Origin of the sequence: Marinobacter guineae, from assembly GCF_002744735.1 — a bacterium.
GTDB classification, from domain to species: Bacteria; Pseudomonadota; Gammaproteobacteria; order Pseudomonadales; family Oleiphilaceae; genus Marinobacter; species Marinobacter guineae.
In genome coordinates this window covers 860,885-917,903 of record NZ_KZ319340.1, presented here as the reverse complement: position 1 = coordinate 917,903, position 57,019 = coordinate 860,885, and the positions used below count along the sequence as shown (strand labels likewise).

The 57,019-nt window shown below is 58.8% G+C and carries 54 protein-coding genes (2 of these 54 cut by a window edge); 36 read left to right on the top strand and 18 right to left on the bottom strand.

Going from position 1 to position 57,019, the window contains the following annotated elements:
• From CLH62_RS12215 to CLH62_RS12175, 8 genes are all read left to right on the top strand, one after another.
• On the top strand, positions 1–315 hold the final stretch of the coding sequence (locus tag CLH62_RS12215) for a putative bifunctional diguanylate cyclase/phosphodiesterase (protein WP_099618422.1). 1,953 nt of this gene lie to the left of the window's left edge; the window shows 315 of its 2,268 coding nt (coding positions 1,954–2,268); the start codon falls outside the window, past its left edge; its stop codon occupies positions 313–315.
• A gap of 51 nt (positions 316–366) precedes the next feature.
• Complete coding sequence (locus tag CLH62_RS12210; RefSeq protein ID WP_099618421.1) at positions 367–681, top strand: hypothetical protein; 315 nt, start codon at positions 367–369, stop codon at positions 679–681.
• 265 nt (positions 682–946) lie between these two features.
• Entirely contained in the window at positions 947–1,390 is a 444-nt protein-coding gene (locus tag CLH62_RS12200; RefSeq protein ID WP_099618419.1) for a MerR family transcriptional regulator, read from the top strand.
• A gap of 6 nt (positions 1,391–1,396) precedes the next feature.
• Positions 1,397–4,039, top strand: a complete 2,643-nt coding sequence (locus tag CLH62_RS12195) for a heavy metal translocating P-type ATPase (protein WP_099618418.1) — start codon at positions 1,397–1,399, stop codon at positions 4,037–4,039.
• 126 nt (positions 4,040–4,165) lie between these two features.
• Positions 4,166–4,615 (top strand): DUF411 domain-containing protein, encoded by a 450-nt coding sequence (locus CLH62_RS12190; protein ID WP_099618417.1) that lies wholly within the window; start codon positions 4,166–4,168, stop codon positions 4,613–4,615.
• A gap of 154 nt (positions 4,616–4,769) precedes the next feature.
• Positions 4,770–6,488 (top strand): diguanylate cyclase domain-containing protein, encoded by a 1,719-nt coding sequence (locus tag CLH62_RS12185; RefSeq protein ID WP_099618416.1) that lies wholly within the window; start codon positions 4,770–4,772, stop codon positions 6,486–6,488.
• 72 nt (positions 6,489–6,560) lie between these two features.
• Positions 6,561–8,546 (top strand): ribonuclease R family protein, encoded by a 1,986-nt coding sequence (locus tag CLH62_RS12180; protein WP_099618415.1) that lies wholly within the window; start codon positions 6,561–6,563, stop codon positions 8,544–8,546.
• Between the two features lie 61 nt (positions 8,547–8,607).
• Positions 8,608–8,814 carry a hypothetical protein gene (locus tag CLH62_RS12175; RefSeq protein ID WP_099618414.1) on the top strand — a complete coding sequence of 69 codons (207 nt, stop codon included), beginning with the start codon at positions 8,608–8,610 and terminating at the stop codon, positions 8,812–8,814.
• 14 nt (positions 8,815–8,828) lie between these two features.
• On the opposite strand, the gene CLH62_RS12170 is transcribed toward CLH62_RS12175, so the two are convergent.
• Positions 8,829–9,722 (bottom strand): acyltransferase, encoded by an 894-nt coding sequence (locus CLH62_RS12170; protein ID WP_099618413.1) that lies wholly within the window; start codon positions 9,720–9,722, stop codon positions 8,829–8,831.
• A gap of 356 nt (positions 9,723–10,078) precedes the next feature.
• On the opposite strand from CLH62_RS12170, the gene CLH62_RS12165 reads away from it, so the two are divergent.
• Entirely contained in the window at positions 10,079–11,230 is a 1,152-nt protein-coding gene (locus CLH62_RS12165) for an alpha/beta fold hydrolase (protein ID WP_099618858.1), read from the top strand.
• 156 nt (positions 11,231–11,386) lie between these two features.
• On the opposite strand, the gene CLH62_RS12160 is transcribed toward CLH62_RS12165, so the two are convergent.
• Positions 11,387–12,052, bottom strand: a complete 666-nt coding sequence (locus CLH62_RS12160; protein ID WP_228152855.1) for a haloacid dehalogenase type II — start codon at positions 12,050–12,052, stop codon at positions 11,387–11,389.
• A gap of 134 nt (positions 12,053–12,186) precedes the next feature.
• Between CLH62_RS12160 and CLH62_RS12155 the strand changes: the two genes are divergently transcribed.
• From CLH62_RS12155 to CLH62_RS12140, 4 genes are all read left to right on the top strand, one after another.
• Positions 12,187–13,098, top strand: a complete 912-nt coding sequence (locus CLH62_RS12155) for a LysR family transcriptional regulator (RefSeq protein WP_099618411.1) — start codon at positions 12,187–12,189, stop codon at positions 13,096–13,098.
• A gap of 154 nt (positions 13,099–13,252) precedes the next feature.
• On the top strand, positions 13,253–14,473 hold the full coding sequence (locus tag CLH62_RS12150) for a Bcr/CflA family multidrug efflux MFS transporter (RefSeq protein WP_099618410.1): 1,221 nt from the start codon (positions 13,253–13,255) through the stop codon (positions 14,471–14,473).
• Positions 14,474–14,797: 324 nt separating this feature from the next.
• Complete coding sequence (gene tpx / locus CLH62_RS12145; protein ID WP_099618409.1) at positions 14,798–15,295, top strand: thiol peroxidase; 498 nt, start codon at positions 14,798–14,800, stop codon at positions 15,293–15,295.
• 232 nt (positions 15,296–15,527) lie between these two features.
• Entirely contained in the window at positions 15,528–16,865 is a 1,338-nt protein-coding gene (locus CLH62_RS12140; RefSeq protein WP_228152838.1) for an MATE family efflux transporter, read from the top strand.
• Here the strand turns inward: CLH62_RS12140 and CLH62_RS12135 are convergent.
• Positions 16,851–17,276 (bottom strand): thioesterase family protein, encoded by a 426-nt coding sequence (locus CLH62_RS12135; protein ID WP_099618857.1) that lies wholly within the window; start codon positions 17,274–17,276, stop codon positions 16,851–16,853. The two genes, CLH62_RS12140 and CLH62_RS12135, sit on opposite strands and share 15 nt — an antisense overlap.
• 380 nt (positions 17,277–17,656) lie before the next feature.
• Between CLH62_RS12135 and CLH62_RS12130 the strand changes: the two genes are divergently transcribed.
• Entirely contained in the window at positions 17,657–19,294 is a 1,638-nt protein-coding gene (locus CLH62_RS12130) for an MBL fold metallo-hydrolase (protein ID WP_099618408.1), read from the top strand.
• Positions 19,295–19,298: 4 nt separating this feature from the next.
• On the opposite strand, the gene CLH62_RS12125 is transcribed toward CLH62_RS12130, so the two are convergent.
• Entirely contained in the window at positions 19,299–19,457 is a 159-nt protein-coding gene (locus CLH62_RS12125; protein WP_072795577.1) for a YqaE/Pmp3 family membrane protein, read from the bottom strand.
• 95 nt (positions 19,458–19,552) lie between these two features.
• Here CLH62_RS12125 and CLH62_RS12120 point away from each other — a divergent pair, with 95 nt between their 5' ends.
• Together CLH62_RS12120 and CLH62_RS12115 are read left to right on the top strand one after the other, a co-directional pair.
• Positions 19,553–20,791 carry a succinylglutamate desuccinylase/aspartoacylase family protein gene (locus CLH62_RS12120; protein WP_099618407.1) on the top strand — a complete coding sequence of 413 codons (1,239 nt, stop codon included), beginning with the start codon at positions 19,553–19,555 and terminating at the stop codon, positions 20,789–20,791.
• A 48-nt stretch (positions 20,792–20,839) separates the two neighbouring features.
• The gene (locus CLH62_RS12115) at positions 20,840–21,787 is read left to right on the top strand and encodes a DMT family transporter (protein WP_099618406.1); all 948 of its coding nucleotides are present in this window, start codon (positions 20,840–20,842) and stop codon (positions 21,785–21,787) included.
• Between the two features lie 74 nt (positions 21,788–21,861).
• On the opposite strand, the gene CLH62_RS12110 is transcribed toward CLH62_RS12115, so the two are convergent.
• Positions 21,862–23,061, bottom strand: a complete 1,200-nt coding sequence (locus CLH62_RS12110) for a MalY/PatB family protein (RefSeq protein WP_099618405.1) — start codon at positions 23,059–23,061, stop codon at positions 21,862–21,864.
• Between the two features lie 210 nt (positions 23,062–23,271).
• Here CLH62_RS12110 and CLH62_RS12105 point away from each other — a divergent pair, with 210 nt between their 5' ends.
• Positions 23,272–24,159 (top strand): AEC family transporter, encoded by an 888-nt coding sequence (locus CLH62_RS12105; RefSeq protein WP_099618404.1) that lies wholly within the window; start codon positions 23,272–23,274, stop codon positions 24,157–24,159.
• Positions 24,160–24,195: 36 nt separating this feature from the next.
• A complete protein-coding gene (locus tag CLH62_RS12100; RefSeq protein WP_099618403.1) occupies positions 24,196–25,086 on the top strand; it encodes a prenyltransferase in 891 nt (296 codons plus the stop codon).
• On the opposite strand, the gene CLH62_RS12095 is transcribed toward CLH62_RS12100, so the two are convergent.
• Entirely contained in the window at positions 25,076–26,719 is a 1,644-nt protein-coding gene (locus tag CLH62_RS12095) for a methyl-accepting chemotaxis protein (RefSeq protein ID WP_099618402.1), read from the bottom strand. The genes CLH62_RS12100 and CLH62_RS12095 overlap by 11 nt on opposite strands.
• 222 nt (positions 26,720–26,941) lie before the next feature.
• Here CLH62_RS12095 and CLH62_RS12090 point away from each other — a divergent pair, with 222 nt between their 5' ends.
• The 7 genes from CLH62_RS12090 (at position 26,942) to lhpI (ending at position 35,232) form a co-directional block, all read left to right on the top strand.
• On the top strand, positions 26,942–29,443 hold the full coding sequence (locus CLH62_RS12090) for an acyl-CoA dehydrogenase (protein WP_099618401.1): 2,502 nt from the start codon (positions 26,942–26,944) through the stop codon (positions 29,441–29,443).
• 187 nt (positions 29,444–29,630) lie between these two features.
• A complete protein-coding gene (locus CLH62_RS12085; protein ID WP_099618400.1) occupies positions 29,631–30,419 on the top strand; it encodes an ABC transporter ATP-binding protein in 789 nt (262 codons plus the stop codon).
• Positions 30,409–31,128: an ABC transporter ATP-binding protein gene (locus tag CLH62_RS12080; RefSeq protein ID WP_099618399.1), complete on the top strand. Its 720-nt coding sequence runs from the start codon at positions 30,409–30,411 to the stop codon at positions 31,126–31,128. The genes CLH62_RS12085 and CLH62_RS12080 overlap by 11 nt, the downstream gene beginning before the upstream one ends.
• Before the next feature lie 81 nt (positions 31,129–31,209).
• On the top strand, positions 31,210–32,427 hold the full coding sequence (locus CLH62_RS12075; RefSeq protein ID WP_099618398.1) for an ABC transporter substrate-binding protein: 1,218 nt from the start codon (positions 31,210–31,212) through the stop codon (positions 32,425–32,427).
• A gap of 38 nt (positions 32,428–32,465) precedes the next feature.
• A complete protein-coding gene (locus CLH62_RS12070; protein WP_099618397.1) occupies positions 32,466–33,362 on the top strand; it encodes a branched-chain amino acid ABC transporter permease in 897 nt (298 codons plus the stop codon).
• Between the two features lie 5 nt (positions 33,363–33,367).
• Entirely contained in the window at positions 33,368–34,288 is a 921-nt protein-coding gene (locus CLH62_RS12065; RefSeq protein ID WP_099618396.1) for a branched-chain amino acid ABC transporter permease, read from the top strand.
• Positions 34,289–34,293: 5 nt separating this feature from the next.
• Entirely contained in the window at positions 34,294–35,232 is a 939-nt protein-coding gene (lhpI, locus tag CLH62_RS12060; protein ID WP_099618395.1) for a bifunctional Delta(1)-pyrroline-2-carboxylate/Delta(1)-piperideine-2-carboxylate reductase, read from the top strand.
• On the opposite strand, the gene CLH62_RS12055 is transcribed toward lhpI, so the two are convergent.
• Positions 35,229–36,176, bottom strand: coding sequence for a LysR family transcriptional regulator (locus CLH62_RS12055; RefSeq protein ID WP_099618394.1), 948 nt, complete (start codon positions 36,174–36,176; stop codon positions 35,229–35,231). The two genes, lhpI and CLH62_RS12055, sit on opposite strands and share 4 nt — an antisense overlap.
• 228 nt (positions 36,177–36,404) lie before the next feature.
• On the opposite strand from CLH62_RS12055, the gene CLH62_RS12050 reads away from it, so the two are divergent.
• Positions 36,405–37,355 (top strand): DMT family transporter, encoded by a 951-nt coding sequence (locus tag CLH62_RS12050; RefSeq protein ID WP_099618393.1) that lies wholly within the window; start codon positions 36,405–36,407, stop codon positions 37,353–37,355.
• Here the strand turns inward: CLH62_RS12050 and CLH62_RS12045 are convergent.
• The 4 genes from CLH62_RS12045 to CLH62_RS12030 all read right to left on the bottom strand — a co-directional run bounded on the left by CLH62_RS12045 (position 37,312) and on the right by CLH62_RS12030 (position 40,233).
• A complete protein-coding gene (locus tag CLH62_RS12045) occupies positions 37,312–37,740 on the bottom strand; it encodes a hypothetical protein (protein ID WP_099618392.1) in 429 nt (142 codons plus the stop codon). The genes CLH62_RS12050 and CLH62_RS12045 overlap by 44 nt on opposite strands.
• Before the next feature lie 151 nt (positions 37,741–37,891).
• On the bottom strand, positions 37,892–38,476 hold the full coding sequence (locus tag CLH62_RS12040; protein ID WP_099618391.1) for a gamma-glutamylcyclotransferase: 585 nt from the start codon (positions 38,474–38,476) through the stop codon (positions 37,892–37,894).
• A 35-nt stretch (positions 38,477–38,511) separates the two neighbouring features.
• Positions 38,512–39,135: a MarC family protein gene (locus tag CLH62_RS12035; protein WP_099618390.1), complete on the bottom strand. Its 624-nt coding sequence runs from the start codon at positions 39,133–39,135 to the stop codon at positions 38,512–38,514.
• A 93-nt stretch (positions 39,136–39,228) separates the two neighbouring features.
• The gene (locus CLH62_RS12030) at positions 39,229–40,233 is read right to left on the bottom strand and encodes a GlxA family transcriptional regulator (protein WP_099618389.1); all 1,005 of its coding nucleotides are present in this window, start codon (positions 40,231–40,233) and stop codon (positions 39,229–39,231) included.
• A gap of 112 nt (positions 40,234–40,345) precedes the next feature.
• On the opposite strand from CLH62_RS12030, the gene CLH62_RS12025 reads away from it, so the two are divergent.
• A complete protein-coding gene (locus CLH62_RS12025) occupies positions 40,346–41,254 on the top strand; it encodes an alpha/beta hydrolase (RefSeq protein WP_099618388.1) in 909 nt (302 codons plus the stop codon).
• Positions 41,255–41,295: 41 nt separating this feature from the next.
• On the opposite strand, the gene CLH62_RS12020 is transcribed toward CLH62_RS12025, so the two are convergent.
• Entirely contained in the window at positions 41,296–42,261 is a 966-nt protein-coding gene (locus CLH62_RS12020) for a threonine ammonia-lyase (protein WP_099618387.1), read from the bottom strand.
• Positions 42,262–42,444: 183 nt separating this feature from the next.
• On the opposite strand from CLH62_RS12020, the gene CLH62_RS12015 reads away from it, so the two are divergent.
• Positions 42,445–43,044, top strand: coding sequence for a nucleotidyltransferase domain-containing protein (locus CLH62_RS12015; protein ID WP_099618386.1), 600 nt, complete (start codon positions 42,445–42,447; stop codon positions 43,042–43,044).
• Positions 43,025–43,450, top strand: coding sequence for a hypothetical protein (locus CLH62_RS12010; protein WP_099618385.1), 426 nt, complete (start codon positions 43,025–43,027; stop codon positions 43,448–43,450). Before CLH62_RS12015 ends, CLH62_RS12010 begins: the two co-directional genes overlap by 20 nt.
• Positions 43,451–43,512: 62 nt before the next feature.
• Here the strand turns inward: CLH62_RS12010 and CLH62_RS12005 are convergent, their stop codons facing one another.
• Positions 43,513–45,090 carry a flavin-containing monooxygenase gene (locus CLH62_RS12005; protein WP_099618384.1) on the bottom strand — a complete coding sequence of 526 codons (1,578 nt, stop codon included), beginning with the start codon at positions 45,088–45,090 and terminating at the stop codon, positions 43,513–43,515.
• A gap of 484 nt (positions 45,091–45,574) precedes the next feature.
• Between CLH62_RS12005 and CLH62_RS12000 the strand changes: the two genes are divergently transcribed.
• The 3 genes from CLH62_RS12000 (at position 45,575) to pntB (ending at position 49,296) form a co-directional block, all read left to right on the top strand.
• Positions 45,575–46,207 (top strand): TetR family transcriptional regulator, encoded by a 633-nt coding sequence (locus CLH62_RS12000; RefSeq protein WP_099618383.1) that lies wholly within the window; start codon positions 45,575–45,577, stop codon positions 46,205–46,207.
• Positions 46,208–46,311: 104 nt separating this feature from the next.
• The gene (locus CLH62_RS11995; RefSeq protein ID WP_099618382.1) at positions 46,312–47,889 is read left to right on the top strand and encodes a Re/Si-specific NAD(P)(+) transhydrogenase subunit alpha; all 1,578 of its coding nucleotides are present in this window, start codon (positions 46,312–46,314) and stop codon (positions 47,887–47,889) included.
• 12 nt (positions 47,890–47,901) lie between these two features.
• The gene (pntB, locus tag CLH62_RS11990; protein ID WP_099618381.1) at positions 47,902–49,296 is read left to right on the top strand and encodes a Re/Si-specific NAD(P)(+) transhydrogenase subunit beta; all 1,395 of its coding nucleotides are present in this window, start codon (positions 47,902–47,904) and stop codon (positions 49,294–49,296) included.
• 64 nt (positions 49,297–49,360) lie between these two features.
• Here the strand turns inward: pntB and bamE are convergent, their stop codons facing one another.
• A complete protein-coding gene (bamE, locus tag CLH62_RS11985; protein WP_099618380.1) occupies positions 49,361–49,672 on the bottom strand; it encodes an outer membrane protein assembly factor BamE domain-containing protein in 312 nt (103 codons plus the stop codon).
• A gap of 149 nt (positions 49,673–49,821) precedes the next feature.
• Entirely contained in the window at positions 49,822–50,934 is a 1,113-nt protein-coding gene (locus tag CLH62_RS11980; RefSeq protein ID WP_099618379.1) for an NADH:flavin oxidoreductase, read from the bottom strand.
• A gap of 90 nt (positions 50,935–51,024) precedes the next feature.
• On the opposite strand from CLH62_RS11980, the gene CLH62_RS11975 reads away from it, so the two are divergent.
• Both CLH62_RS11975 and CLH62_RS11970 read left to right on the top strand, forming a co-directional pair.
• A complete protein-coding gene (locus tag CLH62_RS11975; protein WP_099618378.1) occupies positions 51,025–51,495 on the top strand; it encodes a winged helix-turn-helix transcriptional regulator in 471 nt (156 codons plus the stop codon).
• Positions 51,496–51,653: 158 nt separating this feature from the next.
• Complete coding sequence (locus CLH62_RS11970) at positions 51,654–52,370, top strand: OmpW/AlkL family protein (RefSeq protein ID WP_099618377.1); 717 nt, start codon at positions 51,654–51,656, stop codon at positions 52,368–52,370.
• Between the two features lie 148 nt (positions 52,371–52,518).
• Here the strand turns inward: CLH62_RS11970 and CLH62_RS11965 are convergent, their stop codons facing one another.
• A complete protein-coding gene (locus CLH62_RS11965; RefSeq protein ID WP_099618376.1) occupies positions 52,519–53,829 on the bottom strand; it encodes a DEAD/DEAH box helicase in 1,311 nt (436 codons plus the stop codon).
• Between the two features lie 288 nt (positions 53,830–54,117).
• On the opposite strand from CLH62_RS11965, the gene CLH62_RS11960 reads away from it, so the two are divergent.
• Positions 54,118–55,029, top strand: coding sequence for a TlpA disulfide reductase family protein (locus tag CLH62_RS11960; RefSeq protein WP_322868534.1), 912 nt, complete (start codon positions 54,118–54,120; stop codon positions 55,027–55,029).
• Positions 55,026–55,802: a thiol:disulfide interchange protein DsbG gene (dsbG, locus tag CLH62_RS11955; protein WP_099618374.1), complete on the top strand. Its 777-nt coding sequence runs from the start codon at positions 55,026–55,028 to the stop codon at positions 55,800–55,802. Before CLH62_RS11960 ends, dsbG begins: the two co-directional genes overlap by 4 nt.
• Positions 55,803–55,891: 89 nt before the next feature.
• Here dsbG and CLH62_RS11950 read toward each other — a convergent pair whose 3' ends face one another.
• Both CLH62_RS11950 and CLH62_RS11945 read right to left on the bottom strand, forming a co-directional pair.
• Entirely contained in the window at positions 55,892–56,347 is a 456-nt protein-coding gene (locus CLH62_RS11950) for a DUF302 domain-containing protein (RefSeq protein WP_099618373.1), read from the bottom strand.
• A gap of 69 nt (positions 56,348–56,416) precedes the next feature.
• Positions 56,417–57,019, bottom strand: the 3' portion of a protein-coding gene (locus CLH62_RS11945; RefSeq protein WP_099618372.1) for a lysophospholipid acyltransferase family protein. Its footprint extends 318 nt past the window's final position; 603 of the gene's 921 nt are visible here — the last part of the coding sequence; the start codon falls outside the window, past its right edge — the gene reads right to left on this strand; its stop codon occupies positions 56,417–56,419.

The window sequence follows — 57,019 nt, the reverse complement described above, 5'->3', positions numbered from 1 at the left end:
TATTCGTCTCTGGGCTACCTGCGCGACTTCCCGGTGGACCTGCTGAAAATCGACCGGTCCTTCATTACGGACGTTACCGAGCGCCATGACGATGCGGTGATCACACGGGCGGTCATCAATCTGGCGCACAATCTGGGTATTCAGGTGGTGGCGGAAGGTGTGGAAACCGAGGAGCAACTGAGTTTCCTGAAGAATCACCGCTGCAACTTTGCCCAGGGATATCTGATCAGCCGGCCGATTCCGGTGTCGGACCTTGAGCAGGCTCTGGCCTCGGGCATTCTGGTGACGGGTATTACCGCTGAGTCCGGATTGTAATTGCCCCGGGCCATCCCCAAGATACCGGTCAGATACTTCAGGTGAGATTCTATGACTACGCAATACCTGACTCCGGAACAGAACGAGAAACTCCGTCAGTGGGAGCGCTGGAACCGGAACTATTTCATTTTTGCTTTTGTGGTGCTGACGATCATTCTGGTGTTCAGCAGTCAGCTTGGGTTGTCCAGTGATGAGAGCTGGGGCCCGCTTGGGGTTCTGATTGCGGCTCTGATTACGCCGATCATTGTGCTGCAACTGCGGCTGGCGTGCCCGGCCTGTGGCCACAAGATTGGCTGGCAGGCGAAGCTGATGGCGCCGGACCAGTGCAAGGCCTGCGGTACGTTTCTTCGCTCCAGGGGCCAGTAACCCTCCCCTGACATTCCCTTCTTAAAAAAACCTTTGACCTGTGAGTTGCTCACAGGTTTTAGGCTATTCTCAGTTTCGGGTTTCGGTGATTGCCGCATCGTCGTGGGAGATTCTTCCGAAAACCGCTGTGAATACGTCCCTGTACGCTTGCTCTCCGCCATCCTTGGCTCCGAGCATTTTCGGAAGAATCTCCCACGCCGACGCTCCGCAAGCTGTGTGCTTCCGGTCCCGATGAATGTTCAGTAACAGTCTCGGTAGGTCCGCCATGAAAGTAAAAGACATTGCAGAAGCTGCGGGCGTGAATCCGGATACCGTGCGGTTCTATACCCGCGAGAACCTGCTGAAACCAACCCGCAATCCGGATAACAACTACCAGCAGTTTGATGCTGAGGATCTCAGGCGGCTTCGGTTTGCGCGGAAGGCGCGGCAGCTGGGGTTTTCGTTGCCGGAGATCCGGCAAATTCTGGATCAGGCGGACGATCATCATTCGCCGTGTCCGATGGTGCGGGATGTGTTTCAGCATCGGCTGGCGGAGGTTGAGCGGGAGATTCGTGAGTTGCAGCAGCTTCGCAAACGGATGACTTCGGCATTGTCTGCATGGCAGGACATGCCCGATGGCACGCCAGATGGCCATACCATCTGTCGGCTGATTGAACACTGGGAAGACCCTGCGCCCTCTGAAGAGGCAAGCGATCGGGGTGAGGAGTAATATCGAATGAGTGATGCACCTGTGTTACAGACCACGCTCAGTATTTCCGGGGCCTCGTGCCAGGGCTGTGCGAAGAAGATCCGCACTGCCCTGGAGCCGCTGACCGGCGATTCAGAGCTGGTGGAAGTGGATCTCGACAGGCACACCGTTGCCTTGCCGGAAGGCGTGGATGCCGCCGAGGCGGCGCGGATTGTGACGGAGACGGGTTACCCGGCCGAGCCTTTCGAAGAGGCTCAGAAGCCTGCCAGTTGCTGCACATCCAAAGGTGAGGATGGTACAGACGACAGTGTCCATGGGGATCATCCATCCCATGATGCCCCCGAAACGACCTCTGAAAGCAATCAGGCAGAACCTGCTGGTACAGAGAATGGACAGGTTCATCTGTCGGTGACAGGGGCTACCTGCGCGTCTTGTGTGAATACCATTGAGAAGGCCCTGATGTCGGTGTCTGGTATCAGCCATGCCCACATGAACCTCGCGGACAACACCGCGACGGCCACGGGTAACGCGGAGCCACAGGCGTTGGTAAAAGCCGTGGAAAGTGTCGGTTATGGCGCCAGCGTGATTGAAGACGAGGACGAAGCGGACGACCGCAAGCAGGCTCAGGACAAAAAGCAGTACAAGTCCCTGCTGATTAAAATGGCGGTCAGTCTGGGGCTGGGCCTCGGTCTGATGGTCTGGGGAATGGGCTTTGGCACCATGATGGTGACCGATGCCAATCAGGGCACCTGGCTTGGACTGGGGGTGCTGACGCTGATTGTGATGGCCGCCACCGGCGGGCATTTCTACACCGGGGCATGGAAGGCGTTCCGGCATCATAACGCCAATATGGATACCCTGATTGCCCTCGGCACAGGCACCGCCTGGCTCTACTCGATTGTAGTGGCCAGCATTCCCGGCGCGTTGCCGGAGATGGCGAGGCATGTGTATTTTGAGGCCTCGGCGATGATTATCGGTCTGATCAACCTGGGCCAGGCGCTGGAACTGCGGGCCAAAGGCAAGACGTCGGAAGCGGTGCGGCGGTTGCTGGATCTGCGCGCCAAAACAGCCCGGGTGATCCGAAACGGTGAAGAACGGGATATTCCGGTGGAGGAGGTTCGCAAGGGCGACCAGGTCCGGGTGCGGCCCGGGGAGAAACTGCCGGTGGATGGTGTAATCGCCGAAGGTTCAACCCGTATTGATGAAAGCATGCTCACGGGCGAGCCGATGCCGGTAAGCAAATCGGAAGGCGATGAGGTTTCGGCCGGCACCCTGAATACCCACGGCTCGATTGTCTACGAGGCCACCCGGGTAGGCAGCGAAACGGCACTGGCGCAGATCATCAAGCTGGTGAAGAAAGCCCAGGGCTCCAAACCCGCCATTGGCCGGCTTGCCGACAAGATTTCCTCGGTGTTCGTACCCACTGTCATGCTGATTGCCGTGGTGGCGGCGCTGGTCTGGTATAACGTCGGGCCGGAGCCTGCGGTCGTGCATATGATGGTGGCGGCCACCACGGTCCTGATCATCGCCTGCCCCTGCGCCCTGGGCCTGGCCACGCCCATGTCGGTTATGGTGGGCGTTGGCAAGGCGGCGGAATACGGTGCGCTGATTCGTCAGGGCGATGCCCTGCAGACGGCCGGTAAGCTGGATCTGGTGATCCTGGACAAGACCGGCACCATCACCGAAGGCCACCCGGCGGTCACCCGAGTGCATGCCAGCAATGGCGATGAGCAGCGCCTGCTGGCTCTGGCGGCTGGGCTGGAACAGCACTCGGAACACCCGCTCGCCGAAGCCATTCTGGCAAAGGCGAAGGAGCAGGGCGCCGAGGCCGAAAAGGTCAGCGGTTTTGAAGCCCTGAACGGCAAGGGCGTCAAAGGCCAGTTCGACGGCCAGCCCTTGCGCCTGGGCAACCGGCGCTGGCTGGAGGACGAAGGTATTGCTCTGGGCGACCTGACTGATGCCGCCGGTTCGATTGCTGAAGAGGCCGGAACGCCCCTGTTTCTGGCACTGGGCAACGAGGCTCTGGGGGTCATCGGTGTCGCCGACGCCATCAAACCGGATTCCAAAGCCGCCATCGCTCGTCTGCATAAAGCTGGCATCAAAGTGATGATGGTCACCGGCGATGTCGACGCTACCGCCAAAGCCATTGCGAACAAAGCGGGGATTGACGACTACCGGGCGGAAGTATTGCCGGAAGACAAGGCCGAGGTGGTCAGTGAAATGCGCGGCAAGGGCTACACCGTGGCCATGGTGGGCGATGGCATCAACGATGCGCCGGCACTGGCGGCAGCGGATGTTGGCTTTGCCATCGGCACCGGCACCGATGTGGCCATTGAAAGCGCGGGGATCACCCTGATGCGTGGTTCCCTGCACGGCGTGCCCGATGCCATTGAGATCTCCCGGGCCACGGTGAAAAACATTCACCAGAACCTGTTTGGTGCGTTCGTCTACAACTCAATGGGTATTCCGGTGGCCGCAGGCCTGCTCTACCCTGTCTGGGGCATCCTGATGAGTCCTATCCTGGCCGGCGCTGCCATGTCCCTGTCATCTGTGACCGTGGTCTCCAACGCCAACCGCCTGCGCCTGTTCAGAACCAGCCACAGGCCGGCACGGAACGGCGCCAATAGTGACGAAAATAGTGATCCGAAACAGCAAAAGGAGCGGAACTGATGGAAACACTTCTGGTCAATGCCGGAGGACTTGCCCTGATGGCGGCCATCGTCTGGTGGTTCTGGCTTTCCGGCTCCGGCGACACAGGTTCAAACGAACACCAACATCACCACTGAGGAATACGCCATGAAAAAACACTCCCTGGCTCTCGGCCTGATGGCTGCCCTGAGTTTCAGCACCACCGCCCTGGCGGCCGGTGCCGCCCAGAGTATCCACGTGTACAAGTCGCCCACCTGCGGCTGTTGCACCGACTGGGTCAAACACATGGAGGAGAACGGTTTTGAGGTCGAGGTTACCGAGACCAACAACCTCAATCCGATCAAGGCCGATGCCGGTCTCACTCCGGCTCTGGCCAGCTGCCATACCGCGTTTATCGGTGACTATGTGATCGAAGGTCACGTGCCGGCCAGCGACATCCAGCGGCTGATCACCGAAGCGCCGAAAGCGACCGGCCTGAGTGTACCGGGCATGCCCATGGGTTCACCGGGTATGGAAATCGGCGACCGGAAAGACCATTACAAGGTCATCCTGTTTAACGAGGCCGGCCAGACCCGGATATTTTCACAATACAATTGACCCGTGCACCAGGCAGGGGCCGACCCTTTATGGCCCCTGCGACCATCCACCCCACCCAACCCCCCCTCATCCTGCCTGTTTTTTCTACACTCTGATCAACCGGTGTTCTATCATTGGCCACCTGCCATAGTGAAAAATTGGAGAGAGGCCCTAGTTGAGTTTAAAAACCCGCATACTCGGTCTGGCCGCCGGCCTGATTGTTGTCGCATCCCTCGCTTCCTGGCTGGCCTATCGGGAGCTGTCCGAAAATATTATTGAGCGATGGGGTCAGCAGGTCGCGGAAATCCAGGTGCGTTACGACAGCGCCCGGTTGTTGCAATCCCTGGAGCGGGAAATCGGCCTTGCCAAACAGATGGCCAGCTCATCCGCGCTGATTAACTGGGCTGTCAATCCGGACGCCCCGGCGCTTGAATCTGAAGCTATCCGCCAGATGGAGAGTTTCCGTTCCAACTTCAGGGACAACAGCTACTTCGTCGCTCTGCTAGAAAATGGTCACTACTACTACAACAACGAAAAGAACGAATACGCCGGAGACCAGTTCCGTTATGTACTGGACGCGGACAAACCCGATGACGCCTGGTTTTTCCAACTGATCGAAGAAGGCCGGGACTTTCATCTCAACGTGAACCCGGACACCGAGCTCGGCGTGACCAAACTCTGGATCGATGTCCTGATGCGTGACCAGACCGGCCAAATCGTCGGCATGGTCGGCACCGGACTGAATCTGGACGATTTTCTGCAGGACATCGTGGATATCGGACAGGAAGGCATTACCACCCTGTTCGTCGACTACAACGGTGCCATTCAGCTCTACCGCGACCGCAATTTCATCGATTTTGCCAGCATCATCAAGCCCGAGGGCCAGAAAAATACCGTCGACCTGCTTTTTGACGATCCCCAGGACAAACAGCAAATCCTGGGTATGCTTCAGTTACTCAAGAAACGGAGCGATCAGGTGGGCCAGGTGGAAAGCGGTTTTGTCACCGTCGATGGCCGCAAGCATCTGGCCGGCGTTGCCTTCCTGCCCGCCATCGGCTGGTTTGAAATCACCCTGCTGGATCTCAACACCCTGCTGCCCAGAAGCTATCTGTGGCCTCTGGTGGCGGTTTTCCTGGTTACTCTCCTGGTGACCCTTTTACTGTTTCATCTGATTATCCAGTCCCGGATTCTCAAGCCCATCATGAGTCTTGAACACGCGGTGGAAAAAGTCCGTGAAGGCAGCTTCGACCTACCAAGACTGGACAAACCCGATAACGAGATTGGCTGGTTAGCCGACCACTTCGAGAAAATGACCCACAGCCTGGGCCATTCCACCCGGGAACTGGAAGCGAAAGTGGCCCAACGCACCGATGAACTGAACCGCCTGGCCCGGATTGACCCTTTGACGGGACTGAAGAACCGCCGGGGACTGGATGAAGTTCTCGATGAGGAAATCCAGCGGGCCCGGCGCCAGGAGACCGGCTTTGGCGTGATCTGGCTCGACATCGACCACTTCAAAAGCATTAACGACACGCTCGGCCACCAGGCCGGAGACCAGATCCTATGCCGCGTAGCCCTTTGGCTGAAGGCAGGAGTCCGCCCCTACGACCATCCCGGGCGCTGGGGCGGCGACGAATTTGTGGTTCTGCTCTCGCCCTGTGACCCGGAAACCCTCGAAAGGATTGCCCGACGCATTTGTGAATCGGTGGCACAGGAAAGCCAAAAAACCGGCACCCCAGTTACAGTAAGCGTCGGTGGTTATTTCGCCAGCCCCGGTGACAACAGCGACACCATTCTGCGACACGCTGACCACGCGCTGTATCAGGCCAAACGAGAAGGCCGCAACCGGGTTCGAATTGGCACAACAGAAGACCCGGAAATTAACCCCGCGTAACAGGTCTGACTCACTCTGCCATAACCGTTATACTCCGCCCCATCATTCATTATTTACCAGCCAGGTTACTTCATGCTTAATGCCGACGCTCTCAACCAGTTGCGCCAGCTGAAATCCGATATCGAGGAAAACAAGGTGGTCTTGCCCGGTACCGTCAAAGCCACCAATGGCCGCTTCGGGTTCGTTGCGCTTGACGAGGGCCGCGATGTTTTTCTGCCTCCGGAAGAAATGCAGAAAGTCCTCCCGGGAGACCGGGTGAATGTCACCGAGCAGGAAGTGGAGAAAGGCAAAACCCAGGGCGTGGTGGACGAACTGCTGGAAACCCGCCTGAACACCTTTGTTGGCCGCTATCTGGTTAAAGGCAAAGGTCACTTCGTCGTGCCTGAAACGCCGGGTATCAATCGCTGGATCTTCATTCCACCCAAAGAACGGATGAATGCCCAGCCGGATGACTACATCTATTGCCAGATTCACAAACATCCGATCAAGGACGGCAAGGGCCAGGCCAAGGTACTGCGAGTAATCGGCAAAGCCGGGGAGCCGGGCATTGAGCGCTCCTTCACCCTGGCCACGTTTGACCTGGCGGACACCTGGCCGGAAGCTGTTCAGAAGCAGGCAGACAGCCTGACTGACAGCGACATTGAATCCCGGGAAGCCGGGCGGGAAGACCGCACCGACCGCCCCTATGTCACCATCGACAGCCCGGGCACCCAGGACATGGACGATGCCCTGCTGGCCGAACCCAACGCCACCGGCTGGGCCCTGTCCATCGCCATTGCCGACCCGACGGCGCTCGTTGCAACCGACAGCCCGGCTGAACAGGAGGCGTTCAACCGCGCTACCGCCATCTATTTCCCCGGCGAACCCCTGCCAATGTTGCCAGACAGCATCAGCACCCGTCTGTGCTCACTGATGCCGGAGGTAAAGCGCCTGGCACTGGTATGTGATCTGCAGGTGAACAATGATGGCAGCCTGGGCGACTTCAGCTTCCATCAGGCGGTGATCCGGTCCAAAGGCAAACTCAGCTATGAGCTGGTTTCCAACCTGATCGAAGGCCGTGAAGACGACGACATCAAGGCCCTGCCGGAAGCTGTGAGCAACAGCCTGGACCAGCTGCACCAGGCGGCCACGGCCCTGCGGAAATGGCGCAGTGAACACGCACTGCTCAGCGGTGACCGGCCGGAATTCCGGTTGCGCCTGGATGAGAACAAGCGCATCCGCCTAATTGAGCCCTCCGTGCAGAACGAGGCCCATCGCCTGGTAGAGGAATGCATGGTAGCCGCTAACCGCTGCGCCGCGGATTTCCTCAGCCGCCAGGCGGCCGGACTGTTCATCCAGCATCCTGGCCTGCGGGGTGATCGTGCCGACAACATTCGGGCGCTGATCGAGAGTCATGCACCGCACCTGTCCGGAGTGGACGCCCATCAGGCTGACGGCTTCAAGACCCTGATGAAGGAAACCGACGCACTGGAAGCGGAGGTGCCGGTCAAGGCCATCCTTTCAAGACAACTGGCGAGGGCCGAGCTGGGCTTCAAGCCCGCGCCGCACCACGGCATGGGGCTGGATGCCTACACCACCTTCACGTCACCGCTGCGGAAATTCTCGGATTTCTACGTGCATCGGCTGATCAAGTCCGCTCTTTGGGATACCCCAATGAAAGCTCTGACCGAGGATCAGCTGGAGGCCCTGCAGGCTGCCCAGATCCGCGCCCGTCAGGCGGCGAACAGCCTCGAGGCCTGGCTCAAGAGCGACTTTGCCAAAAACCTGGGCGAAGAGCCCATGACCGGAGTCATCAGCCGTACCGTGCCGGCAGGGTTCTTTGTTCGCCTGGACGCAAACGGGCTGGAAGGCTTTGTCAGCTGCAAGGACCTTGACGGCAAATACAGCTTTGATCCGGTGACTCTGCGCCTGATCCACAACAAGAACGGTCGCATCTTCCAGCTGGAACAGCCGGTAACCGTGAGCTTTGCGGGGGTGGACGAGGAACGCCGGCAAATCAATTTCAAGCTGGTGGAAGCCGGAAACCAGCCGACCGGAGACAGTTCCGCCGACGGTTGAAAAACCGCAGGGGCAGGCGCATCGTATCTATAAGGACATGATCTCTTGATGGAGGTGCGCCATGCCCATCAGTCCAGATGAGTTTCTGAAAAAATACGGCTTTGACACGGACGACGACGAGCGGGACCACAGCCTCCGCCACAATGCCATGGAGCACGCCAAACACCTGCGCCGGCCCCACGCCGGAACGCCCCACGATTGGGAAGAGTGGGAGCGTTACAAGCTGGAACATCCGGATGAGATCGAGGAGGACGACAGCGACCGCTGACACCTCTGCCGGCGTTATTGGGCCAGCATGCGCTCCAGCCGCTCATCTTTGGCACGCCACTGATCCCCCAGCCAGTTTTTCACATTCCGGCGGTGCTCGGCATCCGTTGAATAATCACGGCCTTTCAGGTGCTCCGGGATATCAACGATGTGGATTTCCATTTTGACTTCCCTGACCCGACCGCAGATAAACTCCCAGAAGGTGGGCGCGCCACCCGGGTAGGCGATGGTGACATCAACCAGAGTCTGGATCGAGTCGCCCATAGCGTCCAGCACGAAAGCGGCGCCGCCGGCCTTGGGAGTAAGCAGGTGGGTATAGGAGGATTTCTGCTTGTCATGTTTGGCCTGGGTAAACCGGGTTCCTTCCACGAAGTTCATAACGCTGACGGGCGTATGGCGGAACTGTTCGCACGCCCGTCGCGTGGCCTTGAGGTCCTCACCACGCTTTTCGGGGTGTTTGATCAGGTATTCCTTGGTGTACCGCTTCATAAACGGGAAATCCAGCCCCCACCAGGCCAGTCCGATCACCGGAACCCAGATCAGTTGCTGCTTCAGGAAGAATTTCAGGAACGGTGCCCGGTGGTTGAAGACCCGCTGCATGGCAAAAATATCCACCCAGCTCTGGTGATTGGCCAGCACCAGGTACCAGCTTTCCCGCTTCAGGTTTTCGGCGCCTTTCACATCCCACTTGGTCTTGTGGGTGAGCTTCATCCAGCCGGTGTTGCAGGCGACCCAGGCTTCGGCGATCCAGATAATGACTCGGGTGCACAGAACCCGGAAGCCCTTGTGGGGAATGATGAGTTTCAGTATCGCCGGGATGTAGAGCAGGATGCACCAGAACAGGGTGTTGATTCCCAGCAGGATGGAGTTGAGTACGCCGATAACGGGAGCGGGGAGGAAACTGAGCATGGCGGTCCTGTTTTTGGTTTTATGTCCAGTGGGGTGCAATCATATCAACCACAGGCAGGATTGGGCAGTGGCCCGAAGTGACCGGTTTGCCCACCGGATGTGACAGTTATGCCATGGCATGTTGCTCCACAAGCGAGATAATCTCCGCTAGAGGACTGCGGAACCCGGAGTTTGGTGATCAGTGGGCAGGCCTTTGCCAGACACGCCGTGAACCCATCCATGGGGGCTCGGCATTGCCATCCATGGCAATGCACGGTCTGGCAAAGGCCTGCCCACTGCTCCCCCTCTGAGCTCTCCGATAACGCTAAGATATTGAATGCACTACAGTGAGCTTCAAATTCATCATGGACATTCCCATGCCTAACCTTCTCAAACCTGCCGTCGACCGGGCGGCAGGACTCACCCGACAAACGGCCCTGTATGCAGGCAACGCTTTTGACCGGGTTTTCCGTGCTGCCAGTCTGGTTCAGGCGGGACAGACGCCATTTGAAACCCTGTATACCGATGGGCTGGTCAGCCTGCGTTATTATCCGCCACTGGCCGAGGATTTCATCGAGCTGGAGGGTGAAACTATTGCGGTTGAGCGCTCGGCCCATAAAACGCCGATTGTGATCGTGCCGCCCCTGGCGGTGAATATGCTGATCTACGATCTGTTTCCCCAGCGCAGTCTGGTTCGGTTTCTGCGGGCGAAGGGGTTTGAGGTGTATCTCGTAGACTGGGGCGTCCCGACCCGGGAGCACAGTCACTACAACCTGCACACCTATGTCGCCGAGTTGCTGCCGGCGTACCTGAATCGGGTTCGGGAACACAGCGGTGAGCAGGAGTTGTCCCTGCATGGTTGGAGTATGGGCGGGATGTTTACGCTGTTTTACTCCGCCTTGAGCAATGATCAGCACGTACGTAATGCCATCGTGCTCGGTTCCCCGATCGACAGTCACGCCTCCGGAATTCTGGGGCTTCTGAACCAGCGCATGGCCGACGTGGCGGGGTTCATCCGCAAGCGTACCGGGTTCCGGCTCCACGATGTTAAACCTCACTGGTTTCACACCCCGGGCTGGGCCAACACCATCGGTTTCAAGCTCACGAATCCCATTGGCAGCGTGATGAGCTACTGGGAGCTGATCATCCGCCTGGGCGACCGGGAATTTGTCACCAATCACGCTACGACGTCGGCCTTCCTGGACCGAATGGTGGCTTACCCCGGGGGCATTATTCAGGACACGGTGGTGAGAGTCTGGATCGACAACCAGCTGTCCAAAGGCGAGATCCAGATCGGTGATGATATAGCACGCCTGGATAATGTAAGTGCCAACTTACTGGCCATCGCTGGCAGTGAAGACACCATGGTAACGCCGGGTGCGGCCAAGCGGGTCATGGACCATGTAAGTTCAACGGATAAGACTTTCAGGGTTGTTCCGGGTGGTCATATGGGGATCCTGGCAGGAAGCAAGGCGCCTAAAAAAAGCTGGATGGAACTGGCAGAGTGGCTGGCAAAACGATCCGACTAAAACAACTCAGACGGCCTTCACCAATGGTCTAAGCGGCCATCGGGGAGGGCTTTCCAAAACTGTGCGGAGCCAGGGATGGCGGAGCCCAAGCGTCACAGGGATGTGCCGCAAGGAGCGTGTTTTGGAAAGCCCTCCCCGATGGTCGCTGCCACAGAGTCAGAGGCCGGCCAGAGTCTCAGGCAATTCAGAAAGGCTGCTGATAACTGCCGAGGGTTCAATTCCCCAGTCTTCGAACACTTTATCCGGATCTCTTTTGACCCAAACTGCCAACAACCCGGCTGCCCTGGCTCCGATCACATCCCATGCGTTACTGGAAACGAGGCAAAGAGGTTTCTCCCAAGCTCCCGTCACACGCCGAGCATAGGTATAAACGGCGGGATCTGGTTTAAAGCTTTTTATGTCATCGACGGACACCAGGCCTTCAAACTGCTCCAACAGATTGTTGTGCCCGAGCACCTTCTCTAATGCCGGATAACTGCCGTTGGAAAACGCAAACAACGGATACTGTCCTTTAAGGCTTTTCAAGGCCGGCAAAGAATCGTCAAACGCAGGCAGAGACAGGTAAGCCGCCATCAGTTCGTTTTCACGTTCCTCAGACAACAACAATTTGTGAGTAGCCATGGCGTAACGCAAAGCCTGACGGGTACAGACGCCAAAGTCCTCGTACACTTTCATCAGGCCCTTGCGGAACGAGAACTCCAGTTGCTTTTCGCGCCAGAGCGCGGCCACGGCTTCTGCGCTGTCTCCGGTGTCCTCCGCCAGCAGGCGGGACATGCCCATGGGGTCGACCAGGGTTCCGTAGACGTCGAAAGCAAGGGTCATGGTCATCGTCGGCGCTCCTCATCCGGAAAGGGTCTTGGGGTCGTGTACGTGGACCACACTATCCCGATTTGAATAATCACTCAATATTGAGCAACAGGTGCAGTGGAGACTGACAACGGGTTACACTGCCATTCATGAACCCGATTGATACATTGAACCTGGACTTCCGTTCCCTGAGCACCTTCCTGGCGGTGCTGGACGAGGGCAGCGTATCCCGAGCAGCAGTGCGGCTGGGCGTGACCCAGTCCGCCGTGAGCCACACCCTTGAGCGCCTGCGCCAGGCCCTGGGCGACCCCCTGTTCGTCAAATCCGGGCGGGGCATCGTCCCAACCCGATATGCCCTGCAGGCAGGCCCTCATGTGCGCCAGATCCTGGACGACCTCCAGTCCCTGTCCGCAGGCCCGCCCTTCAGCCCGGCCACGGCCGAGTTCACCTTCACCGTAGCTGCCAACGACTATCAACGAGACCTGCTGCTGCCGGGCCTGGTGCGAATCCTGCGCCGGGAGGCGCCGGGCATCAGCTTGCAAGTGATCCCTTCCGGCATCCCACGGGCGGATATTCTCCGAAAAGATGTGTGTGACCTGCTCATCTCCCCCCACGCCCCGGAAGCCACGGACATCATGCAACGAGGCCTGATGGCAGACCGCATGGTGGTCTTCTACGACCAGGCCTACCGCCAGCCGCCGGCAGACCTGGCCGACTACCTGAAAGCCGAGCACATTGCGCTGATGTTCGCGACCGGCGAGAAACCGACTCTGGAAACTTCGCTCGACACCCGGGGCCTTGACCGACGCAGTGTGGTCACAGTATCGAACTTCTCCGGCCTGCCCGAGTTCCTGCGGGGCACCGACATGCTGGCCACGGCCCCGGAAGGCATGGGCAAACACTTGCTCCGCGACTTCGCCTGGGTGCCCCTTCCCTTTGATTTCAAACCTTTTACCCTGCTGATGCTCTGGCATCGCCGCAACCAGAATGACCCCGCCCATAAATGGTTGCGCAACCAGGTAAATGCAGTGGCGGCGAGTCTGAACAGACCGAATGGCTAATCAATTAGTTTTGCTCATATATTGTATGAGGCTCCCTGCCGTTATCTTTTTGCCTTCGCTCACCTAGACTGCAAGCACTCGTCGGCAGGCCGGGTTGGGAAAGGCTTTCCCAACCCGGCCTGTCGTCACTTTGCGATAACGCACCAGGAAACGAATGCTTACTTTAACCAGTGTCTGGACAACCGTACTTCTTGCTGCCGCCGTGGCCCTCGGGCCGCTGGCAACGGATATGTATTTGCCGGCACTGCCACAAATTGGAAGAGACTTCGGCACCGGAACCGATCAGGTACAGCTGACTCTGAGCCTGTATATGGTCGGCTTTGCCATCGCTCAGCTGATCTGCGGGCCACTGGCGGACCGGTTTGGCCGCAAACCCATCATGATCGGCGGGTTTGTGCTCTTTGCCATCGCCAGTATTGGCTGCGCGCTGGCCACCAATATCGAAACATTGATCCTGTGCCGCTTCCTGCAAGCGCTGGGTGGATCGGCGGGGCCGGTTCTGGGCCGGGCGGCGGTGCGGGATATCTACACGCCCCGTGAAGCCGCCAGGATCCTCGCCATCCTGGCCAGCATCATGGCCCTCGCACCGGCAATTGCGCCGACCATTGGCGGGCTTCTGACTGCCAGTCTGGGCTGGTCATCGATCTTCCTCGCCCTGAGCGGTTATGCGCTGGTGATGGCTGTCGTGGTTGCTATCGGCATCCCCGAGCCCATGCGCCCGGAACATCGACAATCCCTGAAAATCCGCAGTCTGCTCAAGAACTACAGCACCATCGCGCGGGACATCAGCTTTCTCGGTTATACCCTGACCAACGCCCTGATTTTCTCGGGCCTGTTCGCCTTCCTGTCCGGCTCGTCGTTCGTACTCATCGACTTTCTGGGCGTACCAACGGAACACTTCGGCCTGTATTTCGCCTGCATGGTGGCCGGCTATGTCGTCGGCAACCTGTCTGCTATTCGACTGGGCAGCAAGCTGCTGCCGGATCAGATTCTGGTTCGTGGACTGTTGATTGCGGTGGCCGGCGGTGGCCTGATGGCCGGTCTGGCACTGAGCGAAGTTTACAACGTCTGGGCCGTTATCCTGCCCCAGGCCCTGTTCATGATCGGCACCGGCATGGTGTTACCCCAAACCATGTCCGGCGCCATGGCCAACTTCCCCACCATGGCGGGCTCCGCCTCCGCCCTGTTTGGCTTCATCCAGATGGCCGTCGCCGCTATCGCTGGCATGCTGGTCGGCCACCTCCACGACGGCACCTCCCTGGTCATGGCCACCATCATCGCCGCCTGCGCCGCCTGCGCCATGGGCTGTTATCTGCTACTGGTTCAGCGTTATCCTGCAAAGGGTTTCGAAGCACAAACTGCGACCAGCAGTTAAGACCACCCAAAAGTAAGGTAGGCCACTTCGAAGGCTGAGCGGACTTGTGCGGGGCGGTTATCCAAAACTGTGCGGAGCCATGGGTGAAGAGCGAAAAGCTCTTCACGGGCTGGCCATGGATGGCCTGCCCAGGACCCTCAGTGCGACGCAGGAGCAGTAAGCACTGAGGGGCGGAGCCCAAGCGTCACAGGGACGTGCCGCAAGGAGCGTGTTTTGGATAACCGCCCCGCACGAGTCCAGCCACCAAAGCTTCACATGCAAAATCATCCAAAGTGGTCTACACAGAGTACTTAAGATTCTAAACCAAATAGCAAGGAGCATCCCATGAGCAGCGTCAACCTTGACGGCAACCCCATTGAACTGAGCGGCAAGTTCCCCGAGACAGGCGACAATGCGCCGCCCTTCACCCTGACCAACAGCGGACTGGAAGAAATAAAACTCGATAACTGGGCAGGCAAGCGCAAAATCCTGAACATCATCCCCAGCATCGACACCGGCGTGTGCGCCGCCTCCACCCGGAAATTCAACGAAAAAGCGGGCAACCTCGACAACACCGCCGTACTCGTTATCTCCGCCGACCTCCCCTTCGCCGCCGCCCGATTCTGCGGTGCCGAAGGCCTGAAAAACGTTGAAACCCTCTCAACCTTCCGGAACTACAGCTTCCAGCAGGACTACGGCGTCGCGATGCAGGACGGCCCCCTCGCCGGCCTCTGCGCACGGGCAGTTGTCGTACTGGACGAAGACAACAAGGTTCTGCACAGCGAACTGGTTGATGAGATCAAGAACGAGCCGGACTACGACGCGGCACTGAACGTGCTCTAAACCACCACCGGCAGCTGGAGCAGTTGGGTGGGGGCGGCTTTCTGAAACCGTGCGGAGCCAGGGATGGCGGAGCCGAGCGTACAGGGAAGTATTCACAGCGTGTTTCAGAAAGCCGCCCCCACCCAACTGCGTGTACCTAAAGTCGCGCAGGCAACTTTGCCAACTCCGAAAGCCGAAACTGATAGAATTCCCGCCCAAAGCCTGAACCCCAACCCAAGGCCCCAGACACCCCGTGCAAGAAACCGCCCAAAACCCCAGCCTGGCCCGCCAGCTCTACACCATGACCTGGCCCATGCTGTTCGGCGTACTATCTCTGATGACTTTCCAGCTGGCCGACAGTGCCTTCGTGGGTCAACTTGGCCGGGATCCGCTCGCGGCACTGGGCTTCACCCTGCCGATGCAGCAGCTCATCATAGGTCTTCAGGTGGGACTGGGGATTGCCACCACGGCCATTGTGTCCCGCACACTGGGTGCTGGTGACGAGCTCCGCGCCTATCGACTTGGCGGCCTGATCATTACGGTAGGTGGAACCCTCGTTTTCCTTATCTGTGTGACCCTGTGGTTCCTGCAGAGCCATATCATGACCGCACTCGGCGCTGAAGAGACATTACTGCCGCTTATCAGACGCTACTGGATTCCCTGGCTGCTTGCCGCCTGGACCGGCGCGGTTCTGTACTTTGGCTACAGCATCTGCCGCTCCCATGGAGACACCAAGCTGCCGGGGTACATGATGGTCGCTACCAGCCTGACCAACATCGCCCTGGATCCACTGTTTATTTTTACCTTTGCCTGGGGGTTACCCGGCGCAGCCTGGGCCACCGTCACCTCCTTTGGTATTGGCTGCCTGGTTATCTACCCGAAACTTCTGAAGCGTCACTGGATCCGTTTTGATCTCGACCAGCTTGCCCTTTGGCAGGCTCTGAAACAGCTCACCGGCATCATGGCCCCGGCGATGGTCAGTCAGCTAATGCCTGCGGCCTCGGCGATGCTGGCAACTGCCCTGGTGGCCGGCTTCGGATCCACGGCTGTAGCCGCCTGGGGCTTGGGCACCCGATTGGAGTTTTTCTCAATTGTGGTAGTGCTTGCGTTGACCATGTCGATGCCACCGATGATTGGTCGGTTGCTTGGTGCCGGGGATATCGAACAGATCCGCAAACTGGTGCGAATCGGCGTCCGGTTCGTGGTGGTCTGGCAGCTGGCCATTGGTCTGATCTGGCTCGTGGCCTCGGGGCTGGTTTCTGAGCTTTTCACAAGCGACAGCGACGTCCAGGACGTACTGGCCGCGTATCTTGTGCGAGTTCCCCTAAGCTACAGCGGTCTGGGCGTGTGCATGTTGATGGTATCGGTGTGCAACGCCCTGGGGCTGGCCATGCGGGCGTTGCTGGTGTCCACTTTGCGACTGTTTCTTTGCTTCTTGCCAATGCTCTGGCTCGGTAGCCAGATCAATGGCCTTTTTGGTCTCATGAGTGGGGCACTGGTGGGCAATCTCTTCGCTGGCGTTATGGCTTACAGCTTTTACCGCTCGGGTATGGCAAGGCTGAAAAACGAGGCACCCTCAGCCAAAGCGTGAACGGAAGCTCTCGGGTACCGGCACCACTTGCTTGCGCTGGTAGTTAAAGAACACGAATCCGTACTTGGCCAGTGCCACGGGCTGACCACTCTCGGCCTTGGTGACCCGGAAGACAAAATCCCCACCGTACTTGTTGAAGTCCATCAGGCCGACTTCGAAGCACAGCATTTCCGGAAAGAAGGACTCGGACTGGTACATGGTGGCCAGGTCGGTCACGATGATGCCAGTGCCGTCCTTGCTCGCTTCCTGGAGGCCATAACTCACGAGGAACTGGGCCCGGGCTTCGGAGAGCATGGAGATCAGGGCGTCGTTGCCGAGGTGGTTGGCGCCGTTGATGTCGGTGATTCTGACTGGCATTCTGGTTTCGAAGCAAAACACGTCGTCCGGGAAGGAGAGTTTGATTCGGGCCACTTGGGGTTCCTGTTCTGATGCTGGCTGGTTTCTGGAGCGAATCATACGCTCTTCGACTTTGGTGTTCATCTCAAGACGCCCAGCCTCAAATCGGTTATCTTGCTATCAGACCTCTGCGCTTCGAGTTTGGGTGCAACGATGGCAGGGAAGGGCTTTCCAAAACACGCTCCTTGCGGCACGTCCCTGTGACGCTTGAGCTCCGCCCCTCAGTGCTTATTGCTCCTGCATCGCACTGAGGGTCCTGGGCAGGCCATCCATGGCCAGCCCGTGAAGAGCTTTTCGCTCTTCACCCATGGCTCGCACTGTTTTGAAAAGCCCTTCCCTGCCATCGTTCGTACTTTACTCGCGCACTGAATAATAAAGACTGCATTTGGAGTTTTATGGATATTCGCCCTGCCGCCACACTGGTTCTGACCCGCAATACCTCCGAAGGCCTCGAAGTGCTGCTGTTGCAACGCACCTGGGATGCGGTGTTTCTGCCCGGGTATTTTGTGTTTCCCGGAGGGGCGGTGGATGCGCAGGAGCCTCACGGGCGGGAGCATGCCCTTGGTCCGGGAGACGCCGAGATCAGTCAGATCATGAGTGTCGACGAAGGTGGCGCGGATTACATGCTGGCGGCGGTTCGGGAGTGTTTTGAGGAGGCCGGGATCCTTGTTGCCGTGGATAAACAGGGGAATCCGGTGTCCGGGGATCATTCGGTGCATGGCGATCGGGAATCGGTGTTCAGGGGCGAGTTGTCGCTGGCGGATGTGTGCCGGAAACATGGGCTGTCGATTCCGCTGGACCGGCTGGCTTATCTGAGCCACTGGATCACGCCGCCGGGGCCGCCTCGGCGGTTTGATACCCGGTTTTTTGTAACCACAGCCCCTGAAGGCCAGCTGGCCAGCCATGATGGGGTGGAGACCATTGATCATGTCTGGATCCGGCCGGAGGACGCGCTGGAACATCACCGCAGTGGCCGCCGTTTGCTTGGGCTGCCGACGATCCGGACGTTGCGGGTGTTGAGTGATTTCGGGACCACCGATGCATTGATGCGGTATGCCCACGCCAATCCGCCGGAGCCTTACCCCAGCAAGCCCTGGCCAGCCCTGAAGAACGGCAGGCCGGTGACGCTGGACCCCGGGTCACCGGCCTATGATGAGGCGACCAAACTGGATCCGGAGGGGGAAGGGTTGACCCAGGCGGAGGTTGTTCCCGGCGACCCGGTTGAGGTGGCAGCCGGAGTGATCCGGCTAACAGCGCCCAACCCCGGGATGATGACCGGGCCGGGCACCAATACCTACCTGCTGGGCCATGAACGGTTTACCGTGATTGATCCCGGCCCCGCGAACGAAACCCATATTGAGCGGATTCTGGAGGTGACCGGTGGTGTGATTGATCAGGTGCTGGTTACCCACACCCATCAGGATCACTCGCCGGCGGTTGCAGCGCTCAAAAAGCGGACAGGATGCCGGGTATTCGGCTGGCCGGCGCCCGAGGGCGCGAGTCAGGATCAGACCTTCCGGGCAGACGACGAACCGGAGCACGGTGATCTGATTGTCACCGAAGCCGGGATTCTGAGGGTGCTACACACCCCGGGCCACGCCTCGAATCATTTGTGTTATCTGCTGACGGATCAGGCGCTGCTGTTCTCCGGCGATCACATCATGCAGGGTTCGACCGTGGTGATAAATCCGCCGGATGGGGACATGAAGGCGTACATTGAGTCGCTGTATGACCTGCTGGCCGAATCCATCCACTTCATTGCCCCGGCTCACGGGTTTGTGATGGGACAACCGGAAGCGGTCATCGATTTTCTGATCACCCATCGTCTGTCCCGGGAGCACAAGGTGGCCCGGGCTCTGGAGGCGCTGACCCCGGTGGATCTCAAGACGCTGACTGCAATGGCCTATGATGATGTGCCGGCGGCGATTCACGGGCTGGCCGCACGGTCAGCCCTGGCGCACCTGTTGAAACTGGAGGCAGAGCACAGGGCGTTCCGGAAGGACGATCTGTGGCATATCAGCCCGGACCGCTAACCCACTATTTTTTCGCAATGATGTAGACGGCATGCACGATCCCGGGAATGTACCCGAGGAGGGTCAACACGATGTTGATCCAGAAGTGCTTGCCGATCCCCACCTGCAGGAACACGCCCAGTGGCGGTAACAGAATTGCTATCAGAATTCGCAAAAGATCCATATTGTTAATCTCCTTGGCCGCGTATAAGTGTCCTATACATGCAAAATAGCACTTTTGAAATAGATTGAGCGGATACTGACGACCGGCGAGGAATTATGCTGTTTGAGCGGCTCCAAAAACCGACACATTTCGCATTGCTGATTGGCCTTCCGGCGCTCTGGCTACCGGCGTCTCTGCTGGCTGATCCCGCATCGGCCAAGCCCGCCAGGGAATCCGACATCCGAATGGCCGAACTCGCTGAAGACGAGAGCGTTGAGGATATCGAGCAGTCCGTGCCTTTGCAGGCCGCCCCCCCGGACAATGATGCGGTTGAATCCACCTTGACGTCACCAACAGCCGAACCGGAACCCGAGCCCGAACCCAAGGTCCGGCCCGGAGAGGTCTTTACCCTGCTGGATAGCGATGTCATGCCGGGCGATTCGACCCGCCTGGCCTGGGCGCCCGGCATCCAGATTGCCGGGCTGTCCCAGCCCACACCGGTGCTGGTGGTCAACGGCGTCAACGCCGGACCGACCCTGTGTCTCACCGGCGCGGTTCACGGTGACGAACTCAACGGCATCGAAATTATTCGCCAGACCGTGTACGACTTGAATCCGGGCAAACTCTCGGGTCGGGTAGTAGGCATTCCCATCGTCAACCTTCCGGGGTTCCAGCAGGGCAGCCGTTATCTGCCGGACCGGCGGGATCTCAATCGCCACTTCCCCGGCAGTCTGGAAGGCAGTCTGGCCGACCGCATTGCCTATTCGCTGTTCGAGCAGGTCATCCGCCACTGCGACATGCTGGTGGACATTCATACCGGTTCCCTCAAGCGCACCAATCTGCCGCAACTGAGGGCCGACATGAACAACCCGGAAGTGGCCGAATTTACCCGGGGCTTTGACCGCATGGCCGTGGTTCACAGCACCGGCTCCCCCGGCATGCTGCGCACGGCGGCGGTTGCTGCAGGCATTCGCACTGTGACTCTGGAGGCCGGCGAATCCCACCGCATTCAGCAACATCAGATCAGTGCAGCCGTTAACAGCCTGACCAGCCTGATGGAGCGCCAGGGCATGATTTCCCGGATGTTCGTATGGGGTGATCCGGAACCGGTTTACTACGATTCCGACTGGATCCGCGCCAATCACGGCGGCATCCTGTTCAGCGAGATCGAGCTCGGGGCCCGGGTATCGAAGGGGGAGGTTCTCGGTTACGTCTCCGACCCCATCACCAATGCCCAGCACCCCATCCGTTCCACCAGCGACGGCCGGGTCATCGGGATGGCAGTTGACCAGGTGGTGATGGCCGGTTTCGCGGCCTACCACATAGGTACGGAGGCAGAAATTCCGGGAGAGTAGTATGCTATGCGTTTTATCGGACAGCACCCAAGACAAACAGGAGCGCGTGTGCCTGCGGAAAACGCCGGAATCTTGTCCCGAATTCCAGGCCTGGCCTACGTCGGTCTGGTTCTGACCCCCCTGTTCTGGGCCGGCAATGCGGTGGTCGCCCGGGGCACGGTTGAGCACATCCCGCCCCTGTCCATGTCCTTCTGGCGCTGGATCATTGCTCTCGCCATTCTGTTGCCCTTCGGGCTTCCGGGTGTCTGGCGCCACCGCCAGATTATCCGTCAGTATTTCGGTTCCATGCTGGCCCTGGCAACCTTTAGTGTGGCGGCCTTCAACTCATTGCTGTACTTCGCGGCGACCACCACCACGGCGACGAATATCGCCCTGATCAATGCCACCATTCCCATTTTCGTGGCACTGCTGGCCTGGGTTCTGCTCGGCGACCGGACCCGTCCGATCCAGGCCCTTGGCATCGCCCTGGCAATTACGGGCATTGCCACGGTGGTTGCCCGCGGCGACATCTCGGTACTGACGGGACTTCAGGCCCAGCCGGGGGACCTGATCATGGTGGCGGCCGTCTTCAGCTGGGGGCTGTTTTCGGTCCTGCTGCGACGCCAGGCAGTACCCTTGCCTGCCCTGACCTTTCTGACCACCCAGATACTTCTGGGCACCCTGGTGATACTGCCTTTTTACCTGACCGATCTGTTTTTCTTCGCCGGTGGTTTTGACCTGTCCCGGGACACAGCCCTGCCCCTGCTGTATTTCGCCATTTTCCCAGGCATTCTGGCGTATGGATTCTGGAATCATGGTGTCCATAAAATCGGTCCGGCCAGGGCGGCCATCTTCATGTACCTCACGCCGGTCTTCGCCTCGGTGCTGGCGGGGGTCTTTCTGGGGGAGTCCCTGGGGGTGTTTCACATCATCGGTGGCCTGTTGATTCTCGCCGGGCTGTTGCTGGCTACTCAGACCGGCAGGCGTAAGCGTTATCAGCCCAAGGGGGTTAACTGAGATCGCTCAACTGCACGAAGTCATAACCCGCACGCAGGACAGGGTGTACGACCGAAACCACTGGAGCGCCAGTATCACGGGGCAAGACTCTTGAGTGCGGTTTCAATCCGGTCAAGAACCTCTTCAAGCACAGCTCTGGGGCAGCCGATGTTCAGCCGCATGAAGCCGCTGCCCTGGGTACCAAACGATACCCCGGGATTCATGCCGACACCGGCATCCTGGATAAAAAACCGCTTCAGGCCAACGTCGTCAAGGTCCAGCCCGCGGCAGTCCAGCCACATCAGGTAGGTGCCTTCGGGCGCCGAAACCCGAATGCCCGGCAGTCGTTGGCTGACAGCCTCCACTACATAATCGCGGTTTGCCTGCAGGTACGCCATCAGGTCATCCAGCCAGGGACCGCCGTGGCGATAACCGGCTTCGAAGCCGGCGATGCTGAACGGGTTGCACTGGGGCAGATGCATGGACTCGAACACGGCTTTCATGGCCCTACACCTGTCCGCATCGGGGATCACCAGCGCTGACAGTCCCAGGCCGGGCATATTGAACGTCTTGCTCGGTGCCACGGCCATCACCAGGGCATCCCCCGGCCCGGCCAGATTGGCCAACATGGTGTGGCGGGGCTGGTCCCGATAGGTCAGGTCGCAGTGAATCTCATCCGAGACCACCACCAGTTGGTGCTGGCGGGCAATGGCGAGCACGGCCCTGAGCTCTTCATCCGACCAGACCCGCCCGACCGGGTTATGGGGTGAACACAGCAACAGAATACGGGCATCCGGTCGCGCGGCGCACTGTTCAAGGTGATCCAGATCCATCCGGTAGTGACCAGGGTCACCGGTGTTCGGGTCTTCCGGCACCAGGGGGTTCTCGATCACCTTCCGGCCACTGTGCCGGACCGAGCTGAAAAACGGCGGATACACCGGCGGCTGGATGATGACACCCTCGCCCGGCTCGGCATAGGCCATGCAGGCCGCGTTCAGGGATGGGACCACACCGGGTGCCATCAGGATCCATTCCCGCTGGATCTTCCAGCCATGTCGGTCAGCGAACCAGTCGATCATGGACTGGTAAAGGCTGTCCGGAAACAAGGTATAACCGTACACCGGGTGTGCGGCCCGCTCGCTCAGCGCCCGGGTGACCGGTTCGGGCGCGGCAAAGTCCATATCGGCGACCCACACCGGAATAACGTCATCGCGGCCAAACACTGCGCGGCGGGCATCAAATTTCACCGAACAAGTACTTTCGCGGGCAACAGGTTGATCAAAGGGGCTGGACACAGGAGCTCTCCGCAGCAGATTGAAAACTGGCGGGGGTTATTGTGGTGGGCCAGGCAGGCCATCGCAACTGTTGTCCGAGAGGTGGCTGCCCTCCAGCGCCATAGGCTTTGGTCGAACGCCGGCGATTAATACTTGCCGAAGTGGCCCGATACTTGCGAACCTAACGGATTATTCATCCATAAATTTTTTACGCCTTTCGGAGCCTTTTGAATGATCGGCCAGATTCTGTCCACCATGTTGCCGGTGTTTCTGATCGCCGGTTGCGGTGCCCTTTATGGCCGTTACCGCACCCCGGATATTCAGGGACTGAACGTTCTCAATATGGAACTGTTCGTGCCCATGCTGGTGTTTGCAGTACTGGCTGACCAGAAGGCCCCCCTGCAGGACTACGCCCAGCTGGCGTTGGCCGCCACCGTTGTGGTGCTGGGTTCGGGAATCGTGCTGTATCCGCTGGCAAAGTTTCTGAAGCTGAACCTGAAAACCTTCCTGCCACCGATGATGTTCAAAAATTCCGGCAACATGGGCATCCCACTGCTGGTGCTGGCCTTCGGTGATGCCGCTCTGCCAGCGGCCATCGTTCTGTTTATTGTGGAAATGCTGCTGCACTTCTCTGTGGGCCTGTACATGCTTGATCCGCACACCTCCATCATCAAACGCCTGAAACTGCCTATAGTCTTTGCCAGTATTGCCGGGCTCTCGGTGAATCTTGGCGGCGTACCGCTACCAGACTGGCTTCTGGAAACACTGAATATGCTTGGCGGCGTCTGTATTCCCCTGATGCTGTTTGCCCTCGGGGTGCGCATGCTGGATGTCGACTTCAGTGACTGGAAACTGGGCATACTCGGCGCGATAGCCTGTCCCGCCAGTGGCCTGGTACTGGCCTGGCCCATGATCGCGATTCTGGACCTGCCAGGGATGCAAATAGCGGCGCTGTGGGTGTTCGCTGCCCTGCCACCGGCGGTGCTGAACTATATAGTGGCAGAACAGTATCAACAGGAACCCCATAAGGTCGCCTCGCTGGTATTATTGAGCAATCTGGGCAGTCTGGTGGTCATGCCCGTTGTTCTCGGGCTGGTGTTTGCGGCCGATTACGTCTGATCGTCTGCCAACCCCGTTTCTTCGAGGAAGTACCCGATGTCTGAGACCGTTGCGGTTGTTCGTGCCGCCCGCCCCAATTTCCTGGTGCTGGCCCCCTTGTGTGCGGGTCTCGGGGTAGCCCTTGCCTGGCAACAGGGGGAGCCGCCGACGTTACTTGATACGCTTCTGGTATTGGTCGGCGCCCTGCTGGCCCACGCCGCTGTCAATCTGCTCAATGAATACGAAGACTTTGTCTCGGGGCTGGACCTGATCACCCAGCGTACGCCGTTTTCCGGTGGCAGCGGGGCGCTCCCCGAGACCCCCTGCGCAGCAACGCGTGTGCTGCTGGCTGCCCTCGGTACGCTGGGACTGGTCGTTGCGATCGGTCTGTATTTTCTCTGGCTTCGTGGGCTTCCCATGCTGGTGCTCGGAGCCGCCGGCGTTGTATTAGTGCTGACTTACACCCGCTGGATTACCCGTTCGCCCATCCTCTGCCTGCTTGCGCCGGGGTTGGGGTTTGGACCGGTGATGATTCTGGGTAGCCTGGTTGCCCTGGGCGCCCGGCTGGACACTGCCGCTATCACAGTCTCCGGAATCAGTCTGCTGCTGGTAAGTGAGCTTTTGCTTATCAATCAGATACCGGATGCGGAAGCAGACGCGAAAGCCGGGCGCCGGCACCTGGTAATCACGCTTGGCCAACCAATAGCAGCCAGACTCGTCGGCGCCCTGTTGCTGGGTAGCTACGGTGTTCTGGGCGTGTGCATACTGGCAGGCTGGTTGCCAGCGTGGACCGCCCTTGCCCTGGCACCGGCGCCGGCCGCCCTGTGGATAAGCCTCAGGTTGCCGGGAGCTCTGGCGAATCCCCGACAGCTTAATACCGTTCTCGGCCTCAATGTTGCAGTACTACTGGCCACCCTGGCGTTACTGATCTGCGGTCTCAGCCTTTAAGCCGAAAGACACTGACCCGGGAACGCAACTGCCCGGAAAGCACGGCCAGATCACGGCTGGCACCGGCGACCTGCTCGGAACCCGCTGAGGTTTCGACGGTAGCGTCGTGAATCCGGCTGATATTGCGATTCACCTCTTCCGCCACGGAGCTCTGTTCCTCCGAGGCACTGGCAATCTGTGCGTTCATGTCATTGATGGCGCCCACTTCCTGGCGAATCCGCGCCAGGGCCGCTTCCGCCTCGCTGGTCTTGTCCACCGTGGTTCGGGCCAGCTCCCGGCTACTTTCCATCACCTTGGCCGCCTCTCCCGCGCCAGTCTGCAGGTTACCGATCATGTCCTGAATTTCCCGGGTGGAATCCTGGGTCCGCGATGCCAGTGACCGAACCTCGTCAGCCACCACCGCAAACCCACGGCCATGGGTCCCGGCGCGGGCGGCTTCGATGGCGGCATTCAGCGCCAGCAGGTTGGTCTGCTCGGCAATGGCGTTGATCACTTCAATGATCTTCTCGATATTGGCGCTGTCATCGGATACCCGCTGAACCGTCTGCGCAGCCTGTTCCAGGGTCTCGGCCAGTTTGCCGATTGAGGCGGTGGTGTCCTGAACCACCCGGTTGCCACTTTCCACTTCCGCATCCGCTTTCCGGGTCGCTGTGGCCGCGCTGGCGGCAAAGCCCGCCACTTCGTTCACCGTTGCCGCCATCTGATTCACCGCTGCCGCCATCTGTTCGGCTTCGCTGGCCTGCAGGCGAATCTGGCGGCTGTTATTGTCCGAGGTGCTTTCGAGCTCCGAAGACGAACTGGAAAGCTCTTCGGCGGCAGCACGGACTTCCCGGATAATCCCGGCCAGCCGCTCAACCGTGTCCCGCAGGGCACCCATTACACTGTCCGGGTACTGGGTGCGGATGTCCTGATCCAGCTCCCCGTCAGCCAGCTGACGGATGGCCCTTGCCACGTCTTCGGGCTCACCACCCAGAATGCCCTTGAGCCTGCGGATAATGATCAGCGCCACGAGCGCGCTGAGAATCACGGCAATGCCAGTGACGGAAAGGATCAGAGTGTTGAAATTACTGGCCGTGGCCCTGACGTTATCGACATTCCCGCTTATTACATCTTCCTGATAATCGATAAAGGCATTAATCCGGTCCAGCCATTCGGTGTAAGCACCAGACACATCCGATAAAAGGAACGATCTGGCACCATCAATATCGCCTTCAAGGCGGCGCTCCAGTAGGTCATCGGTCAGGGCCAGGGCACGGCGCTCTATGTCCCTGATAGCCCCCAGCAGCTCTTTCTCCCGACTGGTCGCGCCCTGGTCGCGAAACATGGTGTCCATGGGGCCAGCGGCTTCCCGGTAGAACACCTTCAAGCGTTCAATATCCTGAAGGTGTCGCTGCAGTGCACGGTTGTTCTCCACCAGCACCGCATCCCTAATGGCAATGGCCCGATCGTGAACACTGCCCCGGAAGTTGATGGCGTAGCGCTGTTTGACCGCGGCGCCATCGCCCACCTCGGTCAGGGTCCGGTCAATAAACCCGACACGATTATTTCCGATCAGGCTGATTACAATCATCAGGGAAAGAATCAGACCAAAGCCGAGGCCAAGGCGTTTCGCAACGGTGAGCGGACCAAACATCGAATTACTCCAGACGCTTCAATTTAGTGAATCTATGTATTCACCAAAAGTCACAGTCTGGATCAATCATTTACCCACTCACTCCGGCTTTTTGACAATGCTTTTCATTATTGCAAACAATCTTTACATCCCACCCCCGGACCCCTTGCAACTGCAGGGACTTTAACCGATGGTTAAAAGCAGATTCTGGCTGTTTGCATTCACGATACGGAGGTCTACCCCATGAGTGTTCTTCTCCTGCTGATCAGTGCACTGGTACTGATCTATCTGGGCATCGGTGGCACCACTGCCGCCGCAGTGATGTCCATTGCCACCCTTGTGGGCCTGTTTCAGGACGACTGGCATCTTCTCAGCATCCTGTGTGGCGGCGTTCTGCTGGCCCTGGCGCTAATTCTGGTGATTCCTGGTGATTTGCGCCTCGACAAACTCAGCCGCCCATTGCTTGGCTGGGTTCGGAGCCGGCTGCCGAAGCTCTCGGATACCGAAGCCGAAGCCCTGAAATCCGGCTCGGTGGACTGGGACGGCGAACTCTTTTCCGGCAAACCCAAATGGAACAAACTGCTGGACGCAAAACCGGCACACCTTACCAGCGAAGAGCAGGCCTTTCTGGATGGCCCGGTGGAAAAGCTCTGTGCCATGCTGGACGACTGGAAAATTACCCACGAGGAGTACGACCTGCCGGACAAGGCCTGGAAGTTTATCCGTGAGAACGGTTTTTTCGGCCTGGTAATTCCCAAGGAGGATGGTGGTCTTGGTTTCTCCAATACCGCCCATTCCGAGATTGTGATGAAAATCTCCACCCGCAGTGTGTCCGCTGCCGTCACGGTGATGGTGCCCAACTCTCTGGGCCCCGGCGAACTGCTGATGCATTACGGCACCGATGAACAGAAGCAGCACTATCTGCCGCGACTGGCCGGTGGCGAAGAAATTCCCTGCTTTGCCCTGACCTCTCCAGTGGCCGGCTCCGATGCCGGCGCCATTCCGGACAAAGGCATCGTCTGCAAAGGTGAGTGGAACGGCAAGGAAGTGCTGGGTCTGAAAGTCACCTGGAACAAGCGCTACATTACCCTGGCACCGGTGGCGACACTGATCGGTCTGGCCATTAAGGTCTATGACCCTGAAAAACTGCTGGGCGACAACGATGAGATTGGTGTGACCTGCGTGCTGGTCCCGAAGGAAACCGAAGGCGTCAATGCCGGTGCCCGCCACCTGCCCATGAATACTGTCTTCATGAACGGACCAACCTGGGGCAACGATGTCTTCATTCCCATGGAACAGGTGATTGGCGGCCAGGACATGCTCGGCAAGGGCTGGACCATGCTGCTGGAATGCCTCTCCATCGGCCGGTCCATCTCTCTGCCTGCTCTGGGCACCGGTGCCGGCAAGGTCGCCAGTCTTGCCACCGGCTCCTACGCTTACACCCGGGAGCAATTCGGCCGCTCCATCAGCCAGTTTGAAGGCGTCCAGGAAGCCCTCGAACCCATTGCCGGCTACACCTACATGATGGATGCTGCCCGGCTGCTAACCTCCGGCATGCTGGACCGGGGCGTCCGGCCATCAGTGCCCTCGGCAGTGCTGAAATACCGCAACACCGACCTGATGCGGGAAGTGATCAACCACGCCATGGATGTTGTCGCCGGTCGGGGCGTGATCACCGGGCCCCGCAATTTTCTGGCCCGGGCCTACCAGGCGGTGCCTATTGGCATCACCGTGGAAGGAGCCAATATACTCACCCGCAGCCTGATGATCTTCGGCCAGGGTTCCATTCGCTGCCATCCGTTTATTGTGGAGGAAATTGAAGCAGCCGGCATGGAAGATGAAGACAAGGCGGTAAAGAAATTCGACGGCATTTTCTACCGCCATCTGGCCCACACCACCCGCAACGCCCTTCGGGCCTTGCTGCTGGGCCTGACAGGAGGCTTGATCGAATCGGTACCACGCCAGGGCAATATCAAATCCAGCTACCGCCAACTGGCGCGGTTCTCGGCGGCGTTCGCGCTGATGACCGACGTTACCCTGCTGACAGTCGGTGGCGGCCTCAAGGCCCGGCAGCGGCTTTCGGGCCGGATGGCAGACTGCCTGGTGCACCTGTATTACGCCACCGCCGTGATCAAACAGTGGCACGAGGAAGGCTATCCGGATGATCAGCGACCGCTGGTGGAATGGAGCCTGCAAACCTGCCTGCGGGACCTGCAAGGCTCCATGCGCGAAGCGATCATCAACTTCCCGGTTCCTGCTCTGCGCTGGCCGCTGAGGTTGCTGGTGTTCCCTCTTGGCGCCACCGGGCTCAATGGCCCGGACGACAAACTCGGCGCCAGAGTGGCTGAAACCATCGTCAAGGACACCCCGGTACGCCAGCGGATCAGCCGTGGCGCCTACACCACCATGGATCCGGAAGATCCCCTGGGCCGGGTGCTCAATGCCTATAAGCTGGCAAACGAGACCGCAGAGATGCGTAGCCGGCTGCACGAGGCCATCCGCAACCGCGACGAAGACGAGCTGGATGGCATCGCCCTGCTGATGGGCCACGAACGTAAGGAGCTGGTGGACTGGGCGTGTGCGGAGGGTATCGTCAAGGCGGACGAGTGCGACAAGCTGCTGGAAGCGCTGACGGCGCTCTACGATGTGATCCGGGTGGACGCCTTTGACGGCGACGGCCTCAAAGCTCTGTCCCGCTGCGCCAAGGGCAAACGCAAGGTTGTCGAACGCCCGGCCAGGGATTGATACCACGCACCGGGAGGCGCCCTGCCTCCCGTCTTTTCTTGACAGACTCCACACCCTCCGACTATTACTTGATGTCAGTTCAATTGGCAGTATCTGCAACCTTTTCAGAAAAAAGAGTTTGAATAACAAATAATAACGAACCCTCGGCGCACCGGTCGCCAACTTGAAACGAAAGGGGTGTATTTCCGTGAACGACCAGGCTGCGGGCGAACAGACAACGCCTTCCCCGATCATCCTCGAAACCCGGAATCTGCAAAAGGATTTCAAGGGCTTTACCGCAATCAACAACGTCAACGTGAAAGTGGAGACGGGGAGCATCCATGCCCTGATTGGCCCCAACGGAGCAGGAAAAACCACGTTTTTCAACCTGCTGACCCAATTTCTCAAGCCCAGTTCTGGCCAGATTATCTACGACGGTCAAGACATCACCCACTCCCGACCCGCCGGCATTGCCCAACGAGGCATGATCCGCTCATTCCAGATCTCGGCGGTGTTTCCACACTTGTCCGCCCGCGAAAATGTACGCATTGCCCTGCAGCGCACACTGGGGGTTTCTTACCAGTTCTGGCGCTCCATGCGGGTACTGGACCAGTTGAATGAAGAGGCCCAGGCAACCCTGGAACTGGTGGAGCTGGGTTCCTTTGCCGACACCAAGGCCGTCGAGCTGCCTTATGGCCAGAAGCGGGCCCTGGAAATTGCCACCACTATCGCCCTCAAGCCCCGGCTGATGCTGCTGGACGAACCCACTCAGGGCATGAGCTCCGAGGATGTGGGCACAGTGACCGATCTGATCCGACGGGTGGTCGAAGGCCGCACCATCGTGATGGTGGAACACAACCTGAATGTGGTGTCCACCCTGGCCGACACCATCACTGTGCTGAACCGGGGCGAGGTATTGGCGGAGGGCGATTACGACACCGTATCCACCAACCCTGCCGTGATGGAAGCCTACATGGGGACCACCGATGCCGCCTGATCAACGCCCGGAGTTGCTCCGAATCGAAAACCTGCACGCCTGGTACGGCGAGTCCCACATTCTCCACGGCATGAACCTGACCCTGCACGAAGGCGAGGTGATTACGCTGCTCGGCCGCAACGGGTCCGGGCGCACCACCACCCTCAAGGCCATTCTAGGCCTGGTGGGCCGGCGCACCGGCTCGATCAAGATCCACGGCACCGAAATCATCGACATGCCCACACACCGGATTGCCCATGTCGGCAAGCTTGGCTACTGCCCGGAAGAGCGTGGCATTTTTGCTTCCCTCAATGTCGACGAAAACCTGGAGCTGCCCCCGGTGGTCGCCGAAGGTGGCCTTTCGGTGGACGACATCTACACCATGTTCCCGAACCTCAAGGAACGAAGGAAAAGCCAGGGCTCCAAACTCTCCGGCGGTGAACAGCAGATGCTGGCCATTGCCCGCATCCTGCGCACCGGTGCCAACCTGCTGTTGCTGGACGAAATCACGGAAGGGCTGGCCCCGGTAATCCTGAAATCCCTGGATCAGGTGATTCGCAAACTGCGGGAGAAGGGCTTCACCATCATCCTGGTGGAACAGAACTTTCGCTTTGCTGCGCCCCTGGCAGACCGCCACTACGTGATTGAGCATGGTCAGGTGGTGGAACAGATTGACGCCGCCGACCTTGAGGCCAAAAAAGAGCAGTTGAACAGGCACCTGAGTGTCTGATCCCGTGGGCCAGGGGCGCCACAAGCGCACCTACCCTGAATCTGAAAAGACCCTGAATCTAACAAGAAAAGGAATCCCACTATGTTGAAGCACTTGAAACAAGGACTGGCAAGCGCCGTTGCAGTGGCCACATTGGCGATGCCGCTCACCGCAACCGCTGAACTGACAGACGGCAAACTCAAAATTGGTGTACTCAGTGACATGTCCGGGGTTTACAAGGCCCTGGAAGGTCCGGGCGCCGTGATCGCAGCCAAAATGGCCATCGAGGACTTCGGTGGTTCCGTCCTGGGCCAACCGGTGGAGGTCATCTCCGCCGACCACCAGAACAAGCCGGACATCGGCGCCAGCACCGCCCGGGAGTGGATTGATGCCGAGGAAGTCGACATGATTACCGCCCTCGACAACTCCTCGGTGGCCCTGTCGGTGCAGGGACTGGCCAATGACAAAAAGGTCATTACCATGAACACCGGGGCGGGCACCACTGCCCTCACAGAGGAACAGTGCACGCCCTATGGCATCCACTATGTCTATGATACCCACGCACTGCCCGTGGGCACCGCCACGGCCATGGTCAAGAACGGCGGCAAGAGCTGGTTCTTTATCACCGCCGACTATGCCTTTGGTCATTCCCTGCGCGACAACACCGGCGCGGTCGTGGAGAGCCTGGGAGGCGAAGTGGTTGGCAACGTCAACGCACCGCTGTCCACCAACGACTTCTCGTCCTATCTGCTGCAGGCTCAATCCTCCGGTGCCGACGTCATCGGCCTGGCCAACGCCGGGCAGGACACGGTGAACGCGATCAAACAGGCCAACCAGTTCAGGATCGTGCAAAGCGGGCAGAAACTGGCGGGTATGCTGGTGTTCATCACCGACGTGCACAGCATGGGCCTGGACATTGCCCAGGGCCTGCAATTCACCACCGCCTTCGTGTGGAACCAGAACGACGAAACCCGGGCCTGGTCGGAGCGCTTCTTTGAACGCCACGGCGCCATGCCCACCATGGTGCACGCCGGCGTTTACTCCGCCGTCACCAACTATCTGAAAGCCGTCAAGGAGACCGGTACCGACGACAGCGATACCGTTCGCGCCAAGCTGGGCGAAATGACCCTGAACGACATGTTTGTGAAAGACGGATCCATCCTCCCAAACGGTACCATGCTGCACGACATGTACCTGGTGGAAGTGAAGAAGCCCGAGGAATCCGAAAGCGAATGGGATCTGCTGAGAGTGGTATCGAAGATTCCGGCGGATCAGGCATTTATTCCGCTGTCCGAATCCAAATGTTCATTAGTTAACTAACGGTAGAACCGACCACTGCTTTCGGGGAGATAGCCAACGTGTCGATACAGGTCATACTGGCCCAGGCGCTGCTTGGGCTGAACGTGGGTGTGTTTTACGCCATGTTGAGCCTGGGGCTGGCGGTGATATTCGGCTTGCTGAATATCATCAACTTTGCCCATGGCGCCATGTACATGCTGGGGGCGTTCATCGCCCTCATCGGCTACTCTCTCCTGGAGCAATGGTTCGGAATCAGCCTTCAGATCGGATTCTGGGCGTCACTGCTGGTGGCGCCCGTTATCGTCGGTATTCTAGGTGTTTTGATTGAACGCCTGATGCTCAAGCGGCTCTACGAGCTCGACCACATTTACGGGCTGCTGCTCACTTTTGGCATCACGCTCATCCTGCAGGGCCTGTTTGCCAACTACTTCAACGTTTCTGGTACGCCCTATCCGGGCCAGCCCGAAGCGCTCAGTGGTGTGGTCAACCTCGGGTTCATGTACTTCCCCACCTACCGCCTGTTTGCCATCGTGTTTTCCCTGGTGGTCTGTTTTGCCACCTGGTGGGCGATTGAACACACCAAGCTCGGCTCCCGGTTGCGGGCCGGGGTGGAAAACCCCGACCTGACCCAGGCCTTTGGCCTGAATGTCCCCCTCATGGTTACCCTGACCTTCGCCTTTGGCGCTGGCCTGGCTGGCCTGGCCGGGGTGCTGGCCGCTCCAATCTACTCCGTCAGCCCGCTGATGGGGGCCGACCTGATCATCGTGGTGTTTGCCGTGGTGGTCATCGGCGGCATGGGCTCGATCATGGGTGCCATTCTGTCTGGCCTCGCCCTGGGCCTGGTTGAGGGACTGACCAAGGTGTTCTACCCGCCCGCCGCCAGTACCGTTATTTTCTTCCTTATGGTGCTGGTGCTGCTGTTCCGCCCCGCCGGCCTGTTTGGTAAGGAGAAATAAGCGCCATGACCAACCGCATCCTCTTTATCATCATGCTGGTGGCAGGCCTGACCGCCCCCCTGTTCGCCTACCCGGTGTTCGTCATGGACCTGCTGTGTTTCGCACTGTTCGCCTGTGCCTTCAACCTGTTGCTGGGCTATGCCGGTCTGCTCTCGTTCGGCCATGCCGCGTTCTTTGGCGGCGCCGCCTACATTACCGGTTACGTCACCAAGGAATGGGGGTTTACCCCGCTGCTGGGCATACTCGCCGGGGCGGGGTTCGCCATGGTGCTTGGCGCGGCCTTCGGATTCCTGGCCATACGCCGCCAGGGCATATACTTCGCCATGGTGACCTTGGCACTGGCCCAGATCATTTACTTCCTGGCCCTGCAGATGCCCTTCACCGGCGGCGAGAACGGCCTGCAAGGCATTCCCAGGGGGCACCTGTTCGGCCTGATCGACCTGAACAACTCCCTCGCCATGTATTACTTCGTATTCGTCATCTTCCTTATTGGCTTCGGTATCATCTATCGCACCATCAACTCGCCATTCGGTGAAGTGCTGCAGGCGATCCGGGAAAACGAATCCCGGGCCCTGTCCCTGGGCTACGACGTGGATCACTTCAAACTGCTGGCCTTCGTGATATCCGCCACCCTGGCCGGGCTGGCCGGTGCCACCAAGGCCATCATTTTCCAGTTTGCCGCGCTCACCAACGCCCATTGGCAAACCTCCGGCGAGGTCATTCTGATGACCCTGGTGGGCGGTCTGGGCACGGTCTTCGGCCCGGTGGTTGGCGCCATCACGGTGGGTGCCCTCAGCCACGAGCTGTCCGCTTTCGGCTCTTGGGTACAGGTGATACTCGGCACCATATTCGTGGTCTGCGTTATGGTATTCCGACGCGGTATCATTGGCGAAATCCAGCGACTGGCCAGTCGTAAACAGGGTTAAGGTCTATGCGAGTTATTTCTGCACAAGAGGTGGCCGGCGCGCTGGCATGGCCGGCACTGATCGAACGTCTCGCCACCACCTTTCGCGAGGGCGTGAAAGCGCCGCCAAGACACCATCACGCCATGCACCGCCCAGACGGTGAGGCCACCATGCTACTGATGCCGGCCTGGGAAGAGGCCGGTTACATCGGCATGAAAATGGTCAACGTGTTTCCCCAGAACGCCAACGCCGGCCTGCCTGCCATCTCGGGCCTGTACATCCTGTGCGAGGGCCAGCATGGCACGCCGCTCGCCTGTATCGACGGCAGCGCCCTGACCAGCAGGCGTACCGCCGCAGCCTCAGCCCTGGCGGCCCGCGAACTGGCACGGCAGGATGCCGAATCGCTACTGGTGGTCGGCACCGGCAAACTGGCACCGATGCTGATCGAGGCTCACGCGGCCGTTCGCCCCATCCGCAGAGTGCGGGTCTGGGGCCGAAACCCGGACAAGGCAACAGCCCTGGCCGACAAATTCCGGGACCGGTTCGACTGCGAGGCGGTGACGGATCTCGAAACCGCCGCACCCCAAGCAGACATCATCAGCTGCGCAACCCTGTCGACCGAACCGCTGATCCGGGGTGAATGGCTGCGACCTGGCAGCCATCTGGATCTGGTGGGCGCATTCCGGCCATCCATGCGTGAAACCGACAGCCAGTGCCTGGCCCGCAGCCAGGTCTTTGTGGACACCTACGCAGGCGCCCTGGGCGAGGCTGGCGATATTCTCCAGGCCATCGACGAAGGGGTGTTCAGCAAGGCAGACCTGCAGGCCGAACTGGCGGAACTCCTGCGAGGCGAGAAACCGGGACGCACGAGTGATGACGCCATCACCCTGTTCAAATCCGTGGGTGCCTCACTGGAGGACCTGGCCGCCGCCATCGAAGTCTGGGAAGCTCTCAAGGGCGGCTAATCCGCCTCACCCCGAAGCCCGCCCTCGATGGCCTGACTCACCAGCCAGCGGCGCAACAACTGAATGCCCCGCTCACCGCGCCGGCTGGTTTTCCAGGCAAAGAAAAACTCGTCCCCGGTCATCACTGGATGGCAGGGCAGCCTGACGAAATCCTCGGAATCCTTGCGGGTGCTTAGCATGTAATCATTCGTGAGCGCGATGCCCTGATGAAAACGCGCCGCCTCCAGCGCCAGCAGCATATGACTGAAATGCTGGACCCGAGCGCCCACGGGAATGTCCCGCTCTACCGCCCTGTACCACACCTCCCAGTCTCCCGCCGGTTTCTCGAAAATACTGTGGGTCGACAACAACGGAAACCGCGCGACATCCTCCGGTGTCAGCAGAGCCTCTTCCCCATCCGATCCCGAACGCCCGAGTTCGCGCCGGATTTTTTGCCAGTAGTCCTGACTGCAGACCGGAAACAACCGCTCCACATAGAGCAACTCATAGCTGTACGCCGACGACCCCCTGCCAACCGTAATAAAACAGTCTGCCACCCGATCGGACAGCACCGGATTGGCGCTACTCATCTCCAGTGCCAGATCCAGTTGCGGGTGCGAGCGGTGTAATTCCGGCAACCGTGGCACCAGCCAGCGCACCGCAAACGAACTGAACACCGACAGCCGCAACCGCGATTCTTCATGGCCCAACAACTGCTCGCTGGCCCGTTCAATCTGCAGCAGGGCTGAACTCACTGCATCAAGATACTGCCGTCCCTCGTCGGTCAACGACAGCGTTCGGCCACTGCGCCAGAACAGTTGCTCCCCCAGATAGGTTTCCAGCTGTTTGATCTGGTGACTCACGGCGCTCTGGCTCACCGCCAGCTCCTCGGCAGCGAGTGAAAAGCTGTTGAGACGGGCAACGGCTTCGAATACGGGCAGGGCTTTCAGGGGTGGCAGTTTCATTATCTAATTTTCTAATAGCGATCAAATAAAGATCATTTTATCGGATATTAAAACCCAAATAGAATCTCAGTGCGAGTCAGGGGAGCCCGGGCAGGAAATGGCTTCCGAAAATGCTTGGAGCCATGGATGGCGGAAAGCAAGCGTACAGGGATGTACTTGCAGCGGTTTTCGGAAGCCATTTCCTGTCTGGGCTCATGCACCCAGAGTTTTAGAACGGAGGGAAAGAATATGTCAGGAAAAACCGTAAACAGTGCCATTCTGCTGCTGATCATCGGCAATGCCATGGCGTTGATTTCTGACGTATTCATCAAACTGCTCGAGCCCGGCGCCCCGGTGTTCCAGTTTGCCTTCCTGCGCTGCCTGATCACCCTCGGATTTCTGCTGCCGCTGGCAAAGCAGCTGGACCGGAACCACCTGTTCTCTGGCCTGAAAATCCACGCTTTCCGGGCCCATATCCACCTGGCGGGCATCCTCTGCATGGTCATTGCCCTCGGCAACCTGCCCCTGGCAACCGCCAACGCCGTCTTCTACGCAGCGCCCATTCTGGTCATGGTGCTCTCCGTTATCCTGTTCCGGGAAAAACTGACCCCGCTAAGCGTGACCGCCGTGTTCAGCGGCTTTGCCGGCATCGTACTGATCCTACGGCCGGTCGAGTTCAACTGGGCCGCCGTCGCTGCGCTGGCAGCCGCTTTTGCCCTGGCCATCAACGCCGTGATGGTCCGCCAGCTGCCGAAGCAGCAAAGCACCGTCCACAAACTGTTCCTGAACTACCTGCTGATTCTGCCAGCGGCGGGTGCCCTGGCCTGGTGGGAAGGCGCTCCCTGGGATTCCGGTATGCTCATCAGCGCCATGGGTTCCGCCCTGTTCATACTGGGCTACAACATCACCGTACTGCTAGCCTATCGCCAGGTGGATGCCAACCAGGTCACCAGCGCCGAATACACCGGGCTGATCTGGGCCGTGGGCATTGGCTGGATCTGGTTCGGAGAAGTGCCGGACCTCTGGTTCCTGGCCGGCAGCCTGATGATCGTGGTGCCGCTACTGCTGATCGGCCTGCAGCAACGACGCAGGTCACCGGCCCGGGGCTTCAATCCTGCCCCGGAACCAGAGTGGCGGCAAGGCCGTGGCGCCTCACTCAGCGGCGGGAAGATTCAACCAGTACGTGAGTGTCGTGAATGATCCGGCCGATTCGGGCCTCAGGTGGTAGCCCGTCGCTGTAGCCCAGTCTGATACGGTAATGGCCGGAATGGTGCCGGTCATACCTGTCGTATCTGTCCCGGTAAACATCACGCTTGTGCTTCTTGCCAGAATAATGATGGCGGTCGTTGCGGCTGTGATGTTTACGGTCCCACTTCTGGTGCTTGCGCTGGTGGTGGTGGCGACCGTAATGGTCACGGCGATAGTGCGCCTGCAGGAATTTTTTCTGGTGGCCCAGCGGCATGGCCTGGCCCCGTTCTTGGTGCTTCTGCCAGCCCGAACCGCGGCGGTTGTCGTCATCGGCCATCGCCGGAGCGGACACCATCAGGAACGCCGTCACCAGGCTTCCAATCAACAATCGCTTCATGATGATTCTCCCGTCTTTTTCAGAGACAGATACCGCACCCGGCCCCACTGCCGAATGCCTCTGAACCCAGATTAACGAACCGGGAGAGAATGTCAGTGCCTCCAGGCAGGCTTTGCAGGATCTTTACGCAAAGCCCTGTCTCCTTGACGTTTTAGCCGGTGGAAGTGTCGCTTCCCCCGGCAGAGCGCAGGTGGGACTCAATCGCAAAGGTGTGGGGACAATCGGCGCCAAGGGCACGAAGCGATTCCGCCAGCCTCAGCAGATACTCCGAATTAGCGCCGCTAGGACCGGACGCGACGGCAATCTGACGGGCGATGTCCGCGTCCGGCGCGTGGCCCAGGAAGGCCTCGTTGTCTTCGGTGGCAATGTAAACCAGCCCCTCGGCATGACTGCCATCCTCAAACGTAAGAGTGGTGCTGAAGCGCAGGTAACCGTTCTTCTCCCGCACATCCAGATGCTCGAACACATTGGGCGACACCCGGAATGCCATGCCCTTACAGACAGCCCCGGGCGTCTCCACCAGGGTCACCACCCGTCCGGGAGCCTCCGGCGTGCCCCGGTGATCGTGAGAACCCTGCCAGAACCGCCGCTCCCAGCCACGAATCGAGGCCGGGCGCTGCTCCAGGAATGGGAAATCCACCTTGTAGATCAGCGAGCCATAACCGAACAGCCAGATCGACTCAACGCCGGCGAAGTTGTACCGGTTGCGATTGTGCTCAATGGTGTTGGCCGACATCACGGACCCCCCAGCGGAAAACGACCGGAAATACTCTAGGTGGTGGCAATGAATCCCGCAATGCCCGTCAGCACAATTTCAGCTGCCATGGCGGAGAGAATCAGCCCACTGATTTTCGAGAGGATGTTGAGGCCGGTCTTGCCGAGTACCTTTTCCAGATAGCCCGATAGCTGCAGCAGCACTGCCAGGATCAACAACCCGGATACCAGCCCGAGAAGCCCGCCGGTCACTTCGGCCACGGTTTTCAGCTCCGCCCCGTACACCAGAATCGCACCTATGGTTGCCGGGCCAATCATTACCGGAATCGCCAGGGGTACCACGGCAATGTCATCACGATCTTCATCCGGCAAGCCGGTGGCGTGATTGCGGGTGCCACTGGTGACCAGACTGATGGCAGTCAGGAACAGCAAACTGCCTGCGCCGATCCGGAAGGAGCTAAGGGTGATGCCAATAGCGCTGAACAGCAGCGGGCCGGCAAAGAACAGAATCACGCCCAGAACAAACGCCGAGACGCAGGCGCGGCGAATGATCGACGTCTTCTCGGCCGCCGGTAATCCCCGGGTCAGTGCGAGGAACATGGTCACCACAAAAAAGGGCGCCAGCAAAAACAGAAAGCGAATGGTGCTACTGATAAAGGTGGAGAAAAACGTCTCAAGCATTCGGGGCATTCCAGGGTTCAAAGAAAGCCGGTAAGCATAGCTTGCTACAACGTTTTTTGCCGTACGGAAGTGAACGTATGAGATGCCAGCCCATTACACTGCCATGGGCGTCACATAGCTGAAGCGCTTGCGATACTGTTCCATGGTGCAGCCCACGATCCGCTTGAACAAGCGCCGGAATGAACTGGCGTCCTCATAACCCACGCTCCAGATAATCCGGGCGGTCTGCTCGCGGCTCGACTCCAGTTTGTGTTTGGCGGCTTCAATCCGCAAATGCTGGAGATAGCCGATGGGTGTCTCTCCGGTCGCCTCCTTGAACCGGCGCTTGAAGGTTCGTGTGCCCAGGCCGGCCACTTCCGCGACATCATCAATACCGACCGGCTCGGAGTAATGCTGTTCCAGCCAGGTTTGCGCCTTGCGGATGGCGTCGTCCTGGTGGGCCTTGCGGCTGTAGAACGCCATGTAGGGTGTCTGTTCCACCCGGCGACCATCCAGAACCAGCATCTTGCTGCAGGCCAGTGCAACCGACGGTGAGGCGAAGCGTTCCACCAGGTAGAGGCACAAATCCACAAACGCCGTCGCTCCGCCAGCACAGATGATCTGGCCGTTATCCACCAGCAATTGGTCTTCCTCCAGACGGATATCGGGATAACGGTTCCGGAACTGCAGCGCTGCCCGCCAGTGGGTCGTGGCCACCTGATCCGCCAGCAACCCGGCCTCCGCCAGCACGAAGCTGCCGGTGCAGACACTTGCCAGCACAACGCCCCGGTCAAACGCCTGTCGAAGCCATCCGTGTAAGGGGATGGCCGGCGCCAGGGTGCGCTCCAGCAGGTCAGCGCTGACCGCAGCCTCCACTGAAGAACCCACCACGATAAGGTCTGGCTCGAAGTCTTCGCGGCGCACCGTCGGTGTTACCACGGCACCGCTGTAGCCACGGACCGGCTCGTTATCCACCGTCACTACCTGTCCGTTGAACAGAGGCTCCCCCCGAACACCCGGCACATGGGCACAGTAATTGGCCACGGTAAAGAAATCCATCACACCATGCACACCGGAGGCATGGCAATTGGGTAAGGCAACGATAGCAATGTTGATCATTGATGATTGGCCCGTTTCGCACTTTATATGTCAAATATGACACTCCTGCTGGCCACCGGCAAGTCCTAACCTGAAGCTGTCATCCACCAGCGCACGAAGAAGGAGTTTCTCCATGACTTCACAACTGAACACCCAATCAGAAATCTTCCGCCCGACCAGCCAGGCCAGGACACCCGCAAACCTGGGGCTCTCGGCCACCCGGCTGGCGCTGAAACTTTACGGCCGGGTGTCGCCCCGGAAAGCGGGTCGGCTGGTGCACCACATGGCGTTCAGGCCATCCCGGCTCCCGATGCCAATCCGCTACGAGCATTTGCTGGATAACGCCGACAGCTACACCCAGCTGCAGCATGGTTCACGCATTATTCCGGTGTTCTCCTGGGGTCAGGGGCCGGTGATTCTCGGTGTCCATGGCTGGGCAGGCGCGGGCATCCAGTTCGGCGCCTGGATTGAACCATTACTGGAGGCGGGCTACCGTGTCGTCCTCTTTGACGCTCCCGCCCACGGTCGAGCCCAGGGGGAAAGCACCGACCTGTTCGAAATGGCCGACGTCATCACCCGCGTGGCCGCCAGTGTCGGCCGGGTGCATGGTGTGCTGGCTCACTCCATCGGTTGCATCGCTGTGGCCAGGGCCATCGCAGACGGCCTGCAGCCCAGTTATCTGGCCATGCTGGCACCCCCGGCCAGCGTGACCGCCGTGATGAAGAACCTGGGCCGGCAACTGGGACTGAGTCCGGAGGTCCTGGCTGTCCACCTTCAACTGATGGAAGAGCGTTTCGGCCCATCGGTATGGGACCAGCTGGATCTGGAGGCCCTGTCCCAGACACTTGGCCAGCGGGGTCTGATTGTCATCGATGACGACGACACGTCCATTTCACCGGCTGAAAGCCAGCGAGTGGTCGAAAACTGGCACAGCGCGAATGTATTACGCACCAGCGGACTGGGTCATAACCGCCTGTTGTGGAGCCCGATGGTCGTGGATACCGTGCTCCGGGATCTGGGCCGGCCTGTTCACTCCGTCTGATCGCTTCGTTCAGGCCAGGCTGGCAGACAGAGCTGGCCAGATCACCGGCACTGACAGACCTGCTCCAGATCCATATTGCCACCGGTGATAATGAGAGCTGTCGCCCGCCCCGGGGCCAATGGAACCCGGTTCTCCAGCAAGGCCGCGAGGCCGACGCTGGCTCCGGGTTCCACATAAAGCCGGGCCTCGGTCAGCAGCCGTCGTGTGGCCTCCCGAATACCTGCCTCGGAAACCGTTACAATCCGGTCCACCACCTGGCAGGAGGCGGCATAGGTGCAATCTCCCACCACCGCCGGTGCCAGACTCGCGGCCCAGGTGTCCACTGAGTCAAGGCTGGCAGCGGAATCCTGATGGTGCCAGGCGTTGAACATGGTGGCCGCGCCCTCAGGCTCGACACCAATCAGTTCGACGTCCGGTCGCTGCGCCTTGATGGCCAATCCCAGCCCGGAAATCAGGCCGCCACCGCCAATCGGGCACAGCACGCGCTCCACATCCGGCTGTTGACGCAACAACTCCAGGCCCACGGTACCCTGCCCGGCCATGATGCGAACGTCGTTGTAAGGGTGGACCAGAGTCAGCCCTTTCTGATCCCGAAGGTCATGACACAGAGCCACCGCCTGCTGGATAGTGCCCTGAACAATTACCTCGGCACCCAGCTCACGGGTGCGGCTGATTTTCAGTGGGCTGGAGCCTTCGGGCATGACCACGGTGAGCGGCACACCCTGCATGGCCGCTGCCCACGCCAGGGCGATGGCATGGTTACCGGCTGACACCGTCACCAGACCGGCACTGAGTTCATTCTCGCTGGCGGTCATCAGCCAGTTCAGGGCACCCCGGGCCTTGAAGCTGCCGGTGCGCTGAAGGCTTTCGCACTTCAAACCCAGCGGCTGGCCCATGGCGGCATCCAAGTCAGGCACATTCAATAGCGGCGTTTCGCCCAGTTGTTGTCGAATACGCTGCTCTGCCTCCAGAATTTGGGGCTGGTCAGGAAGGGTTGGCTTGGTCATGGTGTGCTCTCCTGCTGCTTCCCTTATGTAAACCATGGTGCACGAACGACTGGCTATCAAGATACATTGACCAGCTGGAATCGGATGCAGAAACAGATGCCTTGCATATACCCAAAGTGGGTATAAAATTACCCAAATTAGGCATTAATCTGAAAGAACGCGATAAACACCGGTGGTCCCTCAATGTCTTCAAACTCCAGCCTTGCGGATGCCTTGTTTTCAGGCACCCGGCAAAAAGTGCTTGGCCTGCTGTTCATGCAGCCTGATCAGGACTTTTCACTAGCCGAATTAATCGAACGGGCAAAGGCCGGCTCCGGGGCAGTTCAGCGGGAAGTAGGTCGATTCGTGGACAGCGGATTGGTCACTGTCGAGATCAAGGGGCGCCAGAAGCGCTATAGAGCCAATCACGACGCGCCGATCTTTCCGGAATTGTGCTCTCTGGTTGCCAAAACCCTCGGGCCGGCTCAAGTAGTCAAGAATGCCCTGAGCGCCATGGACAGTGAAATCGACCTGGCATTGGTCTACGGTTCGGTTGCCAAAAACACTGATCGGGCGGACAGTGACATCGACCTTATGCTGGTTTCTGACACATTAACCCTCGAAGATGTGTTTACCGCACTGGAGCCGGTGGAGCAGGAGCTGTCGCGGCCCGTGAACCCAACACTCTACACCAGGCACGAATTTGAAAAGCGTCGGAACAACGACAATCCGTTTATAAGAAAGGTACTGAATGGACCGTACCTGCTATTGAAGGGAATCATTGATGAACAAGGAAGCACTTGAGAATCTGGTCAACATTCGCAAACTTCATCACGAAGTAGCTGATGCCCGCGAGGTAACTGGCCTTATCCAATCCGGCAGTATCCGACTGCAAGACGCACAACTGGAATCACTGAGCCTGGAAAGCCGCTTTGATCTGACTTATAACGCCGCTCATGCCTTGTCACTCGCATCACTGCGTCATCTCGGATATCGCTCTGACAACCGATACCTTGTTTTTCAATGTCTGCAGCACACATTGGACCTTCCTTCCGCGAAATGGCGCATTCTTGATCAGGCCCACCGCAAACGGAACCTCGCGGAATACGAGGGCTTTATTGACGTGGATGAAAGCCTGGTTGCAAGCCTAATCCGGGTTTGTGAGGAAGTGAGGTTGGCGGTCCGTGAGCTAACGGAGAATGGTGATTAGTCGGATCTTACCCAATATGGGCAATTTAATGCCCATATTGGGTAGCATGTCGATCAGGTAACTTACAACACTGGAGCGGCCTCGCCTACTTCGACGGCCTCCGGCTCACACATATACCGCCCCGCATCAAACCGTTTTGTCTGCTGGCGGAACTGCCAGGTAAAGCCTGGCCACAGCGTGGTGTTCTTGCCATTTTCGTTCACGTACCAGCTCTTACAGCCGGTCTGCCAGACTGAATCGCCAAGTTTTGCGTGAATCGAGGCGTTGTATTGGCTCAGGGCGTCGTCCTTCACTTCCACGCTTTTCCAGCCGTGCTTGTCCATCTTCTTCAAGGCATCCAGCACGTATCGGATCTGGCTTTCGATCATGTACACCATCGAGCTGTGACCAAGTCCGGTGTTCGGCCCCATCAACATGAAGAAGTTGGGGAAGCCGCTTACCGTTGTGCCTTTGTAGGCTTCGGCGCCGTCCTGCCAGGCATCCAGCAGATCCTGACCGTTGCGGCCGAAGATCATGCCGGCGGGAATCGGATCCTGGGCCCTGAAGCCGGTGCCGTAGATGATGCAATCGACTTCCCGTTCATTGCCATTGCGATCAACAACGACACGGCCACGCACTTCACGGATACCATCGGTCAGAACATCCACATGATCCTGCGCCAGGGCCGGATAGTAATTGTTGGAGATCAGCACCCGTTTGCAGCCAAAGTGAAAATCCGGAGTGACTTTTTTACGCAATTCCCTGTCCGGAATCTGGTTACGAATGTGCCGGCGCGCCTGCAGCTCACCGAGCTTGAGAATGCGCGGATTGCCGACGAAGCCCAGCACCCGGGCCTCCAGCGTCCAGTAGATGCTCTGGCGAAACGCGTTCAGGGTCTGGGGCAGCATCCGGAATAGCCGTTTCTCCACTGGCCGTATTGCCCGGTCCGGCTTGGGCATAATCCAGGGCGGTGTGCGCTGGTAGAGATCCACCCGTGCCGCCTGTTTCACGACTTCCGGAACGAACTGAATCGCCGAAGCGCCCGTCCCGATGACCGCCACACGCTTGCCCCGCAAGTCGTAGTCGTGATTCCAGTTCTGGGAGTGGAAACGTTTGCCGGTGAAAGTCTCAATACCCTTGATGTCCGGGTAGGCCGGGGTACTTAATCCTCCCATTCCGGAGACCAGAATATCTGCCGTCAGGGCACTTAACTCGGGAAGCTTTTCATCTTTTCGATCCAGCCTGTCGCCAGGGTTCAGGCCCTGTTTCTGTCTATAGGCCCAGAGCCTGGCGCTGTCGCAGGTTTCCAGCTTCCAGGTCTGCGCTCTCTCATCAAACCGCGCTCCGGCGACATGGGTGTTCAGCCGGATATGCTTCATGAGGCCGTATTTCTCGGCACAATGCTTCAGGTAGGCCTTGATTTCATGCTGTTGAGCATACATCCGGCTCCACTCGGGGTTCTGTTCGAAGGAGAAGGAGTACAACGCCGACTGAACGTCACAGGCACACCCCGGATAGTGATTCTGGTGCCAGGTGCCGCCGATATCGTCACTCTGTTCCAGGATCACGAAGTCGTTGTAGCCGGCCTCCTTGAGTTTGATGGCCATGCCCAGGCCTGAGAAGCCGGTACCGATGATGGCGACCTGTGTGTTCTGTGTCATTGCTGCACTCCTGTGTTGGCCTTCTCGGCCTTGTCTGTTGTTGTCCGGCGGGTCATCATGACCGGTAGACACATGTATACACAGGTTGGTATACAACCGTATACTCTTGGCTCGGCGATTGGCCTCAGGTGACAGGTGGTTGACCTTATTAGCCTTCTTCCTCTGGTGGCTGGCGGATTGGGAAGGGGCTTTCTGAAACACGCTCCTTGCGGCACATCCATGTGACGCTTGGGCTCCGCCATCCATGGCTCCGCACAGTTTCAGAAAGCCCCTTCCCAATCCGCCGGTAAACTTCAGGTGGTATGGCCAAAAACAACGCAGAATGGATGGCAGGCCTTCTCTACTGTCCGGGAGCGGGTGTCGGGGCCACCTTCACAGACTGTTGGAGGCCATGGATGGCCGGAAACAAGCGTACAGGGACGTACTTGCAGCGTGTCTGTGAAGGTGGCCCCGACGCCCGCTCTTGCACCAAACCAGAGGAAAAATGAACGCATTAACCGGCGGAAAGCTGAAACTCATCCAAGCCGCGCTGCGGCTGATTACCGAAACCCGGAGCCTGACGTCGCTGGGACTGCGGGAGCTGGCCCGGGAGGCGGGGCTGAATCCGAATACGTTTTACCGGCATTTCAAGAGCCTGGACGAATTCGGTCTGCAGGTGCTGGGTTATATTGCCGAGGAGATGAAAGCCGGGGTGCGGGATTTGCGGCAGATGGCGGATTCTTCCGAGCAGGCATCGCGGGATACGGTGGCGTTTGTGTACCACTATTTCCTGGCTAATCCGGCGGCCACCACCGTGGCCGTACGGGAACTTCATGGCCCTTCGCCAGTACTGCGCCGGGCTCTGGAATCGCAGCTGGAGACCAGCGCCCGGGAAATGGCGGAGGATATTATCGATCGGAAACTGGTCAGTGCCGTACCGACGGAGATCGTTCATGAAATTTCCCGTATGACCATCCGCTACATTCTTTTCCGAGCCATGGATTATATTGAGAAACCGGCGCAGCGGGAGGCCATTCAGCAAGAAACCGAGCATTTCATCAACCGGCAGTTCCGGGGCGCGATGTTGGACCATCTTTCCCAGGCGGAAGTCGAGAGCCTGGCATTGAAACCTGGCTGACTGTTGGTTGAAGCCTTCATTTTCCGGGCATATCTGGCAACCTGCACTAGTATGTAGGTATCCAGGTAACTGGTTCATCGGGCAATCCGGAGGACATACCAACAATGAAAATCGGTATCCCCAGGGAAATTTTCAAGGACGAGCGAAGGGTAGCCGCCACACCACCTTCCGTTCACAAACTTATCGGGCTTGGCTACGAGGTAGTCGTTGAAAGCGGCGCCGGCGAGGCCGCGAATTACTCCGATCAGGCCTATGAGAAAGTGGGTGCGGCCATAGCGGTCGATACCACCTCGCTGTGGCAGGAAGCGGATTTCATCCTGAAAGTCCGTGCGCCGATGAAAAACCCCTCCCTGAACAAGCACGAAGTGGACCTGATGAAGGATGGGGCGTTTCTGGTCAGTTACATCTGGCCGGCGCAAAATCCGGAGCTGCTGGAAAAACTGGCGGCGAAGAAGATTACCTCGTTTGCCATCGACAGCCTGCCCCGCATCAGCCGTGCCCAGAAGATGGATGCCCTCAGCGCCATGGCCAACATTGCCGGCTATCGGGCGGTGATTGAGGCGGCCAATAATTTCGGGCGTTTCTTTACCGGACAAGTGACGGCGGCGGGCAAGGTGCCGCCAGCCAAAATTATGGTGATTGGTGCCGGTGTGGCGGGGCTTGCCGCCATTGGCGCCGCCAACAGCATGGGTGCCATCGTGCGAGCCTTTGATACCCGGCTGGAAGTGAAGGAACAGGTCGAGAGTATGGGTGCCGAGTTCCTGGTGCTGGATTTTGACGACGAAGACGGCAGCGGTGGCGGCGGCTACGCCAAGCAGATGAGCGACGAGTTCATCAAGGCGGAGATGGCGCTGTTTGCGGAGCAGGCCGAGGAAGTGGACATCATCATCACCACCGCGTTGATTCCCGGCAAGCCGGCCCCGAAACTGATCACTGCCGACATGGTGAAATCCATGAAACCCGGCAGCGTGATTGTGGACCTGGCATCGGAACGCGGCGGCAACTGCGAACTGACCGAGCCCGGCAAGGTCGCCCATCACCATGGCGTGACCCTGATCGGCTACACCGACCTGCCCAGCCGCATGGCCAAGGTGGCCAGCGATCTCTACGCCACCAATCTGGTTCACCTGCTTACCGAACTGACCCCGGAAAAGGATGGCCAGCCCCAGGTCAATATGGAGGACGAGGTCATTCGTGGCCTGACCGTGGTGCGGGAGAATGACATTACCTGGCCGCCACCCCAGCCGGAATCGCCGGTCAGCCCGAAGCCGGCACCGGGTACGGAAGAGCCGTCGGCGGCCGACAAAGCCGCTGCAAAGAAGGACGCCGACCGTCGCAGTCTTATTGGCAAGGGCGTCTTGCTGGTCGTGACGGCGCTGGCGCTTTATGGCGTTGGCGCCCACGCGCCGGAAAGCTTCCTGCGGCACTTTACAGTGTTCGTGCTGGCCTGCTTTATCGGCTGGCAGGTTATCTGGAACGTGACCCCGTCCCTGCACACCCCCCTGATGAGCGTGACCAACGCCATCAGCGGCATCATCGTAATTGGTGCCATGCTGCACCTGGCCCAGGCGGAGAACCTTGCCGTCGGAACCATGGCCTTTGTCGCGGTGCTGATTGCCAGCATCAACGTGGGGGGCGGCTTCCGGGTCACCCATCGCATGCTCAAAATGTTCCGCAGGTAGGAGGCGCCCGATATGAGCACTGGACTGGTGAGCGTGGCCTACGTGGTCGCAAGTATCTGCTTTATCCTCAGCCTGGGTGGCCTTAGCCACCAGGAATCTGCACGGCGAGGGAACCTCTACGGCGTCGCCGGTATTATCATCGCGGTGGGGGCCACCCTCGCCAGCGTGGGTGATGGCGGCATCATCGCCATCGTGATTGCGGTGCTGCTTGGCGCCGGTATCGGTATCCCCATCGCCAACAAGGTGGAAATGACCCAGATGCCACAACTGGTGGCCCTGCTGCACAGTTTTGTAGGCCTGGCGGCGGTACTGGTGGGCTTCTCCGGTTATATTGAGCCATTAATAGCAACGGCCGGAGCCGAACACACCATCAAGCTGGTGGAAGTGTTTGTGGGCATCTTTATCGGTGCGGTGACCTTCACAGGGTCGCTGGTGGCCTGTGGCAAGCTGGACGGCCGCATCGACAGCAAGGCGTTGACCCTGCCTGGCCGGCACCTGATGAACCTGGCAGCGATCATCGCCTGCGTATTGCTGGGGGCCTGGTTCCTGGGTACCGAGAGCATGGCGCTGGGAGTCATTGCCCTGGTGCTGATGACAGCCATCGCGTCGGTGCTCGGTATTCACCTGATCATGGCCATCGGCGGTGCCGACATGCCGGTGGTAGTGTCGATGCTCAACAGCTACTCGGGTTGGGCGGCGGCCTCCATCGGCTTCATGCTGGGCAACGACCTGCTGATTGTCACCGGTGCACTGGTAGGCAGCAGCGGTGCCATCCTCAGTTATATCATGTGCAAGGCCATGAACCGGTCCTTCATCAGTGTGATTCTTGGGGGCTTCGGCCAGACCACCAGCAGCTCAAGCGCCACCGATTCCGACCAGACAGTGCACGAATCCAGCGTGGATGATGTCTGCGAGGAGCTGCGCAATGCTGATTCGGTGATTATCGTGCCTGGTTACGGTATGGCGGTGGCTCAGGCCCAGAATGGCGTTAGTGATATGACGAAAATACTGCGCGAACGGGGCGTGAACGTGCGTTTCGGCATCCATCCGGTGGCCGGCCGACTGCCCGGGCACATGAACGTGCTGCTTGCGGAAGCCCACGTGCCCTACGACATCGTGCTCGAAATGGACGAGATCAACGCCGATTTCCCGGAAACAGACGTGGTTTTGGTAATTGGCGCCAATGACACCGTGAATCCGGCTGCCGCCGAGGATCCGGGCAGCCCCATTGCCGGCATGCCGGTTCTGGAAGTATGGAAGGCCCGACAGGTGGTTGTCCTTAAACGGGGCATGGCTACCGGTTATTCGGGCGTGGAAAACCCGCTGTTCTTCAAGGACAACACCCGCATGTTGTTCGGCGATGCCAAGGACAGCATCGATAAAGTGGTAGGTGGTTTGCGGGCCTGATTACTCGGGCACCTTTGGCAATGAACCGCCCGGTCGCCGAGCATGGCTCGGCGTATTCCGGGAGTTATTCGGTGGTGTTATACACGTAGGAGGAGACGGTTCCGTCCTGATTGAATCGCACCACAAGATCGGTGGTTTCGGCATCGCCGAAGGCAGACCACTTGTACTTGCCATAGGTCCAGGTACGTTTGCCATCCTCAATGCCGGTGCGCCAGGGCTCGCCGAACATTTCCTGAATGTCTGCCCGCGTGGTCTCACCAATCTGAATCTGATCGACGTTATGGGTGGCAAAATCCTTTCCCACCGTGGCGCAGCCCACCATGGCCGCCAGCATCAATGCCACCGACAGCGTTTTAACCGATCCAATAATCGACATACTGATCCCTCGTGTGTAAAAGACTTTCCTCATCATAGCGCGTTCAGATCCATACGCGATTACGAAGACGACAGGTTTTGCTTTCAGGTCGGCCACAAAAAAGCCGCAGGCCCGAGGGCACTGCGGCAAATTACGATCGAAGGGATCGATCAGTAAAGCTTGGCCAGAGACTTCTTGGCGAAGGATTCCACCTCGTTCAGGCGGCCTTCCTTCACTTTGATCAGCCACTCGGGATCCTGCAGAAGGGCGCGGCCCACGGCAATCAGCTCGAACTCGTGGTTGTTCATCCGCTCCACCAGCTCGTCAATACCGGCTTTCTCAACCGCTTCCTGCGTGCTGGCGAAGGTGCCGCTGATAAAGTCTTCAGTCAGCCCCACACTGCCAACGGACATGGTCGGCTTGCCGGACAGCTTCTGGGTCCAGCCAGCCAGGTTGAGGTCTGAGCCTTCAAATTCCGGTTCCCAGAACCGGCGGGTGGAAGCATGGAAAATGTCCACACCGGCTTCCACCAGCGGCTTCAGGAACTGTTCGAGCTGTTCCGGGCTGGTCACCAGCTTTGCTTCGTAATCCTGCTGCTTCCACTGGGAAAAACGCAGCATGATCGGGAAGTCCGGGCCAACCCGGTGGCGAACCGCTTCGACGATCTCCACCACGAAACGCAGGCGGTTCTCCATGCTACCGCCGTATTCGTCGTCACGCTGATTGGTGCCTTCCCACAAAAACTGATCCAGCAGGTATCCGTGGGCGCCGTGGATCTCTACACCGTCAAAACCCAGGGCCTTGGCGTCCTGCGCCGCATCGGCAAAGGCTGTTACCACATCCTCGATATCCTCTTTGGACATGGCTTTACCGTTAGGCTTTCCAGGGCCAAAAAGGCCGGAGGGACTGTAACCGGGAATCGAAGGATCAGGCGGAGTGCCTTCCTTGCGCACCGCGCCAACGTGCCAGAGTTGCGGAAAAATTGCTCCACCGGCTTCGTGCACGGCATCAACAACGTTTTTCCAGCCTTCCAGGGCATCGGAGCCATGGAATGCCGGCACATTGGGATAACCACTGGCAGCCGGGTGATTTACCGTGGTGCCTTCGGTAATAATCAGGCCAACGCCAGCCTCGGCGCGGCGCTGATAATAGGACACTACATCCTCGCCCGGCACACCATTGGGCGAAAAGTTGCGGGTCATCGGCGCCATGGCGACCCGATTCCGCAGCTTGAGGTTGTGGAGTTCAAAGGGTTCGAAAAGCGGGCCAAGATTCATGCTCATGATAATGTGCAACCTCACTAATTTGGTTTCGTTAAGCAACCCTATTAAATCTGGTTTTAAAATGCAACTCTATTCGGTACACTGCCCACCATGGCCAGAAAACGTTTTGATGACTCCAGTTGCTCCGTCGCCCGCGCCCTCAATGAAGTGGGTGACTGGTGGTCCCTGCTTATTGTGCTGCAAGCCATGTACGGCACCCGCCGGTTCGTGGATTTTCAGCAAGAACTGGGCATTGCCAAGAATATCCTTTGTGATCGCCTGGCCAGGCTGGTGGACAACCAGGTACTGCGCAAAGTGGATGTCGGCGAACACGGCTCCCGCTTTGAATACCGCCTGACCGAAAAAGGCCGGGACCTTTTCCCGGTGGTGATTGCCTTGCGCCAGTGGGGCGACAAGTGGAATCCCGCCCCGGACCAGACACCCCTGGACCTGCGCGACCGGGCAACCGGCCGCCCGATTCACACGGTTGAAGTCCAGAATGCCGACGGCAATCCGCTGACTATCCGCGACGTTTTCGTGGCGGACGAGCGCCTACCCGAAGGCAAAAAAGACTCTGTCTGACCATCCGCACTAACCGCAGCACCGACCCGTTTTTTGAGTTGCGTCAATCTGACGACCGAACCAGAATGCCTGCCTGGCCATTCTTGCGCTAAATCAAGTTTCATTTCTCCGAGGTCATTAATCTGAAGCCATCAACGATTCAGGTTAAGGAGATGGATATGTCCCGTACATTTAAACTTGGTGTTTTGGCTGCAGCCGTTATGGCTGCCGCTCCGGCTGTTCAGGCGTACGAAGCCGGTGATTTTATTGGTCGTGTTGGTGCTGTAACTGTTGACCCGGATTCTTCCAGCAGCAACTTGAACTCTGCTGCCCTTGGCGAGATTAACGGCGCTCAGGTAAGTGTTGATTCCAACACCCAGCTGGGTCTGACCGTGAGCTACATGTTCACTGATCAGATCGCTCTGGGCGTTCTTGGTGCGACCCCTTTCAGCCACGACATCGAAGGTGACGGATCTGTGCTGGGTGGGGCCGGAAAACTGGCTGAAACCAAGCATCTACCACCGACCATCACGGTACAGTATTTCCCCATGCCCAGCGGAAGCAAATTCCAGCCTTATGTGGGTGTTGGCGTAAACTACACCAACTTCTTTGAAGAAAAGACCACCCAGACACTGACCGATACCTATGCCAGTCTGGCTCCGGGCGTTACCCGCACCGACATTGAGCTTGACGACAGCTTCGGCCTGGCCGCCGAAATCGGCGCAGACTATATGATCACGGAGAACATCGGTGTAAACGCCGCTATCTGGTACGCTGACATTGATACCGAAGCCACCATCAATGCCTATGCTGGCAACACCAAAGCAGACACCAGCACCATCGACGTTGATATCGACCCCTGGGTTTACATGGTAGGCGTTTCTTACAAGTTCTAATCCCCGTGCCTCCGGCAGCCTCCATGGTCTGTGGGTTGCCGGAAGGTGCGTTCTCCTGTGCGGGGCCCTCCGGCCCCGCCTTTTTTTGTCTGCCAGAAACAGAAAGGCGGAGCATCTGCTCCGCCTTTCTGAACTGTCTTAATCTGCCTCAGGCACTCTGGCGCTGGGTTGACCGGCCTCGCTGGCCACCGCCATTCTGGCTCCGGCCAGCACTTCGGCCACCTGGCTTGTCGCCGAAGCTTCTCGGCTTGCCGCCGGGCCGGCCATTACCACCGCCGTTACGGGCGCGGCTGGGGTCTGCCTTGGCTTTCGGCTTCAATGGCAGGTTATTGGTCGGCTCGAAGCCTTCCATGCTCTTGCGCGGCAACTGCTTCTTGATCAGCCTTTCAATGCCCGCCAGCATTTTGCCCTCATCGGCACTGACCAGCGACAGCGCATGACCACTCTCACCAGCACGACCGGTACGGCCGATACGGTGCACGTAATCTTCCGGCACGTTCGGCAGTTCAAAGTTCACCACCTGGGGCAATTGCTTGATGTCCAGGCCCCGGGCAGCGATATCGGTAGCTACCAGCACACGCACTTCGCCAGCCTTGAAGTCAGCCAGAGCGCGGGTGCGGGCACCCTGTGACTTGTTGCCGTGGATGGCGGCGGCGGTGATGCCGTCTTTTTCCAGCTTCTGGGTCAGGCGGTTTGCGCCGTGCTTGGTGCGGGTAAACACCAGCACCTGCTCCCAGGCATTGTCACGCACCAGCTTGCTCAGGAGCGCGGTTTTCTGGCTCTGATCCACCGGGTACACCGACTGAACGATGTTGTCAGCCGACGTGTTCCGGGCAGCAACTTCTACCTGCACCGGATTATTCAGCAAGCCTTCAGCCAAGCCCCGGATCTCGCTTGAGAAAGTAGCCGAGAACAGCAGATTCTGGCGCTTGGCCGGCAACAGCGCAAGAATCTTGCGAATGTCGCGGATAAAGCCCATGTCCAGCATACGGTCGGCTTCGTCCAGCACCAGAAATTCCACTTCGTTGAAGCGCACGGCGTTCTGCTGGTACAGGTCCATCAAGCGGCCCGGTGTGGCCACCAGAACGTCGACGCCTTTACGCAGCTTCATCATCTGCGGATTGATTTTGACACCGCCAAAAACCACTGCGGCTTTGGTGGGAACGTATTTGCTGTAAAGGTTCACACTGTCGTGAACCTGCGCTGCCAGCTCCCGTGTTGGCGTCAGAATCAACGCGCGGGGGCCTTTTCCGCTGCGCGGGTTATCAGCCAGGCGCTGCAAGATAGGCAGTGTAAATCCGGCAGTTTTGCCAGTACCAGTCTGGGCTGCAGCCATCACATCCCGGCCAGACAAAACCGCAGGAATCGCCTGAAGCTGAATGGGGGACGGGGTATCGTAACCCTGATCGGAAGTGGCACGGACCAGCTGCTCGGACAAACCGAGTGAAGAAAAACTCATATAAGATCAACTCTTGATTGTTCTGCCTCCACGAACACCGTTCTCGGCGAATGCGGGCAGATGCCATGAAAATTCATGGAAAAAAAGACGACTACAGTCACGCGCCGGTAACGGGGTGACGTCCTCTGACAGGTCGTATGGATAGGTCGCACGAGGGCTTAAAGCCTTAAACTGCGGAATCCCTAGAGGCAGGATGCAGGCACATTAACAGAGGTCCGGAGAATTAGCCATACGTGCTTTTCAGTAGCATGCTTTTTATTTTTCAGCAAAAAGATGGAACTCCCATCTATGTCACAGGTCACTAGCGGCCTTGCAGCAATGAAAAATCCCCGGATGACTGGAGAAGTCATGCTCAGTGTAGGCGTTGGTCCCTTTAGCCTTTCGATAGAACATCTGTTACTCGTTCTGGCCTTTATTGTAGCCCTGCTTGTCGGGGCATTGGCCGGCCGCAGGGAAAAGCTCCCGATATCCGGCGCCCTTGCCGATATTTTCCTCGCTGCCATGGTAGGTGCTCGGATCGGTTTTGTAGTCCGTTACTTCGAACACTATCAGGATGACTGGCTCGGCATTATCGACATTCGTGATGGCGGCTTCGACCTGGTGTCTGGCCTGGTGGTGGCGCTGGTCCTTACCGGCTATCTGCTCTGGCGCCGCACCAACATCCGCCGGCCACTGAGCTTCGCCGTGGCTTCAGGCTTGTTGACCTGGGGCTTCACCACTGGCGTGATCGCCCTGATCCACGACCAGACCCGGGGCCTGCCCGACGTTGCCCTGACCAGCCTGAGTGAGCAACCGGTGAGTCTGGACACCATTGGCCGGGGGCAACCCATGGTGGTGAATCTCTGGGCCACCTGGTGTCCACCCTGCATTCGTGAAATGCCGGTATTGGAAGAGGCCCAGGGCCGTTACCCCGGCGTCAACTTTGTCTTTGCCAACCAGGGCGAACACCCGGACACCATTCGCCGGTTTCTCAGCGAACAGAACCTCAATCTGGACCATGTGATCAGTGACCGCCAGGGTGGACTTGGCCGCGCTACCGGCAGCCAGGGCCTGCCAACCACCCTGTTCTACAACGCCGAAGGCAACCTGGTAGACAGCCACATGGGCGAACTGTCCAAAGCCAGCCTGGCCCGGGGACTTGAACGCTTCCACGCCAGCCATCTCAAACCATCATCGCCGAAAGAGGTAACGAACCAATGAGCCAGCTCCCACTACGCCGCGTGCTGCAGAGTGCATTATTATCGACCATCGTAGGCGCAGCCAGCGTCCAGGCACAGGACTACCCACCAGCCATCCAGAAACTGGAACAGCAGGGTGTGGAGGTCATCGACAGTTTTAAGGCACCCGGTGGCATGACTGGTTATGTCGGCAAAATGAGGGGACGCTCCCTGGCATTCTATCTGACGCCCGACGGGGATCACGTGATTGTGGGCACGCTGATGGACAAGGACGGTAACAACCTGAGCCAGGCCAGTATCCAGGACCTGGTCATGGGCCCGAAATTCGAAAATGCCTGGCCGCAACTTGAGGACAGCCACTGGGTTCGCGACGGCGACAAAAACGCGGACATCACCATTTACACCTTCACCGATCCCAATTGCCCCTACTGCCATCGATTCCGGCAGCAGGCCGAGCCGTGGATCAACGCTGGCAAAGTACAACTGCGGCACATCATGGTGGGTATTCTCGCAGAAGACAGCCTGACCAAAGCCGCCACCATTCTCGGCAGCGAAAACCCCGAAGCGGCACTGGCCGAGCACCAGAATTCATACGAGCAGGGCGGTATAACGGTAGATCGCGAGCGCGTGAGCGCAGCTCACCTGGAGGTAAAAGCCAACAATCGCCTGATGCAGGAACTGGGTTTACAGGCGACGCCCAGCACCCTCTACCGGGACGAAAACGGCAGCGTCACCATGGTGCAGGGCCTGCCCAATCCACAAGCCCTGAAACGCATGATGGGACCGCGCCCCTGAGAGCCTCCAAATCGACGGCAGTCAAACCGTGATGGACGGTGCAATCAGGCTCGCCATTATTCAACCGTACCGGCGTGCGGGGTGAGGGATTACTCCGTGGCGGCCTTGGCAAATCCGGCCAGGGCGCCACTCACCTTTTCAAGCACCGGGTCGCAACCCTCGATACCGTGGCGGGACTTCAGGTAATCCGGATCGTTGTAACCCAGCCAGGTGTCGCCATTTTCATCCTCCCAGATCAATGCTTTCTGGGGCAGATCAATGGCCACACTCTGGGCACACTGCATCAGAGGCGTACCAACCTTGGGGTTTCCGAAAATCATCACTTCGGTTGGGCGAAGCTCAAGTCCTGCCTTCTCGGCACCTTGCTGATGATTCACCCGGGCCATTACCGTCATGCCCTTTTCTTTCAGTACAGATTCGAGCTTGTCCGCCGTGGCTTTAACGTCGTGACTGCTCTTGACGGTCACCAGGCCGTCGGCGCCGTGAGTGAAGGTGGCGAAAAGCAGGACAGAAACCACCAGAACAGATCGCAGAGCGCAGCGCATAGAATCCTCCAGAGTGTTTGCTAACAGTCTGAGCATAGGACATCTGGCGGCAATACGCCGGGAAAAACCTTAATAGACCGTCGCAGCACCTTCGGGTCGGCTCTTGAACCGTTTGTGGAGCCACAGGTACTGATCCGGCTGCTCACGAACGGTTGTTTCAATAAAGTGGTTCCAGAGTTCCGCGTCTTTACGCGGATTGTCTCCGAAATCCTCCTGGATCGGTGAGAACACGATCCGGTAACTGCCATCAGGCATTCGAAGGTGGCTGACACAGATGACCTCGGCACCGGATTCGCGGGCGATATAGCTCGGGGAGGTGATACAGCCGGCACTGACTCCGAAAAACGGCACAAACACCTCGGACTTCTTGCCGAAATCCTGATCACAGGCAAACCACACCTGCCCTCCCTCTTTCAGGAAGGACAACATTGGTCTCAGCTGTCGCTTGGTAAATGGCCGGATGTTGAAGTGACGACGGCGACCGCGCTCAATCATACGGTCAATCACCGGATTGTTATTGGGGCGGTACATGTAGCCTGGTTTTTCGAGATGGCAGGCGATCAACGGCAAGGCAAAATCAAAAATGCTGTAGTGGCCACCGATCAGCAACACACCCTTGCCACGCCTCCTGGCTTCTTCAAGGTGCTCCGTTCCATACACCGAAGCGCTCTC

What these genes read in the sequence shown, in the direction of transcription:
- CLH62_RS11975 (WP_099618378.1), top strand. Translation starts at nt 51,025, where the DNA reads ATGGCCAGAAAACGTTTTGATGACTCCAGTTGCTCCGTCGCCCGCGCC.
- CLH62_RS12005 (WP_099618384.1), bottom strand. Translation starts at nt 45,090, where the DNA reads ATGACACAGAACACACAGGTCGCCATCATCGGTACCGGCTTCTCAGGC.
- CLH62_RS11980 (WP_099618379.1), bottom strand. Translation starts at nt 50,934, where the DNA reads ATGAGCATGAATCTTGGCCCGCTTTTCGAACCCTTTGAACTCCACAAC.
- CLH62_RS12125 (WP_072795577.1), bottom strand. Translation starts at nt 19,457, where the DNA reads ATGGATCTTTTGCGAATTCTGATAGCAATTCTGTTACCGCCACTGGGC.
- CLH62_RS11960 (WP_322868534.1), top strand. Translation starts at nt 54,118, where the DNA reads ATGTCACAGGTCACTAGCGGCCTTGCAGCAATGAAAAATCCCCGGATG.
- CLH62_RS11995 (WP_099618382.1), top strand. Translation starts at nt 46,312, where the DNA reads ATGAAAATCGGTATCCCCAGGGAAATTTTCAAGGACGAGCGAAGGGTA.
- CLH62_RS12040 (WP_099618391.1), bottom strand. Translation starts at nt 38,476, where the DNA reads ATGTCGGCCAACACCATTGAGCACAATCGCAACCGGTACAACTTCGCC.
- CLH62_RS12095 (WP_099618402.1), bottom strand. Translation starts at nt 26,719, where the DNA reads ATGTTTGGTCCGCTCACCGTTGCGAAACGCCTTGGCCTCGGCTTTGGT.
- CLH62_RS11950 (WP_099618373.1), bottom strand. Translation starts at nt 56,347, where the DNA reads ATGCGCTGCGCTCTGCGATCTGTTCTGGTGGTTTCTGTCCTGCTTTTC.
- CLH62_RS12175 (WP_099618414.1), top strand. Translation starts at nt 8,608, where the DNA reads ATGCCCATCAGTCCAGATGAGTTTCTGAAAAAATACGGCTTTGACACG.
- bamE (WP_099618380.1), bottom strand. Translation starts at nt 49,672, where the DNA reads ATGTCGATTATTGGATCGGTTAAAACGCTGTCGGTGGCATTGATGCTG.
- lhpI (WP_099618395.1), top strand. Translation starts at nt 34,294, where the DNA reads ATGCGAGTTATTTCTGCACAAGAGGTGGCCGGCGCGCTGGCATGGCCG.
- CLH62_RS12030 (WP_099618389.1), bottom strand. Translation starts at nt 40,233, where the DNA reads ATGATCAACATTGCTATCGTTGCCTTACCCAATTGCCATGCCTCCGGT.
- CLH62_RS12100 (WP_099618403.1), top strand. Translation starts at nt 24,196, where the DNA reads ATGTCTGAGACCGTTGCGGTTGTTCGTGCCGCCCGCCCCAATTTCCTG.
- tpx (WP_099618409.1), top strand. Translation starts at nt 14,798, where the DNA reads ATGAGCAGCGTCAACCTTGACGGCAACCCCATTGAACTGAGCGGCAAG.
- CLH62_RS12155 (WP_099618411.1), top strand. Translation starts at nt 12,187, where the DNA reads ATGAACCCGATTGATACATTGAACCTGGACTTCCGTTCCCTGAGCACC.
- CLH62_RS12090 (WP_099618401.1), top strand. Translation starts at nt 26,942, where the DNA reads ATGAGTGTTCTTCTCCTGCTGATCAGTGCACTGGTACTGATCTATCTG.
- CLH62_RS12210 (WP_099618421.1), top strand. Translation starts at nt 367, where the DNA reads ATGACTACGCAATACCTGACTCCGGAACAGAACGAGAAACTCCGTCAG.
- CLH62_RS12150 (WP_099618410.1), top strand. Translation starts at nt 13,253, where the DNA reads ATGCTTACTTTAACCAGTGTCTGGACAACCGTACTTCTTGCTGCCGCC.
- CLH62_RS12075 (WP_099618398.1), top strand. Translation starts at nt 31,210, where the DNA reads ATGTTGAAGCACTTGAAACAAGGACTGGCAAGCGCCGTTGCAGTGGCC.
- CLH62_RS12180 (WP_099618415.1), top strand. Translation starts at nt 6,561, where the DNA reads ATGCTTAATGCCGACGCTCTCAACCAGTTGCGCCAGCTGAAATCCGAT.
- dsbG (WP_099618374.1), top strand. Translation starts at nt 55,026, where the DNA reads ATGAGCCAGCTCCCACTACGCCGCGTGCTGCAGAGTGCATTATTATCG.
- CLH62_RS12165 (WP_099618858.1), top strand. Translation starts at nt 10,079, where the DNA reads ATGCCTAACCTTCTCAAACCTGCCGTCGACCGGGCGGCAGGACTCACC.
- CLH62_RS11965 (WP_099618376.1), bottom strand. Translation starts at nt 53,829, where the DNA reads ATGAGTTTTTCTTCACTCGGTTTGTCCGAGCAGCTGGTCCGTGCCACT.
- CLH62_RS12050 (WP_099618393.1), top strand. Translation starts at nt 36,405, where the DNA reads ATGTCAGGAAAAACCGTAAACAGTGCCATTCTGCTGCTGATCATCGGC.
- CLH62_RS11970 (WP_099618377.1), top strand. Translation starts at nt 51,654, where the DNA reads ATGTCCCGTACATTTAAACTTGGTGTTTTGGCTGCAGCCGTTATGGCT.
- CLH62_RS12035 (WP_099618390.1), bottom strand. Translation starts at nt 39,135, where the DNA reads ATGCTTGAGACGTTTTTCTCCACCTTTATCAGTAGCACCATTCGCTTT.
- CLH62_RS12000 (WP_099618383.1), top strand. Translation starts at nt 45,575, where the DNA reads ATGAACGCATTAACCGGCGGAAAGCTGAAACTCATCCAAGCCGCGCTG.
- CLH62_RS12200 (WP_099618419.1), top strand. Translation starts at nt 947, where the DNA reads ATGAAAGTAAAAGACATTGCAGAAGCTGCGGGCGTGAATCCGGATACC.
- CLH62_RS12120 (WP_099618407.1), top strand. Translation starts at nt 19,553, where the DNA reads ATGCTGTTTGAGCGGCTCCAAAAACCGACACATTTCGCATTGCTGATT.
- pntB (WP_099618381.1), top strand. Translation starts at nt 47,902, where the DNA reads ATGAGCACTGGACTGGTGAGCGTGGCCTACGTGGTCGCAAGTATCTGC.
- CLH62_RS12025 (WP_099618388.1), top strand. Translation starts at nt 40,346, where the DNA reads ATGACTTCACAACTGAACACCCAATCAGAAATCTTCCGCCCGACCAGC.
- CLH62_RS12105 (WP_099618404.1), top strand. Translation starts at nt 23,272, where the DNA reads ATGATCGGCCAGATTCTGTCCACCATGTTGCCGGTGTTTCTGATCGCC.
- CLH62_RS12160 (WP_228152855.1), bottom strand. Translation starts at nt 12,052, where the DNA reads ATGACCCTTGCTTTCGACGTCTACGGAACCCTGGTCGACCCCATGGGC.
- CLH62_RS12045 (WP_099618392.1), bottom strand. Translation starts at nt 37,740, where the DNA reads ATGAAGCGATTGTTGATTGGAAGCCTGGTGACGGCGTTCCTGATGGTG.
- CLH62_RS12010 (WP_099618385.1), top strand. Translation starts at nt 43,025, where the DNA reads ATGAACAAGGAAGCACTTGAGAATCTGGTCAACATTCGCAAACTTCAT.
- CLH62_RS12080 (WP_099618399.1), top strand. Translation starts at nt 30,409, where the DNA reads ATGCCGCCTGATCAACGCCCGGAGTTGCTCCGAATCGAAAACCTGCAC.
- CLH62_RS12190 (WP_099618417.1), top strand. Translation starts at nt 4,166, where the DNA reads ATGAAAAAACACTCCCTGGCTCTCGGCCTGATGGCTGCCCTGAGTTTC.
- CLH62_RS12020 (WP_099618387.1), bottom strand. Translation starts at nt 42,261, where the DNA reads ATGACCAAGCCAACCCTTCCTGACCAGCCCCAAATTCTGGAGGCAGAG.
- CLH62_RS12055 (WP_099618394.1), bottom strand. Translation starts at nt 36,176, where the DNA reads ATGAAACTGCCACCCCTGAAAGCCCTGCCCGTATTCGAAGCCGTTGCC.
- CLH62_RS12195 (WP_099618418.1), top strand. Translation starts at nt 1,397, where the DNA reads ATGAGTGATGCACCTGTGTTACAGACCACGCTCAGTATTTCCGGGGCC.
- CLH62_RS12130 (WP_099618408.1), top strand. Translation starts at nt 17,657, where the DNA reads ATGGATATTCGCCCTGCCGCCACACTGGTTCTGACCCGCAATACCTCC.
- CLH62_RS12170 (WP_099618413.1), bottom strand. Translation starts at nt 9,722, where the DNA reads ATGCTCAGTTTCCTCCCCGCTCCCGTTATCGGCGTACTCAACTCCATC.
- CLH62_RS12065 (WP_099618396.1), top strand. Translation starts at nt 33,368, where the DNA reads ATGACCAACCGCATCCTCTTTATCATCATGCTGGTGGCAGGCCTGACC.
- CLH62_RS12015 (WP_099618386.1), top strand. Translation starts at nt 42,445, where the DNA reads ATGTCTTCAAACTCCAGCCTTGCGGATGCCTTGTTTTCAGGCACCCGG.